Source organism: Paenibacillus sp. FSL R7-277, assembly GCF_000517965.1.
Classification (GTDB): domain Bacteria; phylum Bacillota; class Bacilli; order Paenibacillales; family Paenibacillaceae; genus Paenibacillus_AQ; species Paenibacillus_AQ silagei.
This window is the reverse complement of the sequence record NZ_ASPX01000080.1, coordinates 288358-345880: the sequence shown is the minus strand read 5'-3', so window position 1 is coordinate 345880 and position 57523 is coordinate 288358. Positions and strand designations below refer to the sequence as shown.

The 57523-nt window shown below is 53.7% G+C and carries 55 protein-coding genes and 1 riboswitch (2 of these 56 running past the window's edge); of the genes, 39 read left to right on the top strand and 16 right to left on the bottom strand.

The features are described from left to right. A protein-coding gene (locus tag C173_RS23620) for an ABC transporter substrate-binding protein (protein ID WP_235191995.1) crosses the window boundary here: on the top strand, positions 1 to 968 show its 3' portion. The gene continues 328 nt to the left of window position 1, outside the view; the window shows 968 of its 1296 coding nt (coding positions 329–1296); its start codon lies off the left edge, out of view; the stop codon is at positions 966 to 968. Positions 969 to 1373: 405 nt separating this feature from the next. On the opposite strand, the gene C173_RS23615 is transcribed toward C173_RS23620, so the two are convergent. Then, complete coding sequence (locus C173_RS23615) at positions 1374 to 2045, bottom strand: tetratricopeptide repeat protein (RefSeq protein WP_036729239.1); 672 nt, start codon at positions 2043 to 2045, stop codon at positions 1374 to 1376. 293 nt (positions 2046 to 2338) lie between these two features. Between C173_RS23615 and C173_RS23610 the strand changes: the two genes are divergently transcribed. From C173_RS23610 to C173_RS34730, 5 genes are all read left to right on the top strand, one after another. Beyond that, positions 2339 to 3340: an aldo/keto reductase gene (locus C173_RS23610; RefSeq protein ID WP_036729236.1), complete on the top strand. Its 1002-nt coding sequence runs from the start codon at positions 2339 to 2341 to the stop codon at positions 3338 to 3340. A 36-nt stretch (positions 3341 to 3376) separates the two neighbouring features. After that, the gene (locus C173_RS23605; protein WP_036729234.1) at positions 3377 to 3739 is read left to right on the top strand and encodes a hypothetical protein; all 363 of its coding nucleotides are present in this window, start codon (positions 3377 to 3379) and stop codon (positions 3737 to 3739) included. Positions 3740 to 3814: 75 nt separating this feature from the next. Continuing rightward, complete coding sequence (locus tag C173_RS23600; RefSeq protein ID WP_036729231.1) at positions 3815 to 4453, top strand: Hsp33 family molecular chaperone HslO; 639 nt, start codon at positions 3815 to 3817, stop codon at positions 4451 to 4453. Beyond that, positions 4387 to 5145 (top strand): MerR family transcriptional regulator, encoded by a 759-nt coding sequence (locus tag C173_RS23595; RefSeq protein ID WP_155991620.1) that lies wholly within the window; start codon positions 4387 to 4389, stop codon positions 5143 to 5145. Before C173_RS23600 ends, C173_RS23595 begins: the two co-directional genes overlap by 67 nt. A 191-nt stretch (positions 5146 to 5336) precedes the next feature. After that, positions 5337 to 5495, top strand: a complete 159-nt coding sequence (locus tag C173_RS34730) for a hypothetical protein (protein WP_200869583.1) — start codon at positions 5337 to 5339, stop codon at positions 5493 to 5495. A gap of 161 nt (positions 5496 to 5656) precedes the next feature. On the opposite strand, the gene C173_RS23590 is transcribed toward C173_RS34730, so the two are convergent. Continuing rightward, positions 5657 to 5962: an HNH endonuclease signature motif containing protein gene (locus C173_RS23590; protein ID WP_036729225.1), complete on the bottom strand. Its 306-nt coding sequence runs from the start codon at positions 5960 to 5962 to the stop codon at positions 5657 to 5659. 3 nt (positions 5963 to 5965) lie between these two features. Next, positions 5966 to 6178 (bottom strand): hypothetical protein, encoded by a 213-nt coding sequence (locus tag C173_RS23585; protein ID WP_036729223.1) that lies wholly within the window; start codon positions 6176 to 6178, stop codon positions 5966 to 5968. A gap of 214 nt (positions 6179 to 6392) precedes the next feature. Between C173_RS23585 and C173_RS23580 the strand changes: the two genes are divergently transcribed. The 19 genes from C173_RS23580 to C173_RS23490 all read left to right on the top strand — a co-directional run bounded on the left by C173_RS23580 (position 6393) and on the right by C173_RS23490 (position 31378). Further along, a complete protein-coding gene (locus C173_RS23580) occupies positions 6393 to 7754 on the top strand; it encodes an ABC transporter substrate-binding protein (RefSeq protein ID WP_036729219.1) in 1362 nt (453 codons plus the stop codon). 99 nt (positions 7755 to 7853) lie between these two features. Then, on the top strand, positions 7854 to 8807 hold the full coding sequence (locus C173_RS23575) for a carbohydrate ABC transporter permease (RefSeq protein ID WP_036729218.1): 954 nt from the start codon (positions 7854 to 7856) through the stop codon (positions 8805 to 8807). Beyond that, a complete protein-coding gene (locus C173_RS23570; protein ID WP_036729216.1) occupies positions 8804 to 9667 on the top strand; it encodes a carbohydrate ABC transporter permease in 864 nt (287 codons plus the stop codon). Before C173_RS23575 ends, C173_RS23570 begins: the two co-directional genes overlap by 4 nt. A 187-nt stretch (positions 9668 to 9854) precedes the next feature. Next, positions 9855 to 11582 (top strand): cache domain-containing sensor histidine kinase, encoded by a 1728-nt coding sequence (locus C173_RS23565; protein WP_036729213.1) that lies wholly within the window; start codon positions 9855 to 9857, stop codon positions 11580 to 11582. Between the two features lie 14 nt (positions 11583 to 11596). Next, positions 11597 to 12964, top strand: a complete 1368-nt coding sequence (locus C173_RS23560) for an ABC transporter substrate-binding protein (protein ID WP_036729212.1) — start codon at positions 11597 to 11599, stop codon at positions 12962 to 12964. A 17-nt stretch (positions 12965 to 12981) separates the two neighbouring features. Further along, positions 12982 to 14577 (top strand): response regulator, encoded by a 1596-nt coding sequence (locus tag C173_RS23555; protein ID WP_036729209.1) that lies wholly within the window; start codon positions 12982 to 12984, stop codon positions 14575 to 14577. 668 nt (positions 14578 to 15245) lie between these two features. Continuing rightward, positions 15246 to 16457, top strand: coding sequence for an MFS transporter (locus C173_RS23550; RefSeq protein WP_155991619.1), 1212 nt, complete (start codon positions 15246 to 15248; stop codon positions 16455 to 16457). A 116-nt stretch (positions 16458 to 16573) separates the two neighbouring features. Further along, a complete protein-coding gene (locus C173_RS23545; RefSeq protein WP_036730133.1) occupies positions 16574 to 17641 on the top strand; it encodes a fatty acid desaturase in 1068 nt (355 codons plus the stop codon). 166 nt (positions 17642 to 17807) lie between these two features. Further along, entirely contained in the window at positions 17808 to 18947 is a 1140-nt protein-coding gene (locus C173_RS23540; RefSeq protein ID WP_036729207.1) for a sensor histidine kinase, read from the top strand. Continuing rightward, the gene (locus C173_RS23535) at positions 18944 to 19546 is read left to right on the top strand and encodes a response regulator transcription factor (RefSeq protein WP_036729204.1); all 603 of its coding nucleotides are present in this window, start codon (positions 18944 to 18946) and stop codon (positions 19544 to 19546) included. Before C173_RS23540 ends, C173_RS23535 begins: the two co-directional genes overlap by 4 nt. 321 nt (positions 19547 to 19867) lie before the next feature. Continuing rightward, positions 19868 to 21313: an SWIM zinc finger family protein gene (locus tag C173_RS23530; RefSeq protein ID WP_036729202.1), complete on the top strand. Its 1446-nt coding sequence runs from the start codon at positions 19868 to 19870 to the stop codon at positions 21311 to 21313. 49 nt (positions 21314 to 21362) lie between these two features. Beyond that, positions 21363 to 23219 carry a hypothetical protein gene (locus tag C173_RS23525; protein ID WP_036729199.1) on the top strand — a complete coding sequence of 619 codons (1857 nt, stop codon included), beginning with the start codon at positions 21363 to 21365 and terminating at the stop codon, positions 23217 to 23219. An 83-nt stretch (positions 23220 to 23302) separates the two neighbouring features. Then, positions 23303 to 24406, top strand: a complete 1104-nt coding sequence (locus C173_RS23520) for an AAA family ATPase (protein WP_036729196.1) — start codon at positions 23303 to 23305, stop codon at positions 24404 to 24406. Further along, positions 24403 to 26748, top strand: a complete 2346-nt coding sequence (locus C173_RS23515) for a DUF5682 family protein (protein WP_036729194.1) — start codon at positions 24403 to 24405, stop codon at positions 26746 to 26748. Before C173_RS23520 ends, C173_RS23515 begins: the two co-directional genes overlap by 4 nt. Beyond that, the gene (locus tag C173_RS23510; RefSeq protein ID WP_051478324.1) at positions 26749 to 27990 is read left to right on the top strand and encodes a VWA domain-containing protein; all 1242 of its coding nucleotides are present in this window, start codon (positions 26749 to 26751) and stop codon (positions 27988 to 27990) included. A 123-nt stretch (positions 27991 to 28113) separates the two neighbouring features. Further along, positions 28114 to 29199 carry an aspartate-semialdehyde dehydrogenase gene (asd, locus tag C173_RS23505; protein ID WP_036729191.1) on the top strand — a complete coding sequence of 362 codons (1086 nt, stop codon included), beginning with the start codon at positions 28114 to 28116 and terminating at the stop codon, positions 29197 to 29199. A gap of 147 nt (positions 29200 to 29346) precedes the next feature. Then, on the top strand, positions 29347 to 29532 hold the full coding sequence (locus C173_RS23500; protein WP_036729188.1) for a DUF3934 family protein: 186 nt from the start codon (positions 29347 to 29349) through the stop codon (positions 29530 to 29532). 116 nt (positions 29533 to 29648) lie between these two features. Continuing rightward, positions 29649 to 30344, top strand: coding sequence for a pseudouridine synthase (locus C173_RS23495; protein WP_036729185.1), 696 nt, complete (start codon positions 29649 to 29651; stop codon positions 30342 to 30344). A 95-nt stretch (positions 30345 to 30439) separates the two neighbouring features. After that, on the top strand, positions 30440 to 31378 hold the full coding sequence (locus C173_RS23490) for a hypothetical protein (RefSeq protein WP_036729183.1): 939 nt from the start codon (positions 30440 to 30442) through the stop codon (positions 31376 to 31378). 92 nt (positions 31379 to 31470) lie between these two features. Here the strand turns inward: C173_RS23490 and C173_RS23485 are convergent, their stop codons facing one another. Continuing rightward, the gene (locus C173_RS23485; RefSeq protein WP_036729180.1) at positions 31471 to 33279 is read right to left on the bottom strand and encodes an ABC transporter ATP-binding protein; all 1809 of its coding nucleotides are present in this window, start codon (positions 33277 to 33279) and stop codon (positions 31471 to 31473) included. Positions 33280 to 33477: 198 nt separating this feature from the next. On the opposite strand from C173_RS23485, the gene C173_RS23480 reads away from it, so the two are divergent. Further along, entirely contained in the window at positions 33478 to 34050 is a 573-nt protein-coding gene (locus C173_RS23480; RefSeq protein WP_036729177.1) for a GNAT family N-acetyltransferase, read from the top strand. 409 nt (positions 34051 to 34459) lie between these two features. Here C173_RS23480 and thiE read toward each other — a convergent pair whose 3' ends face one another. From thiE to C173_RS23445, 7 genes are all read right to left on the bottom strand, one after another. Further along, positions 34460 to 35122 (bottom strand): thiamine phosphate synthase, encoded by a 663-nt coding sequence (gene thiE / locus C173_RS23475; RefSeq protein ID WP_036729175.1) that lies wholly within the window; start codon positions 35120 to 35122, stop codon positions 34460 to 34462. Then, on the bottom strand, positions 35119 to 35946 hold the full coding sequence (gene thiD / locus C173_RS23470; RefSeq protein ID WP_036729172.1) for a bifunctional hydroxymethylpyrimidine kinase/phosphomethylpyrimidine kinase: 828 nt from the start codon (positions 35944 to 35946) through the stop codon (positions 35119 to 35121). Before thiD ends, thiE begins: the two co-directional genes overlap by 4 nt. Positions 35947 to 35969: 23 nt before the next feature. Further along, positions 35970 to 36773 carry a hydroxyethylthiazole kinase gene (gene thiM, locus C173_RS23465; protein ID WP_268748477.1) on the bottom strand — a complete coding sequence of 268 codons (804 nt, stop codon included), beginning with the start codon at positions 36771 to 36773 and terminating at the stop codon, positions 35970 to 35972. Positions 36774 to 36791: 18 nt separating this feature from the next. After that, complete coding sequence (locus C173_RS23460; protein WP_051478323.1) at positions 36792 to 37877, bottom strand: ABC transporter substrate-binding protein; 1086 nt, start codon at positions 37875 to 37877, stop codon at positions 36792 to 36794. Beyond that, positions 37874 to 38650, bottom strand: a complete 777-nt coding sequence (locus C173_RS23455; RefSeq protein ID WP_036729166.1) for an ABC transporter permease — start codon at positions 38648 to 38650, stop codon at positions 37874 to 37876. The genes C173_RS23460 and C173_RS23455 overlap by 4 nt, the downstream gene beginning before the upstream one ends. Further along, entirely contained in the window at positions 38631 to 39398 is a 768-nt protein-coding gene (locus tag C173_RS23450; RefSeq protein ID WP_036729164.1) for an ABC transporter ATP-binding protein, read from the bottom strand. The genes C173_RS23455 and C173_RS23450 overlap by 20 nt, the downstream gene beginning before the upstream one ends. Positions 39399 to 39529: 131 nt before the next feature. After that, positions 39530 to 39632: riboswitch (TPP riboswitch) on the bottom strand. Between the two features lie 66 nt (positions 39633 to 39698). After that, positions 39699 to 40355 carry a TetR/AcrR family transcriptional regulator gene (locus C173_RS23445; RefSeq protein WP_036729161.1) on the bottom strand — a complete coding sequence of 219 codons (657 nt, stop codon included), beginning with the start codon at positions 40353 to 40355 and terminating at the stop codon, positions 39699 to 39701. A gap of 181 nt (positions 40356 to 40536) precedes the next feature. Here C173_RS23445 and C173_RS23440 point away from each other — a divergent pair, with 181 nt between their 5' ends. The 4 genes from C173_RS23440 to C173_RS23425 all read left to right on the top strand — a co-directional run bounded on the left by C173_RS23440 (position 40537) and on the right by C173_RS23425 (position 44621). After that, positions 40537 to 42057, top strand: coding sequence for a DHA2 family efflux MFS transporter permease subunit (locus tag C173_RS23440; protein WP_051478322.1), 1521 nt, complete (start codon positions 40537 to 40539; stop codon positions 42055 to 42057). A gap of 273 nt (positions 42058 to 42330) precedes the next feature. Further along, positions 42331 to 43185, top strand: a complete 855-nt coding sequence (locus C173_RS23435) for an amino acid ABC transporter substrate-binding protein (protein WP_036729159.1) — start codon at positions 42331 to 42333, stop codon at positions 43183 to 43185. Next, positions 43185 to 43853 (top strand): amino acid ABC transporter permease, encoded by a 669-nt coding sequence (locus tag C173_RS23430; RefSeq protein WP_036729156.1) that lies wholly within the window; start codon positions 43185 to 43187, stop codon positions 43851 to 43853. The genes C173_RS23435 and C173_RS23430 overlap by 1 nt, the downstream gene beginning before the upstream one ends. An 18-nt stretch (positions 43854 to 43871) precedes the next feature. After that, a complete protein-coding gene (locus C173_RS23425) occupies positions 43872 to 44621 on the top strand; it encodes an amino acid ABC transporter ATP-binding protein (RefSeq protein WP_036729154.1) in 750 nt (249 codons plus the stop codon). 592 nt (positions 44622 to 45213) lie between these two features. Here C173_RS23425 and C173_RS23420 read toward each other — a convergent pair. Both C173_RS23420 and C173_RS23415 read right to left on the bottom strand, forming a co-directional pair. Continuing rightward, positions 45214 to 45888, bottom strand: a complete 675-nt coding sequence (locus C173_RS23420) for an S-layer homology domain-containing protein (protein ID WP_036729152.1) — start codon at positions 45886 to 45888, stop codon at positions 45214 to 45216. Positions 45889 to 46002: 114 nt separating this feature from the next. Continuing rightward, complete coding sequence (locus C173_RS23415) at positions 46003 to 46578, bottom strand: hypothetical protein (protein WP_036729149.1); 576 nt, start codon at positions 46576 to 46578, stop codon at positions 46003 to 46005. A gap of 288 nt (positions 46579 to 46866) precedes the next feature. Here C173_RS23415 and fur point away from each other — a divergent pair, with 288 nt between their 5' ends. Beyond that, positions 46867 to 47340, top strand: coding sequence for a ferric iron uptake transcriptional regulator (gene fur / locus C173_RS23410; RefSeq protein ID WP_036729146.1), 474 nt, complete (start codon positions 46867 to 46869; stop codon positions 47338 to 47340). A gap of 94 nt (positions 47341 to 47434) precedes the next feature. Here fur and C173_RS23405 read toward each other — a convergent pair whose 3' ends face one another. Then, complete coding sequence (locus C173_RS23405; RefSeq protein WP_036729143.1) at positions 47435 to 48115, bottom strand: TIGR00266 family protein; 681 nt, start codon at positions 48113 to 48115, stop codon at positions 47435 to 47437. 240 nt (positions 48116 to 48355) lie between these two features. Here C173_RS23405 and C173_RS23400 point away from each other — a divergent pair, with 240 nt between their 5' ends. Continuing rightward, positions 48356 to 48571, top strand: a complete 216-nt coding sequence (locus C173_RS23400; protein ID WP_036729140.1) for a hypothetical protein — start codon at positions 48356 to 48358, stop codon at positions 48569 to 48571. A gap of 3 nt (positions 48572 to 48574) precedes the next feature. On the opposite strand, the gene C173_RS23395 is transcribed toward C173_RS23400, so the two are convergent. Beyond that, positions 48575 to 49393, bottom strand: coding sequence for a helix-turn-helix domain-containing protein (locus tag C173_RS23395; protein ID WP_036729137.1), 819 nt, complete (start codon positions 49391 to 49393; stop codon positions 48575 to 48577). A 311-nt stretch (positions 49394 to 49704) separates the two neighbouring features. Between C173_RS23395 and C173_RS23390 the strand changes: the two genes are divergently transcribed. From C173_RS23390 to C173_RS23370, 5 genes are read left to right on the top strand one after another with little or no spacing between them, the layout of a single operon-like run. Next, positions 49705 to 50472: a sugar phosphate isomerase/epimerase family protein gene (locus tag C173_RS23390; RefSeq protein ID WP_036729134.1), complete on the top strand. Its 768-nt coding sequence runs from the start codon at positions 49705 to 49707 to the stop codon at positions 50470 to 50472. Continuing rightward, complete coding sequence (locus C173_RS23385; RefSeq protein ID WP_036729132.1) at positions 50465 to 51562, top strand: Gfo/Idh/MocA family protein; 1098 nt, start codon at positions 50465 to 50467, stop codon at positions 51560 to 51562. Before C173_RS23390 ends, C173_RS23385 begins: the two co-directional genes overlap by 8 nt. Positions 51563 to 51610: 48 nt before the next feature. Then, complete coding sequence (locus tag C173_RS23380) at positions 51611 to 52681, top strand: Gfo/Idh/MocA family protein (RefSeq protein ID WP_036729129.1); 1071 nt, start codon at positions 51611 to 51613, stop codon at positions 52679 to 52681. A gap of 40 nt (positions 52682 to 52721) precedes the next feature. Further along, positions 52722 to 53690: a sugar phosphate isomerase/epimerase family protein gene (locus C173_RS23375; protein WP_036729128.1), complete on the top strand. Its 969-nt coding sequence runs from the start codon at positions 52722 to 52724 to the stop codon at positions 53688 to 53690. Between the two features lie 3 nt (positions 53691 to 53693). Continuing rightward, on the top strand, positions 53694 to 54665 hold the full coding sequence (locus C173_RS23370) for a phosphotransferase family protein (RefSeq protein WP_036729125.1): 972 nt from the start codon (positions 53694 to 53696) through the stop codon (positions 54663 to 54665). Between the two features lie 82 nt (positions 54666 to 54747). Here the strand turns inward: C173_RS23370 and fabV are convergent, their stop codons facing one another. Continuing rightward, positions 54748 to 55941 carry an enoyl-ACP reductase FabV gene (gene fabV, locus C173_RS23365; RefSeq protein WP_036729122.1) on the bottom strand — a complete coding sequence of 398 codons (1194 nt, stop codon included), beginning with the start codon at positions 55939 to 55941 and terminating at the stop codon, positions 54748 to 54750. A 158-nt stretch (positions 55942 to 56099) separates the two neighbouring features. Between fabV and C173_RS23360 the strand changes: the two genes are divergently transcribed. Next, a complete protein-coding gene (locus tag C173_RS23360; protein WP_209873302.1) occupies positions 56100 to 56621 on the top strand; it encodes an HXXEE domain-containing protein in 522 nt (173 codons plus the stop codon). Between the two features lie 126 nt (positions 56622 to 56747). Beyond that, positions 56748 to 57523 carry the 5' portion of an ABC transporter ATP-binding protein gene (locus C173_RS23355; RefSeq protein ID WP_036729120.1) on the top strand. The gene runs 295 nt beyond the window's last position, so the window shows 776 of its 1071 coding nt (coding positions 1–776); its start codon is at positions 56748 to 56750; the stop codon falls past the right edge of the window.

The window sequence follows — 57523 nt, the reverse complement described above, 5'->3', positions numbered from 1 at the left end:
AGGATCTGAGCAGTGAACCGTGGGCGGAGGAGATACAGGAGCTGGCCAGACCCGCCACAATGAAGGACGGGCGGATCTACGGGATGCCGCTTGCTATGGAAGGCTGGGGGTTTATTTACAACAAGACCCTGTTCCGCAAGGCGGGTATTGAAACCCCGCCGGTGACGCTCAGCGGGCTGAGAGCAGCGGCGGAGCAGCTTCAAGCGGCCGGCATCCGGCCGTTCGAGAACGGCTATGTGGAATGGTGGGTACTCGGCAATCACCTGCTGAATACCGCCTTTGCCCTGCAGCCTGATCCGGCGGAATTTATTGATGAGGTCAGCAGCGGCAGTGCCAAGCTGACCGGTAACAGCATATTTGACAGCTGGCTGGATCTGATTGACCTCACCCTGGAATATGGTCAGGCGGCGCCGCTACAGACGGATTACTATACCCAAGTGATGCATTTTGCCAAAGGTCAGGCAGCGATGATGCAGCAGGGGAGCTGGACACAGCTGCAGCTGGACAAGCTGGCTCCGGGTCTGGACATCGGCTTCCTGCCCATGCCGGTGAACGATGACAGCGCTAAGATGGATAAGCTTCAGATCGGGGTGGCGAATTACTGGGTCGTGCTTAAGAACTCGGTGATGAAGGAGGAGGCCAAGGCGTTCTTGCGCTGGCTGGCCAGCTCTGAAGCTGGCAAGAAGTTCGTCGTGGACGATGCTCGGCTGATTCCCGCTCTTAAGAGCATACCGGTCCCGGAAGGCCGATTAGGACCACTCGCTGACGACATTATGTCGTACATGAAGGCCGACAAGACACTTCCCTGGCTATGGCAGCGCTACCCGGGATACGAGGCAACCACCTCGCAGATGAGTGTGCAGATGCAGGCTTACATCGGCGGCCAGATCGGCCGCGAGAAGCTGCTGGCTGAATTTCAGCGGATCTGGGAATCGGCGCGGGGGGTTACACATGACAGCCCGGAGTGATTTGAAGCGGGACAGTAATACAATGGGGGCTGCTGCGCTGAGGGATGGCTCCCACGCTCCATAGTCAGTAGCAGTTTTAGAGAAATCCTGCAATAAGTGCAACAATGCTGCCCCATAGAAGCTGTCTATGCTGAAATTCTGCACAAAATGTAACAAATCCAGCTTTAACTTGCTCTAACCACCGGAAATCCTGCAAATGATGCAACATTGCTCCTCAGCCACTAACATTTTTAGAGAAATCCCGCAAAATGTGCAACAATGCTCTCCATACAAGCGACTGGTGAGAGAGTATGAACTTCAGAACGTATGTGAAAACCAAATACCTGGAAAATAGCATAATAGCCTCCAGTCTCCACAATTCAGTGGGACCGGAGGCTATTTGTGCTGGAAATATAGCGAAGATACCTAACGCAGCTTCGCAAAATAACTGCGCAGCGCCCAGCCGCGTTCCTGGCGTTTCTTGTATTTGGGCAAGGAACGGTAGACGGCAAGCGATTCCTCAAAAGCGCGCTTGGCATCGTCTGTCCGGCCCAGTGTCTTGTACATGGAGCCGGCCAGATAATAGGCTTCGCTGGAGGAGGTCTGGATCTCCTGGAATTGGCTCACATAATGGAGCGCCTTGTCCTGGTCGATATGCCGGAAAATCTCGGCCAGACGCAGGTAAGGCTGCCCGTATTGGGCTCTGCGGTTGATCTCAAGGCCTTGAAGCATCTGGGCTTCGCCTTCGGCAAGCTGGCCCAGCTTGAGGTTGGCGTATCCGAGCTCCACCCAGTATTCAGCGGAGGTCTCATAACGGTCGGCGATGGCCGTCAGCAGCTCCTTGGCCTCGCTGTAGCGCTTGCGCTCAATCAGCAGCCGGGCCAGATCGAATTTGGCGGTGACATCGTTCGGGTTCTGGGCAATGGCCGTCCGCAGCCTGGACATCTGGCGGCTGCGGCGGAAAGGCTTGGAGAAGCTGGGTAGAATGCCGACATAACGGCGGTCTACGAAATATAGGACGACGAGCAGAATGATCAGGGCCAGAAAGGGATTGCCGAGCAGACGGTACAGAAGCAGGAAACCTAGAATTTTAATCATGAATATGAATTCCCTCCATTACTTTTGTGGTTCATTTGTGCTTCCTGCAAATTGGATATGAATAGGCAGGGTAATTATACCATATCAACCTTTTTTGAGGCCACGATAAAAGAGACTGGGGGCCCGTTATCCAGTTCCAGGTGATCCATAAGCCCCCAGCTCCTGCCTGCACTGCTGTCATTGACAGGCTGCTGCCGAAGTCATAAGCTTTGTGTACAGTCAGATTGTCTCATCGCTAGATTAGCTCTTATATAACAGTGTATTCAACTAACACTTGGAAAGAAGGATGAACCGTGGAGACATTGGCAAGCAAGGTACAGCTGCGACCTCTGGGACGCTCTGAGCTATCGGTATCTCCGCTTGGCCTGGGCTGCTGGCAGTTCAGCCGGGGAAGCGGAATCGTAGGCCGCTACTGGAGCAATATCACAGACGCGGATATTCTGGATATCGTACGGGTCAGCCTGGAAGGCGGCATGAACTGGGTGGATACCGCAGAAATCTATGGTGGAGGCAAATCGGAGGAAGCATTGGCTCATGTGCTGGATCAGCTTCAGCAGGAAGGCAACCCGCATGCGGCTCCGCTGATTGCCACTAAATGGTGGCCGATGCTGCGGACAGCAGGCTCGATTACCTCCACGATTGATCAGCGGATTGCTTGCCTGGGCGGCAGAGGTATTGATCTGTACCAGATCCACCAGCCGTTCTCCTTATCCTCGATTGCCAGTGAGATGAAAGCAATGGCGGGACTGGTACAGGCCGGCAAAATCAGGTATGTCGGGGTAAGCAATTACTCAGCTAAGCAGATGGTGGAAGCGCACCGTATCTTGCAGACCTACGGACTTACCCTGGTCTCCAATCAGGTCAAATACAATCTGCTGCACCGCAGCATCGATCAGAACGGCATCATGGCTGCGGCCAAGGAGCTGGGTATCTCGATCATCGCCTATTCCCCGCTCCAGCAGGGTATCCTGACGGGACGGTTCCACGCAGATCCGTCGCAGATTAAGGCAGTCTCGCGGTCCCGGCGGATGATGTCCGGCCTGGACGACAAGAGCCTGGCCCGCAGCAAGCCGTTGATCACCTCCCTGACCGCACTGGCTGACAAATATGGGTGTACACCGGGACAGATTGCGCTTAATTGGCTGATTCATTATCATGGCGACACCGTAGTTGCGATTCCCGGCGCTTCCAAGGTCCGTCATGCCCGGGAGAATGTCGGCACCATGACCTTCCGGCTGGAGCCGGAGGAGCTGGAGCTGCTGAATGAGGCCTCCTGGGCTGCCTTGAAGAAGTAACCCGTAAGCAATCCATAAGTCTGGTGGTGAACGCATATGAATGAGAAGGTTTGGCTGGTGGTACAGTATCCCTTGAAGAGCGCAAAGGGAAGTAAGCGTGATGAATGGCTTAGAGAGAAGGTGACCGAATACCTGAATCTCTTCCTGGCGGATGCCGAGCTTGGTTATGTGGATGGCTTTGATATGGGGAAAAATATGGCTGACCCGGCCAAATATGTGTTTAATCTGTTCTGCGTAGTGACGGATGAAGCACGCGGAATTCCCCTGGTCAAAAGAGTCTTAAAAGATCACAGGCTGGACTATACTCGCATCACCATCGCCACAATGCCTTTTGATGGCGGAGAAACGTATACACTGAAGTATGCCGCTAAGAAAGGCGTGACTGATTTTTCGTTATAAGTTTTTCTTAATATCAATCAGGGGTTGTGTATTACGTAACGTGATACAGTACGATTGGTGTAAGAGGTGATTCAAATGAATAATATTATAAGAATGCTGTCCGTGAACCAAGATTTCAGAATGGCTGTTGCGGATACCCGCCAGATAGCTGCAAAAGCATTAAATACGTTTACCGGGACAGCCAACATGCGGAGCCTTTTGCAGGAGATCATAACGAATTGTGCATTATTTTCTTCCATTAATGATGCTCCTTCCAAAATAAGCTTTTCTTTTCGTCTTTCCCAAGGAGTCTCTATTTTTTGCCAGATCACTGATGCGAAGTTTACTATGGAGTATAGTGCTGAAATTATTAAATTTGACGGGACAGCCGCTGATCTATTTGACTTTAGATCTGTAGTGTCGATAACTACAGGGAATTGGGAGACGGGGATACACACTAGTACAGTTGAGGCGCATATGGATAGCGTTGTTATGCTGTTTTCTCACTTTACAGTACAGAGTGAGCAGCTTCCAAGTCATATTATACTCGGTGAGGACAACGCTTCCCGAGGGATTTTGATGCAGCCCTTACCCTTTGCAGATAACAAATTGATGGGAAAGGCTGCTTATGAAGTGGTACATCAAGTTAAGGAATTGGGACAACTGCCTTGGGTGCAGATTCCCGGGAAGTTGTCCTATTTAGCAAAGGTAATCTCAGAAAATACGATAGAGTAGAGTGTATGACTATGGAAAAATATATTAAAACTAAGGATTTTGCTGAGCTGACTGGTGTTAGTGTCCGTACCTTGCAATACTATGATGAAGTAAAAGTTCTTACTCCAGCCTATATCAATGAGCAGGGGCACCGGTTTTATGACTCTGATTCCTTCTCCAGTATGTTTGTCATTCTTTCACTTAAAGATATGGGGATGACGCTCAGCGATATTCAGCAATATCTCCACAAAGACAGCTTTGACATCAGGCTCTTCATCCGTGAGGAAAAAGGCAGGATCGAGACAGCGCTATCGGATCTGCAGCTTCGATTCATGCGTCTGTCCGTTCTCGAGGAGAAGGTTAGTGAGGAGCAGGACGTAACCCCTTATATTCTTCCGCTTTTTTCACAGCTGCCGGATACAGGCGATCTTCCCAAAGGCAAACCGGCCTCCTTTAACCTCAAGCTTTGGAATACCTTCATCAAGGAATTGAATTTCTGTGCTGAACACCGCTTGTCTGCAAAAGACGATAGAGCGGGAAAATGTGTTCAATATTGGAAAAAGAATATTCTTGAGGCAAATCAGGTACCGGAGGATACGGTAAAGAAATCAGAGGAATATTATCAGCAGAATCCGGCGAACACTTTTGGAATCACGCAGGCAAATTACCGTTATTTAGTCCAGTTGATTGATGAGTATGAGACTGACTTGTAAGCCATAACAAAGAGCAACGATTCTCCATGACGGGAGAACCGCTTGCTCTTTTTATTTGGATGAATTTATAGCATCATTACCTATAATTCGTATAAAACTGTTTAGGACTGGAAAGAGCGGTTTATATAAGGGATAAGATGCTTCGCACTCACGCAAATAAGGTGAAGATTATGGAAGGAGGTTGAACTTCAATGAGTATGAGCGTACATAACCTTATGGCTTTTAATCATCAGTTTTTTAGACCTCAGCCCGTTGTCCATCCCAAAGCGCAGAGACAGGAAGACAAAGTCCAGAGCTTTCAGGAGGTCCTTAACGAGAAGCTGAGCAGCTATGGCGACAAGAAGAAATAAGCAAGCAATAGAGCCGCAGAACTATTTTATGCAGAAGACATCGCAGCAAATCATAGAGCCTTCAGCAAAAGTTGCAAAAAGGTGCCTCCCGGAACTCGGAAGGCACCTTTTTGCTGTGCGCTGGACAGGGTAGCACCTGCTTCATTCTGCTGACCGGCAAATTAACGTTTGCTTCGAACGCGCTTTGATTTACGCAGCTTGGGTTCGGAGCCCGGCGCCTGCCGCATGATCCATTTCAGATAAGCGGCAATCTGCGGGTCGCTGCGCAGTCTCTCCAGTGTCGTAAGGCCAAGAACAACGAGATCGCTGTTGGTATACAAGGCATGAATCTGCCGGTGGCAAGCCTTGCACAGAAGGGCAGTCGGGAGCAGGCTGCCGCCTTTCTCGCGGGGGATCAAATGATGAACGGTAGTTACAAGAGGAGAACGGCCGCACAGCTCACACGTGTCCAAGGCCCGGGCAGTCATATCTTAAGGCCGGACTTCGAAGAATTCACAGCGGCTGCGCGAGTAATAGGTCAGATCACTGACCCTCGACTGGATCACAACATCCGAATCCGTGAACCGCACAATAGTAGCGCCGGAATTCACCAGATGGTCATCCTGGAAGACGCGGACGGGTAGCTTGCGGTCAATCGCTTCCTGCAGATCCTGGTCAGTGAATAGTGGTCGGTTGATGGGCATGGATATAAATCTCCTTTATATAGGGATAACTGTTGTACAGCAAATACAATTAGTATACCTGGGTCCAGGCTTCAAATCCACTTCGGCAGCTTCCGCTTTGAAGTTAAATCAGAATAATTTCCACCATAAATCGGCAATATGCCTCCTCAAAAAAAATCGTGGCCTACGGTACACTGAATCTTGTAAAAGAAACCTTTGAGAGGGGTACAGAGGAATGAAAAAAACAAAGAACCTGGCGCTGGCGCTGGTCTCCATCATGCTCATGAGCTCACTTGCGGCGTGCGGAGGAAGTAACAACGGCGGCAACAAGGCTGCAGAAGGAAATTCGGGTAACAAGGGAGCAAGCACAGCAGCACCCGCAGCTGAAGGAGACAAGACAGAGCCAGCAGAGAAGGTCGAACTGTCGTTCTGGACGCTGGGCAACGTGAACTATGAAGAGCTGGCTGCTGCCTACACCAAGGAACACCCTAATGTAACTATTAAAATTCAGAATACCGGTGACCAGACGGCTCACCACAACAATCTGACCACAGCACTCTCGGCGGGTTCAGGCGCACCTGATATTTTCCAGCTTGAGATCGGTTTCATGGAACGCTTCCTGGGAGCCCAGGACAAATTCTACAACCTGAATGACCTCGGAGCCAAAGACATCCAGGCCAACTATCTCGACTGGAAATGGAAGCAGGCTTCCTCCATCGACGGCAGCTTCCAGCTTGGACTTCCGACGGATATCGGCCCTACAGTAGTCTACTACCGTACTGACCTGGCTGAAGCCGCCGGCTTGCCGGCTGATCCTGAGGGCTTCGGCGCAGCCATCGATACATGGGACAAATTCGCTACGGTAGCGAAAGCGTTCAAAGACAAGACAGGCAAGTATTTCTCCGACTTGACCGACCTGACGTACAATGCGCTTCGTGACCAGTCGGCGGACGAGATCTATTTCAGCAAAGCAGACGGCAGCTTCATCGGCGATACCAATCCGCAGGTGAAGAAAGCGTATGACTTTACCGTTAAAGGCATTCAAGAGGGCTGGATCAGCAATGTCATGCTCTGGTCGCCTGAATGGGGCCAAGGCATGAACGATGGATCGTTCGCTGTCGTGATGGGTCCGGCCTGGATGGCCGGCAATATCAAGAGCAACGCGCCGGACTCCTCCGGCAAATGGAGAATTGCCCAGCTTCCTGAGGGCGCCGGTAACTGGGGCGGTTCGTTCATCACGCTGCCGAAGGAAGGCAAGCACTCCAAGGAAGCCTATGATTTCATCCAGTGGCTCGTGAACAAGGATAACCAGCTGGAATCCTTCAAGACCAAAGGCCTGATGCCTTCAATCCCTGCACTGTACGAAGATCCTGCGTTCGTTGATTTCAAGGATGACTTCTTCGGCGGACAGCAGACGGCGGTCGAATTCGGCAAAGCGGCTAACCGCGTGAAGCCGGTATACTACGGACCGCTGCATGACCAGACCGATACCTTCTTCAAGAATGCACTGAAGAACGTGCTGGAGAAGAAAGCCGATCCGGCCAAAGAGTGGGACGATGCTGTCAAGCAATCAAAAACGCTTGCAGAACGCGGCTAACCTGTAATATGCGGGGAACAGACTTCCCCAAATGTCCGGATTCACGGAGTAATCTCTCTGTGAATCCGGATTTAGATATGAATTCTCTGGAGGTGTGACATGGCTGAGCCCGTAATTACGAGTCCGCATGCCGAGAGCAAACGACCTTTCTTCACTGAACAAAGACGGAGCCGCATCACTGCGTATACTTTCATTTCACCGTTCTTTATTCTGTTCTCGATATTCGGACTATATCCAATTTTCTTCACATTCTATTTATCGTTCTTCAAGTGGGATGCCTTAGGTCCAATGAAATACGTCGGCTTCAAAAACTTCGAGCTGATCACCACGGACCCGACCTTCTGGATCTCCTTCAGCAACACGCTGATTATGGGGCTGATGGGTACTGTGCCGCAGGTTATGCTGGCGCTGCTTCTGGCGGTGCTGCTGCATTCGGGGATGACCCGGTTCAAGAAGACCTTCCGCATCCTCTATTTCATGCCGAATATCACTTCGATCGTGGCGGTTACACTGGTATTCAGTACGCTGTTCGGTAATAACGGGATGATCAACTGGCTGCTTAACGGAATCGGGTTAGAGAGCATGGCCTTCAACTCCGGCTGGTGGGGGGTCAAAATTGCCATCTCCACGATGGTCATGTGGCGCTGGACGGGCTACAATGCGATCCTGTTCCTCTCGGGCCTGCAGAGTATTCCGATGGATCTGTACGAATCGGCCAAAATCGACGGGGCCAACCGCAGACAGCAGTTGTTCTTCATCACACTGCCCCTGCTTAAGCCGTTCATTATCTTCGTATCCCTGCAATCCACCATTGGTGCGCTGCAGCTCTTCACAGAGCCTTATGTCTTCCTCGGCCAATCCGGCACCGGATCTACCCGGCAGGAAGGGATTACGATGGTTACTTATTTGTACAGTGAGGCCTTCCGCAACGGCTTCTTCGGTACAGCGGCGGCTACAGCGGTTCTGCTGTTCCTCGTTACGATTCTGTTCTCTGTCCTCAATATGCTGATCTCCAGAGGCGGCGGCAGACAGACTGGAGGGAAAAAAGCGTGAGCACACTGCGTATGTTTAGAAAAAAACCGGATGATCTCGGCTTCTTCGGCAAGCTGGGCTTCTATCTTCTGCTGATTCTCGGAGCACTGGTCTCCATCTTCCCGTTCTATTGGATGTTTGTGGTCGGGACCAATGACAAGGGAGCCGTGTTCCACGTACCGCCGCTGCTCACCATCGGAGACCAGTTCTTCGAGAACTTCAAGCGGGTGCTGGACAAATCGGACTTCTTCCAGGCGCTTGGCAACTCGCTGTTCGTCTCGTCCATGGTGACGGTCTCGGTCGTGTTCTTCTGTACGCTGGCCGGGTATGCTTTTGCCAAATATGAATTCCCCGGTAAAAACGTGCTGTTCGTATTCGTTATTGCCACCCTGATCGTTCCCCAGCAGCTTGGCGTACTGCCAACCTATGTCATTATGGCCAAGCTTCACTGGATCGACAGCTTCAAGGCGCTGATTGTTCCGGCTATGGTCAATGCCTTCGGCATCTTCTGGATGCGGCAGTACATCTCCTCGGCCGTGCCTACCGAGCTGATTGAAGCCGGACGTATTGACGGAGGAGGCCACTTCCGGATTTTCTGGAGGATTGCCGTTCCGGTCATTACACCCGCGATGGCTACCCTGGGTATTCTGAATTTCATGACGGTATGGAATGACTTCTTCTGGCCGCTGGTGGTCTTGAAGAACAAGGAGCATTTCACGATTCAGATTGCATTGCAGCAGCTGTTCACTACACGTGACGGTCTTGATTACGGGATGATTATGTCCGCTACCTTCACGGCCACGCTGCCGCTGCTGGTTGTCTTCCTGCTGTTCAGCCGCTGGGTCATTGCCGGACTGACTTCAGGTGCCATCAAGAGTTAACTGTCTGTCTATTCAATAAGTAAGAGGATTTACAGAATGCTGTGAAGAATAATAATCAAGTGGAAACGGTTTTGCCGTCCTTTACAAGGACGGCATTCGTTTCAGCGAGAAATAGAAGGATAAGTTATCGTGTGAAACCTATGAATTCTTCTATTTGGACAGAGACCGCAGGAGGAAGGGACCCGTCATGAAGCTCCGCCGCAAAATCTTGTTCGCTATTATTCTTCTTGTATTCATTCCCGTGATTGTCATGGGGATTGTGACGTATGTGAATTATTCGAATGCTATGGAGAAGAAATCAAGTAATTTCTACTGGATCTCCCTGCTGGAGACGGACCGCAAGCTGAAGTTCGCCCTCAGTGAGATTTCATCGATCACCAATTCAGCTATTACGCAGCCTGCGATCCAGCAGTCGCTGAAGCAGCAGAATTTCGTCCTCACCTATGACCGCAAGCAGGAAATCAACAACCTGCTGATTAACCATCCGATGATCACCTCGTTCAGCCTGTACGGGAAAGACCGGCTGTTGTACCAATACAATGCGCCGATGTCTTTTGCGGATATGCACAAGCAGGTCTGGTTCGGAGCCATGGAGGCTGCCGAAGGGCGTCCTGTCTGGTCCGGTCCCGGAGAGAACGGCTCGGCCAGCGGCGATAAGCCGGTGCTGGTCCATGCCAGAGTGATTAAGGACTATTATTCGCTGGAGGATATCGGCTATCTGGTTGTATATGTGAAGCCGGATCTGCTTGATCAGATTTTCTGGGAGGCTGCGACCCTGAAGAAAGGGGATATCCTGCTGGTCAACAAGCAGGGCAATATCGTCTTTAACAAGTCCGGGGAGCATATCGGGGAACGGACGGATTTTCCTTTTTTGCAGGAGAATTATAACCAGGAGCAGGACTATTACATTGATAATTATCAAGGGGAGCGGTCACTGATCACTTTCCTGCCTTCACATAACGCGGACTGGTATCTGGCGGCCATTACGCCGATGAACCTGATCTCCTCTGAATCGGTCTCCATACGCAATATTGCGATTATTCTCGGCATGGTGTCGCTGCTGTCGGCCTTCCTGTTCGACCGTTATTTCATCCGCAGGCTTGTCCGCAGCATTAACAGCGCCGTGAACGGCATGAAGCGGGTCAAGCAGGGGATCTTCACCCCGATTCCGGTACCGCTGCGGGCCAATGATGAGAGCGATTCCCTGATTGACGGCTTCAACCGGATGAGCTCGCAGATCAATGAGCTGATTGACCAGGTCCAGACCGAGCAGGGACGCAAAAAGGAAGCGGAGATGCAGGCGCTGATGGCCCAGATCAACCCGCATTTCATCTATAATTCACTGGAATCGATCAACTCTATGGCGGTGTTGGCAGGCAACCGGGATATCAGCAAAATGGTCATCTCGCTCGGCCGGCTGCTGAGGATCAGCATCAGCCAGAATCAGGAGCTGATCCCGCTGCAGATGGAGTTCGAGCATGTCCGCCATTACCTGGATATCCAGAAGTTCCGGTTCGAGGACAAATTCTCCTATGAGCTGGACTTGCCGGAGCCGCTGAAATACGTGATGACCCAAAAGCTGATTGTTCAGCCGATTGTGGAGAACGCTTTGTATCATGCCATTGAGCAGATGGAGGAGCACGGGACCATTACAGTCACCGCCCAGGAGAACGGCAAGGATATTATCATTATTGTGAAGGATAACGGGCCGGGCTTCGATCTTGAGGTGCTGATGAGCCAGTGGAACAAGGAGCGGAGCAATCCCAAGAAATACAGCGACAGCGGGGTTGGGCTGAAAAATGTGCATGAGCGCCTGAACATCCGGTTCGGCAATCCCTATGGCATTCTGGTCTGCTCCTCACCGGGCTTCGGATCAGCCATCTGCATCCGGATTCCGAGGATACAGCCGTCATGAGAGGGAGAAGCCAAATGAAAGATCAGCGACATGTGCTCCGATGGTTGACCAACTGGGGATGGATTCTCCTCTATATTGTGCTGATGTCCGGCGCCGTATGGTTCATTATGCAGGAGGACCGGGAGCAGATTGAGGATACTTCGCCCGAGAAGATCACACTGACCTTCCGGCATTTCTGGATCAAGGAGCATGACCGGCCGCTGCTGGCGATCTTCGAGGAGGTTGTGCGCAGCTACCAGGAGAGCCATCCGAATGTGAAGGTGAACTTCGAGGGGCTGGACCAGAATATCCACCGGGAGCAGAAGCTCAAGAGTGAGATGGTAACCGGCACACCGCCCGATATGTTCGTTCTGTTCGGCGGAGCGGAGATCGAGCCCTACGTGCGTTCAGCCCGGCTGATGGATCTGACCGATTTCACTGCCCAGAACGGTCTCAGCAACCAGTTCAAGGATCTGCATCTCTGGACGTTCAACAATCATATCTACGGACTGCCTATCGAGGGCAATGCGGAACCGCTCTATTACAATAAAAAAATCTTCACCAAGCTAGGCATTAACACTCCGGCTACGTTGGCCGAGCTGGATACGGTGATGGCGAAGCTGAAGGCAGCGGGGTATATCCCGTTTGCGCTGGGGAACGAAGACCGCTGGCCTGCGGGGATATTCGCCCATTATCTGATGGACCGCTACGCCGGACCGGAGTTGATTCAGAAGCTGGTTACTGGCGAGGATATGTCGAGCTTCCAGAACAGTGGCTACCTGGAAGCGTTCCGGCATCTGAACAGATGGGTGAAGGCAGGCTATTTCAGTGAGGATTCTAATGATACCTCCACCGAGGGTGCGGTCCGTCTGTTCACTGAAGGCAGGGCAGCCATGTATCTGAACGGCAACTGGGATATCAATTTATTCTCGGGGGACAATGCCCCGGACGATTTCCAGAGCCGGGTTGGAGTCATTCCCTTCCCCGCGCGGGAGGCCGGCACAGAGCCGTCTATCGCCGGAGGGTATACGATTGGCATCGGGCTGTCTTCGAGCCTCACCGGAGCGAAGCGGACAGCGGCACTTGAATTGATGAAGGGCTTCTATACGAAAGAGATTCAGACGCGGATTGTCTATGAGGGTCTCCGGATTCCGTCGATGCGGATTGCATTTGACCCGGAGAAGACCGGACCGGTCTTTGCCCAGGTGATGGATATGATGGAGGAGAATGAGCAGAGCTTCGTCCCGTATGACAATCTGTTATCGCCTGAAGTGAAGAAGACCTTCCTCAGTGTCATCGAGGAGATGATTGACGGAGGGCTGCAGGCGGAGCAGGCCTTGCAGCAGCTGCAGGATGCGTCCAAGCAGTATTGGAATCTGATCCGGAGTTCTTCGGGTCAATAAGCCTGGGGGTGTAAGTGATGAAGGAGCAGCAGGAGAAATATAAGGTACTGCTCGTAGATGATGAGCCGATTATACTGCGCAGCCTAAAGGTTGCGATTCCATGGGATGAGCTGGGCCTGAGCATTGTGGGGGAAGCGAAGAACGGGGAGGCCGCCTTGCAGCAGATTCAGCAGACCGCACCACACATCATTATCAGCGACATCCGCATGCCGGTGATTGACGGGATCACGCTGATGAAGGAGGTTCTGCCGCGCAGCGCCAAGTTGATCTTCATCTTCATCAGCGGCTACGGGGAATTCGAATATGCCAGGGAGGCCCTGCGGCTGGGGGCCTTTGATTACTTGCTGAAGCCGATTGACCATGACGAGCTGGTGGAGATGCTTAAGCGGGCCAGGGAGCGCCTGGACCGCCAGAAGGAGAACGAGCAGCTTATGCTCTCGGTGCAGACCCTGTCGCTGCTGGCCCGCGAGCGCATGCTGGCCGAATTCACGCTGGGCAATCCGCGGCCGCTGCAGCACCTTGCGTGGCTGGAGAACAGCGAGCTGGAGGGAGAATACTTCATGGCTGTGGTCCGTCTGGACGACTACGCCGCCTTGACGGCGAAATGGAGCGCCGAGGAGAAGCGTCTGTGGCTGTTTGCTGTGCGCAATATCCTGGAGGAGTGGTCGCTTACGAACGGGGCATTGTCCATCTTTCCCTTCTATAACGGGGAATGGATTCTGCTCTTCCCGGCCACTCTGAATGATGGCAAGCGGGAACTCGGGGAGCAGCTTATAGCGGGAATCAAGCGCTATTCCAAGCTGAATTGCTCTGTCGGCATCAGCAGAAGCACCAGCGGGATTGATCAGCTTAGCACGGTATACCCGTTAGCCTCCCAGGCGCTATACCAGCGCTTCTATTCCGGCCAGGCCGGTGTCTTCCTGGAAGAAGAGACAGCAGCGGCAGGCAACCGCGAGGTGCAGTATCCGAAGGAGCTGGAGCTGTCGCTGATTGAGAGCATCCGTACTCTGAATATGGAGCGGATGCTGACTCTTTTTGACGAGATGTCCGTATTCATTGAAGCCCAGAGCTTGCCCCAGCCGCTGGCGGAGCGCCTGATGATTGAGATGAGTGTGGTGCTATACCGGCAATTCGAACATCTGAATACGCATAATGACTGGTCCATTGAAGGGCTGTTCAGCAAGCTGAACGGACTGGGCACGTTGCCGGACATGATGAATGTCCTGAAGACCACCTTCCGCGACTGGCTGGAGCAGAGTCATAAGACCGCAGCCCGGGAGGACGGCCGGAGCATCATTGAGAAGGTCCAGCGGTACATTGAATCCAATTACCATAAGGATCTCAGCATCGAGGAGGTATCCGAGGTGGCCGATCTCAGCATCAGCCATTTCTGCACTCTGTTCAAGCAAATCTCCGGCTACACGTTCCTCGAATTCGTCACCCACTGCCGGATAGAGAACGCCAAATACATTCTGCGCAGCAGCAATGTGAAAGTGTATCAGGTCGCGCCGCTGGTCGGCTATCAGGACCCGAGATACTTCACCCAGGTATTCAAAAAAGCGACCGGCAAGACGCCCACAGAGTACCGTGAGGAGCATGTGAAGCAGGCTTAGCAGACCGGCGGGCAAGAAGCTGAGTAAACGCAGGATATACATAAAGGCCGGATAAGGAATCGGCCTAAGAGTCTGAGTAACTAAGAATCTAAGCACCTAAGCGACTAAGCACCTAAGCTAATGGGTGCTTTTTTTGTCGTTCAAGGCGTTAATGCTGATTAATTTGCTACATCCTTGAAGAGCGGGATTAATCAAGAAATCTGGTGACGGGCAGCGGCCGGAAGTCCAAATGCTCACCGCAGTGACGGCGAAGCTTCAAGTTCAAAACTTAAGTGCGTCTTATATAAGTGGAAAAACTCCAACTCTTTCAGCCGAAATCTTTGGAACCGGTGAAGCAGTTGGATAAACGACACTTACTGGAAGCGAAATTGGAGCTTTAGCGGAATGGGGTCGAATTAGATGACAAAAATCCACTTAATCTTCTTGCGGAAAGAAAAACGGATTTATTAAGTGTATAAAATCCAACTAAGGTGGCGAACAGGGGCTGCTTTTCGTTCATCATTACTGCTTCTGTATTGGAACGATTAATCATGCTACTATAAGTAATTAATAGACGAATGATAATATTATCCTTAAAAATATAGACAAATAAATAAAACATCTATATATTAATAAACAGATTAGATGTTTATCTATTTAGTCTATTTTGAATGATGGAGGATGTTAACGTGTTAAGTAACAAGTATGTACGGACGATTATGCTGTCAAATGTGCTATTGCAGCTCGGGGTGTGGGTGCGGAATTTTGCGATTCTGCTGTATGTTACGGAGATTACGCACAATGATCCTTATTATGTCTCGCTCATTTCGGTGGCTGAATACGGCCCGTTGTTTCTGTTCGCCATCATCGGGGGAACCTTCGCAGACCGCTGGCGACCCAAACGGACCATGATCGTAAGTGATTTGCTGTCCGCTTGCTCAGTCTTTGCTGTGTTGTTGGTGGTGCTGTCGGGCTCATGGAGGGCCTTACTGTTCGCAACGCTGGTATCTGCCATCCTGTCCCAGTTCTCACAGCCTTCGGCGATGAAGCTGCTTAAGCAGCATGTGCCTGAAGAGCAGCTGCAGAGTGTAATGGCCATGTTTCAGTCGCTTACAGCCTTCTTCATGGTCATTGGTCCGGTGATCGGCACCTTCATCTATAGTCATTACGGCATTGAGGCCTCACTTGCTGTGATGGGCGGGGTGTTCATCGGCTCGGCGCTCATTCTGGTCAAGCTGCCCGCTGACCGGATGGAGGAGACCGGACAGGCCCGCAGCGGGTTCCTGGCGGAGATGATATCCGGACTGAATTATGTGCGTGCAAGCCGGGTACTGAAGAACCTTGGAGTAACGTTTGCCTTCGCCGGGCTTGCCGCCGGACTGGTTCAGCCTCTGGGTGTCTTCATCATTATGGAGAATCTGGGCAGAGACAAAGGCTTCCTGCAGTGGGTGATGATGGCGAATGGAGCGGCGATGCTGCTGGGTGGAATGTTTATTATGAGTAAAGGCAAAACTATGAAGCCGCAGACAATGTTATCCCTAGGCCTGCTGATCAGTGCGGCAGGAACGGTAGGGGTAGGCTGGTCGCATCACACAGCGCTCACGCTGGTGCTCCAGACGGTTAGCGGATTCTTTTACCCTTGTATTCATATCGGTATCAATACCCTGCTGCTCCGTCACACAGAGACTGCTTATATGGGCAGGGTGGGCGGCATTATGGGGCCGATGTTCATGGGCTTCATGGTGATAGGAATGTCTGTAGCCGGCTACGCAAAAGGCACGCTCTCCCTATCCGCAGTCTTCACCGGGAGCGGCATACTGTTCCTGATTGCGGTGCTGATTCTGCTGCCGCTGCTCAGAACGAAGGAGGCGGGCAGACAAGCACTCCAGAGCCGACTATGACATTTGTCATACATCAGAGTTGATATTTATGACTTACGGGGATGACACTTCTTTCTTTATACTGGAAATATAAGAAGTATCCTTCAATGGATGCATCCGAGGAGGAACCGATCCCGATGACCAACAACCAGATACCCCAGCTCTCTACATTGAAGAAAAGCGTAGCCCCTTACGAGAAAACAGACCTCAACACGAGCATAAAACAGCTCATTAATACGCTTGGGCCGCTAGTGCTATTATGGACCGCCGCTTACTTAAGCTTATCCGTGTCCTACTGGCTGACGCTGCTGTTCGCTATTCCGGCTGCCGGCTTTGTCATCCGCACCTTTATTATTTTTCATGACTGCTGTCATGGGTCGTTCTTCAAGAACCGCAAGGCCAATGATATTGTCGGCACCATCACCGGTGTGCTTACCCTGGTCCCTTACCGCCAGTGGAAGCACAGTCATTCGATTCATCACGCCGGAAGCAGCAATCTCGACAAAAGAGGTATCGGGGATATCTGGATCATGACGGTGGATGAATATGTGGCTGCCAAGCCGCTCCAGCGGCTCTATTACCGGATCTACCGTAATCCGCTGGTAATGTTCGTCATCGGACCGATTGCCGTATTCCTCATCCAGTACCGGTTCAATGCCAAAGGGGCAAGACGCAAGGAACGGATGAATACGTACCTGACCAATGTGTCCATTGTGGGTCTATATACTGGAATCATTCTGCTCATAGGCTGGCAGGCGTTCCTGCTGGTACAGCTGCCGATTGTGTTCGTATCCGGCTTCCTCGGCATCTGGCTGTTCTATGTACAGCACCAGTTCGAACATACTTACTTCGAGCATGATGAAGAGTGGAGCTACGTGAACGCCGCTGTAGAAGGAAGCTCTTACTACAAGCTGCCGAAGCTGCTACAATGGATTACCGGCAATATCGGATTTCACCATGTGCATCACTTGAGTCCGAAGGTGCCGAATTATAATCTGGAATTGGCTCACAATGCCAGCCCGCCTTTGCAAAAGGCAACCACCATTACACTCAGCACCAGTCTCGAAGCACTGAAATACCGTCTTTGGGATGAAGAGCATAAGGTCTTCCTCAGCTTCAAGCAGTTGAAGCAGCGGTTGCGGAAGAGTGAGCCTGCCGTGAAAGAGGGGCTGAAGGTAATCAAACCGGGGTTCCAGAGCGAATAGAAGCGGTAACATGATAACATGCAGAAAGACAGATCCGGGGAGCAGGATGCCGGGTCTGGTCTTTCTTTTTAGAATACACACAGGTTGTTTCGAAGGAAGTTTTCGGTCGGAGGTTGGTTTATGTTAAAATGGGGGTATAAACTTGCTGGCAAAAAGGATGGCTAACATGCAGAAGTGGCATCATATTTTTCATAAAAGTACGGGACTAAGCCCTTATGTATGGGTTGTTTTTTACATTCTTCCGTTCTATTTCATCTTCCGATCCTCCTCGGCGGACCGCTGGGTGTATGGCATCCTGATGATTATGGTCTTCTTCGCCTGCTACGTGCTGTCGTTTAAGTCCAGGGGCTGGGTGGTCTATTTCTGGACCAGTGTGCAGATGATAGTTTCTGTTACGATGACGCTGCTGTTCGGGTACATGTACTTTGCGCTGTTTCTGGCTTTTTTTATCGGGAATATTCAGAAAAGAGCGGCCTTCTTCACCCTCTATCCGATCCATCTGCTGACGACGATTGTAGCCATTAACTATGAGCTGATTATGCGCAATCCCGTATTCCTCTCGCAGCTGCCGTTCGTGCTGGTCAGTATCATTGCTGTGGTGCTGCTTCCGGTCACAACCTATAACCGCAATAGGCAGGATAAGCTGGAGGAACAGCTGGAGGATGCCAACAAACGGATCTCCGAGCTGGGCATCATGGAAGAGCGTCAGCGGATCTCCCGGGATCTGCATGATACGCTGGGACAACGCCTGTCACTGATCGGACTCAAGAGTGACCTGGCCGGCAAGCTGATCACCAAGAATCCGGAACAGGCCATGATCGAAATTAACGATGTCCGTGTAACCGCCCGCAGCGCGCTTAAGGAAGTCCGGGAGATGATCACACAGATGCGGGGCATCCGGGTTGAAGATGAGCTGGTGCGCATCCGGCAATTCCTCCAGGCGGCGGAGATCGGTTATATACTGGAGGGTGATCCCGTTCTGACCAATACCTCGCTGATTACCGAGAATGTGCTGAGCATGTGCATGAAGGAGGCGGTAACCAACGTGGTGAAGCATAGCGGCGCCTCGCTGTGCCGGATACAGATTGAATCTTCACGGACCGATCTGGTCATCAAGGTGAAGGACAACGGCGGAGGGATTGAGGGGACCAAGCTGTATCATAAGGGGCATGGTCTGCAGGGAATGCGGGAGCGGCTTGAGTTCGTGAATGGTTCGATGGAAGTGATCCAGGATGAAGGAACTACACTAGTGATTAAGGTGCCGAATGCGTCGCAGCAGCCGGACATGGAGGTGAACGCGCAATGATATCAATCGTGATAGCCGAAGACCAGCGGATGCTGCTGGGAGCACTGTCGGCGCTGCTGGACCTGGAGGAAGACATGCAGGTAGTCGGCAAGGCGGGCAACGGGGAAGAGGCTGTGAAGCTGGTGAAGCAGCTGCAGCCGGATATCTGTATTATGGATATTGAAATGCCGGCTATGACGGGCCTGGAAGCGGCAGAAGCCCTGAAGGGGGCAGGCTGCAAAATCATGATTCTGACCACGTTTGCCCGGGCAGGGTACTTCGAGCGTGCGGTCAAGGCCGGAGTGGATGCCTATCTGCTTAAGGACAGTCCCAGCGAGGAGCTGGCGCTGTCGATCCGCAGTGTCATGGACGGCAAACGGATGTACGCGCCGGAGCTGATGGATGAAGCCTACAGCAAGGAAGCGAATCCGCTGACCGAGCGGGAGAAGGAAGTGCTGGGGCTGATTGCCGACGGCAAGAATACGAAGGAGATCGCCAGCCAGCTCTATATCACCACCGGTACGGTCCGCAACTATATCTCGGTCATTCTGGACAAGCTGGATGTGGGTAACCGGATTGAGGCGATTACGCGGTTTAAGGAGAAAGGCTGGTTCAAATAAAATATCCCTGCGGGGAAGCAGGAACGGCAGCTGTCTTTTAGGAGGGCTGGCCGTTTTTTTGTTCGACTTTTGTTCGATTATAGAGTTTACATAAACCGCTTAGAACGGAGCTTGACCAGAAGCGAATCTAGGACCTATCACCCATTTTTCATCTGAAAGCGGTTACTCTATTGGATCGGACGCTAAGATTTGTTAAAATAAATGCAAACATATGATCTTATTTGTAGTCGTTTCATGTGAAGCTGGGTAATAAATACTTGTGCCCCGTATGCACGTTCATTCATTCTGCTTACATCCTAATTCAGCCGGGAGGAATCTAATTTGCCAGAGCTAACATCCACGTACGTCGATTCACTTGCACCCAATGCTGCTGCGATCAAGAACGGCCAGGGGCTGGTCCGCAAAAAGAGCTTTGTGGAGCTCCATCAGTCGGAGAACGGAGAGCTATTATTCGGAAAATGTGCCGGAAGCGGCAAAACGCCCTATGAGTGCTCAGTGGACTTCATCGCACCAGACAGCCCGGTCTTCCGCTGCAGCTGCCCCAGCCGCCAATTCCCCTGCAAGCACGCACTAGGTCTGCTGTATGCCTATACCGAAGGCCAGACGTTCACACCTGCCCCGGTTCCCGAGGACATCGCATCGAAGCGCGAGAAGGCGGAGAAGCGGGAAGAGAACAAGGTGAAGCAGGCGGCTGAAGGAGCAGAGTCCAAGCCGAAGAAGGTTAACAAATCCGCCCTGAAGAAAAAAATCAACGCGCAGCTCGAAGGGCTTGACCTGCTGGAGAAGCTGGTACTCTCCTTCGTGCGCAGTGGCCTGTCCACAATTGACAAGTCTGCGGCCAAGACGCTTCAGGGGCATGTGAAGCAGCTCGGGAACTATTATTTGTCCGGGGCGCAGATTGAGCTGCGCCGCTTCGCGAATATGATGTTCAGCGGCAACGATCAGGAGCAAAACTATACATATGCGGTGGAGCAGCTGACACGGCTACACGCATTTATCAAGAAGGGCCGGACGTATCTGCTGGCCCGGAGCGAGGACCCGGAGCTGGCGCTGGATCATGAATCCACCATTGATGAATGGCTGGGCCATGCCTGGCAGCTTAGCGAGTTGAAGGAATACGGGCTGGTGAAGGAGGGGGCAGAGCTGCTGCAGTTATCCTTCTACAGCTACAACGATGCGGCCCGCCAGGAGTTCGTAGACCTTGGCTTTTGGCTGGATCTCTCTGCGGAAGCCGGGGAGATCCGCCGGACCTTTAACTACCGCCCTTACAAGGCGGCGAAGCTGATGCGTGAGGAAGACAGCTTCTTCGACATTGCCGTGGTTCCACAGCTGTACACCTATCCCGGGGATATGAATGCCCGGATTAGGTACGAGTCCATGTCTTCAAGACCGGTGCAAGGCACGGATCTTGAGCGGGCGGCCGCCAAGGCTCACCGTTCATATTCGGAGGTCTTCAAGAAGGTGAAGAACCAGATCAAGAACCCGCTGAGCGACAAGCAGCCGGTCATGCTGCTGCATGCCGCAGCTCTGGGCGTCACAGAGAACGGCCAGTATGTTATGACTGACGGGGAAGGCACAAGGCTCCTTCTGGAGGATATTCCGTCGATGCCGCAGGGCACAGTGGAGCTGCTGCCGTTCCTTCCGGCAGGCGCCCGCGAAGATTGTACAGTTCTGGTCATGTTCGAGCATGACCTGGACCAGGGACGTCTGCGTGCCCAGCCGCTAAGTGTCATTAAGGACGAAGAGATCGTTCGTCTGCTGTACTAGAGTAATTCAACATAATCCACAAACCTTTATTCATATGGGAGGACAATCCATGAGCACAGCGTTATTGCAGGAGCTGCATCAGGAATACAGAAGACTGTATATTGCCGGAAGTGAGCTGGCGGCCGAAGATTTCCGCCTGAAGCGGCTGCTTCCGCAATTTCAGCAGCTAGGCGAGCGGTCACCAGTCTTTAAGAAGTTAGGCGAGGGAATCACGGCACTGATTGAACCGGGGAGCCCGGACGGTCCTGCCCCGGGCATTCAATTGCAGGAGAATACCCTGCTGCTGGAGTCCGTTCTGTACACTCAGGGAACGACAACCGTGGACGGAACTCCCGGACCCTTGCCGGTCCGGAAGTTCACCCTGCAGACGAATCAGACTTACCGGAAGCTTGCGCCTGTGCTGGAAGCACTCACCACTACCGGAAGCGGCAGATATGAGATTGTAGTGGATGCGTATAAGGATGGGGTCTTCCAGGATCTGCGATTGCTGCCGCTGGCGGTCTCTGCGCTGAACGACCCGTATGCGGAGCTGGCGGAATATGCGATGAATCATATTCTCCCGTCCTACGGGCCGGTCATTGCCAGCCACCTGCTGGAGAGTCTTAATCTCTCAGGGGGAAGAAGTGAGGTCCGCAAACTGGAGGTAATCTGGAAGGTCGGTGCAGACGAATACCTGGATAAGATCTTCCACGCTGCCGAGAGTGGAAGTGAGGAGGTCCGCGCTGCAGCCATCAAATGCCTGGGCGGTTATGAACAATTCACGCCCAACCTGCTGGAGTGGTCCACTGACAAGAAGAAAGCCATCCGCGAAGCGGCCTATGCGGCGCTGGCGGCAGGCGGTACGTTACAGGGAGGGGAACGGCTGGTTGAGGCATTCATCCAAAAGAAGGACCGCGAGATTCTGGGCAGAGTGCTGGCGGACGGGCATTCCGCAGAGGTGAGTGCCCGTCTGGCGGCATTATTCATGGAGGAGCTGCAGGCAGCCCCGCAGAAAAATGACGGCGTGAAGCTGACAGACAAGATATGGAATGAGCTTCTTCCCTTCCTTACCGCTCTTCGCCGGGTACGGAGTCCGCAGCTGGATGAAATCTACAGCTATATCCTTCAAGAGTATCCCCGGTTCTCGTCACTGGGCTGGATTCCGCTTTTGGACCACGCAGCCTTGTATAAAGAGAAAACTCCAGACGGTGCTGCTCTGGCAGAGCTTGCAGAGCTGGAGAAGCGGAGCGTGCGTTTCCTGCCGCATTATTTCCATGCCGCCCAGCAGTCTATAAGTCCGAAGGAGCTATTCGACCGGTTCGCCGGCGGAACCTTCTTGGATAAACTCAAAGCGCTTGTGGGTAAGGAAGCCAAGGATGCGGCTCAGCGCTCCCAGCTGCTGATTAATACCATTGAGGATCAGGTTGTGGATATCCGCCGGAGGAATTATGAAGTAGAGTGGGATGCAGCGGGAATCAGACAGCCTTACAGCAGGGAGATGCTTCCGGTTGAGGAGATTGCCGCAGCTTGGGACCCCCGCTGGCTGGACTGGTTCATCCAGCACAATGCTGTGAATCTGGCCAGTGCCTTTGCCCGGCCGGGTCACAAGGGCGTGCGGAACTTTCTGGTTGATAAGCTGCAGGACCTGTCCAAACGCCGTGCCAGTGATTTCATTCCCAACATCTTCAAGGGACTGGAAAGGGCCGGGATGCCTGAGCCGGAGCGTCTGGAACTGTTGATGAGTGCCCTGGAGACTAAGAGTCCTCATAACCCGTATACCTTCGAATTGTATATATTTAAAATGATGGAGCGCTTCCCTGCCAGCTATGCCAGCCGTGTGGAAGCGGTTATTCCCAACTATAGATATGAATGCAAGCAGCAGCTGGAATATGTGCTGGACAGCCTGCGGAGTGCCAAGAATACCTGACCCTTATAACAGCTACCCTGTTCCTCGAAGCCATACATTCTTAACTTTAGCTTTTCACAAAACAGTTGCAAGGAGAGGTGTACATGTCAACAGAACAAGATCAGCTTCAGGATTACATGCGTCTGCCTGCCGAAATCCTGTACCAGGATGAGCTGGAGGCTCTGCGCAAGGAGGACACGGGACGTATTCCTGCCGGCTGGCAGATGTCTCCGCGCTCTGTTCTCACTTTCATTACTGGCGGTAAGGCGGGCAAGACCATAATTACCCCGAAATATATCGGTAACACCAGGCTGATCGAGATGGCGGTTGCCACACTGGTCACCGACCGTGCACTGCTGCTGATCGGAGAGCCGGGCACGGCGAAATCCTGGCTGTCCGAGAATCTGGCGGCGGCAATCTATGGCAACTCAGGCATGGTTGTTCAGGGGACAGCGGGAACAAGCGAAGAGCATGTACGCTATTCCTGGAACTATGCCATGCTCCTGGCGAACGGTCCAACGCCGGAAGCGCTGGTCAAGAGCCCGATTATGCGGGCGATGGAGGACGGCGGCATTGCCCGGTTCGAGGAAATTTCCCGCTGTGCTTCCGAGGTACAGGACGCGCTGATCTCAATTCTGTCGGAGAAGACGATCTCTGTGCCGGAGCTGGGCAAGGAGACCAGTGCCCGCAAGGGCTTCTCGATTATTGCCACTGCAAATACCCGGGACCGCGGAGTCAATGAAATGTCCGCTGCCCTGAAGCGGCGCTTCAATATCATTGTGCTGCCTGCGCCATCGGACCTTGAGACGGAGCTGTCCATTGTGAAGAAGCGTGTCGGCGAGATTGCCTCCTCCTATGAGCTGCAGGCTGCTGTTCCGGCGGATGAAGCGCTGCTTAAGGTGGTCACGATCTTCCGCGAGCTGCGCAGCGGCATGACGCTCGACAAGAAGGAGAAGGTGAAGACTCCAGCCGGTGTAATCTCCACAGCAGAAGCCATCTCGCTGCTGACGAACAGCATGGCTCTGGCGGCAAGCTTCGGGAGCGGAGAACTGACCGACGAGGATCTGGCAGCGGGACTGCAAGGGGCGATCGTCAAGGATGATGATAAGGATAAGCTGGTGTGGAAGGAATATCTGGATAATGTAATGAAGAAAAAAGGAGCGGACTGGCGCGGACTCTATCAAGCCTGTAAGGAGATGAACGAGTGAGCAGGGCAGCGGTTGCCGGCGTTCATGTCTTCGGAGTCCGGCATCTGTCTCCGGGCGGTGCCAGGCATGTCCTGGAATACTTGAACGAGCTGCAGCCGACCGCCGTGCTGATTGAGGGGCCGAGTGATGCAAGCGGAGAGATCCGCCATTTAACCCATGCGGTAACGAAGCCGCCGGTGGCTATTCTGGCCTTCACCGAGGATCTGCCCGTACGGACGGTACTCTGGCCGTTCGCTGTGTATTCCCCGGAATATCAGGGGATGAAATGGGCACAGGAGCATGGAGCACAGGCAGAGTTCATCGACCTGCCTTCCTCTGTAACGCTGGGGCTGCATGATGCGTTACGGCAGGATGCCGGCGGACGCACGGAGCTGAAGCCTGTGGCTGAAGAACAGGGGGAGCCGGCGGAAGAGGAAGTCAGTGAGCCGGAGTCCGTATACAGCCGGATTGCCCGGCTTGCCGGTGAGCATGACTATGATATGTACTGGGAGCGTAATTACGAGCATAACGCCAGCAGCGGCGCATACCGCGCCGCGATTCTGGCCTTCTCTGCCCAGATGCGGGAGCTGTCGGAGTCCACGGAGCGTGCAGAGCAGCCGCGGGAATATGCTTATAACGCGTTGCGCGAATCTTATATGAGGCGGAGAATTAAGCTCAAGATTGAAGAAGGGCATCTGCCGGAGAAGATTGTTGTGATCTGCGGTGCATACCACGCCGCCGCACTGGCTGATCTCTCGGAGGGAATGAGCGATACGGAGCTTGCATCATTGCCTACACGCTCTACCAAGCTAACGCTGATGCCGTATTCCTACTATAAGCTCTCCACTATGTCGGGTTACGGTGCGGGCAACGCGGCTCCGCACTACTTCCAGATGATGTGGGAGCTGATGGCCTCAGGCCGCGCTGAGGAGCTGCCCCATCTCTATCTCTCCTCTGTGGCCCGGATGGTGCGCAGAGCAGGGACACACCGCTCCACGGCCGAAGTGATTGAAGCGGTGCGGCTGGCAGAGTCGCTGGCGGCGCTGCACGGCGGAAGCGCACCTACGCTGCGCGATCTGCGCGATGCCGCACAGACCTTGCTCGGCCACGGTGATCTGGCCGTTATCGCCGATTCGCTGGCCCGGGTGGATGTCGGTACGAATATCGGAAGGCTGGCCGATGGCGTCAGCCAGACGCCGATTCAGGATGACCTGAACCGGCTGCTGAAGCGCTACAAGCTGGAGAAGTACAGATCGACTGTAGCCAGCGACCTGACGCTGGATCTGCGCGAGAACCGCCGGGTGTCAAGCAGTGAAGCGGCTTATCTCGATCTGCACCGCTCGGTGCTGTTCCACCGGCTGGAGCTGCTCGGCATCCACTTCGCCCGGAATGTGCCGAGCGGCCAGTCCGGGGCGACCTGGGCAGAGCACTGGGTCCTCCAGTGGGCGCCGGAGGTAGAGATTGAGATCGTGGAGTCTACACTGCTTGGCGAGACCATTGAGGTGGCGGCAGCCTACGTGCTGCGCGAGAAGCTGCTGGAATGCAGCTCTATCGCTGAGGCCTCTGCGCTGATTGTCACCGCCTGCGAATGTGCCATGACCACGCAGATGGAGGAGAGCAGCCGCGTGCTGCAGCGCCTTGCGGTGGATAGCCGCGATGTCGTCTCGATTGCCACAGCGGCCAGAGAGCTGGCCAAGATCATCGGTTATGGCGACATTCGCAAGGTGGATACGGCCCCGTTCGTACCGCTGCTGGAGGAGCTGTTCCGCCGGGGCTGCCTGTTCCTGCTGGATGCCAGCGGCTGCAATGATGAAGCGGCGGCGCTGATGATAAGTGCAATGAATGACCTGAATAACATCTCGCAGGAGCATAGCGAGATTGCGGATACAGCTCTGTGGCTGCAGGAGCTGCTGCAGCTGGCGCAGCGGGATGACCGCAACCCGCGGCTGTCGGGCTTCGCCTGCGCGATCCTGATGGAGCGTGGAGCCATCCCTGCCGGGGAAGTTGCGGCGGAGGTGTCGCGCCGCTTGTCTCCGGGGATACCGGCAGACCTCGGGGCAGGCTGGTTCGAAGGGTTGTCCATGCGTAACCGCTATGGTCTGTTGTCGCGAATGAGCCTGTGGGAGCAGCTAAATGACTATATCAACGCCTTGGAGGATGAGGAATTCAAGCGTGCGCTGGTCTTCCTGCGCCGGGCGTTCAGTACCTTCTCCCCGCGTGAGAAGACGATGATCGCTGAGCTGCTGGGTGAGCTGTGGGGCGTGAACACAGAGCAGGCCGCCGAGATTCTGACAGGAGAACTGAAGGAGGAGGAAGCCAAAATGCTGGATGATCTGAATGATTTTGACTTCGGGGATCTATAGATGGGTGAAGAAGAGCTGAAGGAAGAGCTGAAGGAGGATAATCAGAACGGCGCCCTTACACGCTGGCGGCTGATTCTGGGGCAGGAAGCGGAAGAGGCCTTGCCCGGCTATGGCCAAGGCAGCGGCCGGACGCTAAGTGAGGAAGAGCTGATTATGGATGCGGCACTGGCGGCTATCTATAATGAGACAGGCGCAGGCAAGGCAGAAGGGAGTGCCGCTGCCGCATCGAAGGGCAGAGGTGCAGGCTCGGGACATGCTGCGATTAACCTGTCCAAGTGGCTCGGAGATGTGCGTAATTTCTTCCCGGAGGATGTGGTCTCGGTCATTCAGACCGATGCGATGGAGCGCAAGGGCTGGAAGCAGCTGCTCTTCGAGCCGGAGCTGCTGGCGGCAGTGAAGCCGGATATCCAGCTGGTGGGTACGCTGCTGGCACTCAAGGGCAAAATCCCGGAGAAAACCAAAGAAACCGCAAGGATGCTGGTCCAGGCGCTTGTGGATGAGCTGGTCAAGCTGCTGGAGACCGATATCCGCCGTGCGGTTACCGGAGCGCTTAACAAGCGGCAGCATTCCCCTTTGCCTTCACTAAGCGGGCTGGACTGGAAACGGACGATTGAGCGCAATCTGAAGCACTACGATGCGGAGCGGCGGATGATTATCCCCGAGCGCTTCTTCTATTTCGACCGGGCCCGCCGCAGCAAGGAATGGACGGTCATTGTGGATATTGACCAGAGCGGCTCGATGGCCAGCTCTGTGATCTGGGCGTCGGTGATCGGCTCGATCTTCGCCAGTATTCCGGCGCTGAACACGCGTGTCGTTGCTTTTGACACCGAGGTGGTAGACTTGACGGAGCAATGTGCGAATGATCCTGTTGACATGCTCTTCGGCATCCAGCTCGGGGGCGGCACGGATATTCATAAGTCGGTGAAGTATTGCGAGCAGTTCATCGAGGAGCCGAAGAAGACGCTGTTCATTATCGTATCGGATCTGTACGAGAACGGTAATCAGGCCGGTCTGGTCCGGCGGATGCGCGAGCTTCGGGAATCCGGGGTGCGGACGATGACGCTGCTGGCCCTCTCCGATGAGGGTAAGCCTTCCTATGATGAACGGCTTGCCGCTCAGCTCGCCCGTGACGGAACCCCTTGCTTCGCCTGTACTCCGGCACTGCTGCCTGTCCTGGTGGAAGGGGCACTGAAGGGCCAGGAGCTGGGTGAATTGGCGAAGCGGCTGGGGATGACGCGGTAATTTTATTAGAAGAGGGAACACTTACTTTGTAATCACATATTGTGTAACATGCCGCTATCATTTATAATCGGTTATTAAAAAGCACCTTTCGCTAGGCGCTGCTTGAAAGGAAATGAATTTCTTATGTCGAGGAAGCTCAGAGCGGGTATTGTTGGCGGTACCGGTATGGTCGGCCAGCGTTTCATTGCACTTTTGGAGAATCATCCATGGTTTCAGGTAACGGCGATTGCGGCGAGCGCAAATTCAGCCGGCAAGTCCTATGAGGAGTCTGTTCAAGGCAGATGGAAGCTCACCACCCCTATGCCAGAAGCAGTCAAAGGCATTATGGTTCAAGACGCCTCCAAGGTAGAGGAAGTGGCTGCGGATGTGGATCTGATCTTCTGCGCCGTAGATATGAAGAAGGAAGAGATCAAGGCGCTGGAAGAAGCTTATGCGCGTACCGGAACTCCGGTGATCTCCAACAATTCGGCACACCGCTGGACACCTGATGTTCCGATGGTGATTCCCGAGATTAACCCGGAGCATCTGGAGGTTATCGCCCAGCAGCGCAAACGTCTGGGGACGGAGACCGGCTTCATCGCCGTGAAACCGAACTGTTCCATTCAGAGCTATATGCCTACTCTGAATGCACTTCATGAGTTCAAGCCTTCCAAGGTGGTTGTAACCACTTATCAGGCGATTTCAGGTGCAGGCAAGACCTTTACGGACTGGCCGGATATGGTAGATAACGTGATTCCTTTCATCGGCGGGGAAGAAGAGAAGAGCGAGCAGGAGCCGCTGCGGATCTGGGGTAAGGTAACCAGTGAAGGGATCGTACCAAGCGAGCAGCCGGTAATCACCACACAGTGTATTCGTGTACCTGTGGCTGACGGCCATATGGCGGCTGTCTTTGCCTCCTTTGAGCAGAAGCCTTCCCGCGAGGAGATTCTGGAACGCTGGAACAGCTTCCAGGGGCGTCCGCAGGAGCTCGGTCTGCCGAGTGCTCCTAAGCAGTTCATCACGTATTTTGAGGAAGAGAACCGTCCGCAGACCCGTCTGGACCGCGATATTGAGAACGGCATGGGCATCTCCGCAGGACGCCTGCGCGAGGATTCACTGTACGATTACAAATTCGTCAGCCTGTCCCACAATACGGTGAGAGGCGCTGCCGGCGGTGCGGTACTGATCGCCGAATTGCTTAAGGCCGAAGGATATATTCAGCCTAAATAAGCTACTCTATGCTCTTGGATAGATACCTGTTATGCAGCCTGCCGGAGGCTCTCCGCGCAGGCTGTTTGCAGTTGGACCTGACAATCCGCCCGAAATAATGGTAAGATAGAGTAATGTACGACGAAAACTGAATATTGACGGAGTGATATTGTGGCAAAAAGTAAAGGCGGCGGCACAGGCAGAGGAACAGGCAGCAAGGGCTGGACCCGCTGGAATAAGACGGCAAAACCCGTGAAGCCGGCCCGAAGCGGCCCTCCCGGAAGCCCAGGTGCCAAAGGAGCCAAACCGGCTAAGAGCAGCAGCGGCAGCAACAAAACCGGAGGCGCTAAATAAGCGGACATCTGCCCATTGATAATTACCAAATATAAGGGTTATAGGTTGGAGGCAACATCTGATGGCTATGTGAATCAGGTGTTCTTTCATATGTAGGACCTGAAAGCGGGTACTTCATGAGAATTAACAAATACATCAGTGAGACCGGTGTCTATCCGCGCAGAGAGACGAACCGGCTGATTGCCGCCGGAAGGATCACGATTAACGGGATGGTCTGTACGCCTGGAGCAAGCGTGGAGCCTGGAGATACGGTAGCTGTAGACGGAATTACTGTGACTCCAGACCGGGAGGAGCGGGTCTACCTGGCGCTGAACAAGCCGGTAGGCATTACCTGTACAGCCGCCCGGCATGTGGAAGGGAATATCGTAGATTATATCAACTATCCCTCCCGGATTTTTGCCGTCGGCAGATTGGACAAGCACTCGGAAGGGCTGATTCTGCTGACCAATGACGGGTCGATTGTCAACCGGATGATGCGTTCCGAGCATAGTCATGAGAAGGAATACCGGGTGAGCGTGGATAAGCCGGTCACGGAAGACTTTTTGGCGGAGATGTCAGCGGGTGTAGATATTCTGGAGACCCGGACCAAGCCATGCCTCACCCGGCGGATCTCGGATCAGGAGTTCATGATTATTCTGACCCAAGGGCTGAATCTGCAAATCCGCCGGATGTGCAAGGCGCTGGGCTACCGTGTGCTCCGCCTGGAGCGCATACGGATTATGCATATCACGCTCAGCGGTCTTCCGCAAGGGCAGTGGAGACGGCTGACGGAGGAAGAGCTCGCAGAGCTTCATGCCAGACTGGAAGGTTAGCCGCAGCTCACATACCAATGCAGGCTTCCGAAGCGGGCTCCCGGATGGGTATACAGGAAGTCATGCTACCACGACACGACATTTAGGAGGATTACATGCGGATTATAAGCTTATTGATAGCCTTAGCGATCATAGCGGGTTGCTCAAGAACAGGGGATGGCAGATCAGCAGATCCGTCTGCAGCGCCAACCGCTTCCCCGGCAGCGGATCTCTCAGCAGCACCTGGAGGGCATCAGGAGGAAGACGCGGCTGCCGCAGCGCTCGCGGAAGTGTCCCCTGAGATTGCAGATGAGTATTCGGGATTCGTACATATGGATGCGGTTCAGTTGAACGGGCAGATTTTTCAGGTGTATTACTGGAATAAGGGAGAGTTCAGCTATACACAGTTCGCCATCGTTAAGGAGGGCAAAATGGTCTTTGACAGCAAGAAGGCCGGGCTTACCCTGGAAGGCGGCGGCATTTGGAATGAGGAGGAGCAGCTCTGGGCTGAAGCCGTGGTGCAGAACAACCGGAATACCTTCTTGTTCAGTCTGATGGACAACCGTCCCGCGTACGCGTCTATTGTAGTCGAAGAGATCGACGGAACGATGCAGGTAACGGTTAACGATCTGTTCAGCGTGAATTATGAGGATGTGGATCAGGACGGGAGCGAGGATCTGCTGGCCAGCCCTTATCCGGGTCAATCCCCCCTGGGTCCGGCGCTGATGGGCATCTACCAGCTGGAAGGGACGAATTATGTGCCGGATAAGCTGCTAACCAAGCAATATGCGGTAGATCAGCTTCAGCTCAGTGAGCAGGAGTATAAAAACAATCCGTCCGAGCAGACCTTAGAGCAGCTGCTGAACGCCTACCTGATTCTTGGGCAGCGCAGTATCGCATTGGAACGGTTCGAAGAGTTCCATGAGTGGGCCGGACAGCTTGCCGGTGACGGCGGTTATGTGGACGAATATCAACGGCTGCTGCGCAGCACGGAGACGGCAGAACAAATCAGCGGCTGGATGGACAAGCTGAAGCCGCTGCGTACTACGCGATAAGCCGGACTGATCGCGGACAGGAAGAGAAGGGATTCCCGGAGCAGGTGATGCTGCTCCGGGAATCCCTTTTTATGTGCGGCCGCGCTATTGGCTTATGAATCTTCCCGCTGAAACTGCTTGTTGTACAAATCACGGTATACCCCATTCTCTGCCAGCAGGGAAGCGTGCTGCCCCGACTCCACAATTCTGCCGTCCTGAACAACCAGAATATTGTCGGCAGCCATGATGGTAGAGAGACGGTGAGCGATGACCATGCTGGTCTTGCCGCGCAGCAATTCATGCATGGCTTGCTGGATGTAATATTCCGATACCGTGTCCAGCGACGAGGTGGCCTCGTCCATAATGATGATGGGCGGATTCTTGAGCAGCACGCGCGCGATGGACATCCGCTGCTTTTCACCGCCGGACAGCTTGATTCCCCGGTTGCCGACAACCGTGTTGTAGCCTTCAGGCAGCTTCAGAATGAAATCATGAATAAAAGCAGCTTCGCAGGCGGCCGTCAGCTCGGCTTCCGTGGCTTCAGCGTTGGCATATAGCAGATTCTCGCGGATCGTCCCGTTGAATAGGTACGTGTCCTGGGTGACTAGGCCAATCTGTGAGCGAAGCGAATGCAGCGTGAACTCACGGATGTCCTTGCCGCCGATACGGATCACGCCTGAATCCAGCTCATAGAGCCGGGGAATCAGGTTGGAAATGGTGGTTTTGCCTGCTCCGCTGGGTCCGACCAGGGCAGTCAGTGATCCGGCGGCTGCCGTGAAGGAGATCCCGCTCAAAGCGGGCTTGTCCGGGGCGTAGGCGAAATTCACCTGCTCGAAGACGATGTCTTGTCCCTCAACCCGGCTTGGAAGAGCCAGCTTAGCATCCACAATCAGCGGGTCCATATCGAAATAGTCAAAAATCCGTTCAAACAGCGCCACCGAACGGTTCACATCCACATAAAGATTGGTCATCTGCATAACCGGAATATACAATCTGCTCAGCAGTGCCACGAAGGTGATAATTGCTCCAATGCTTAGCTCTCCCTGGATGAATAAATAACCCCCGTACAGATAAATCAGCATCGGCCCGATACTGGTGAAGGTGGTAAGGACCAGCATAAACCAGCGGCCGGCCATCGATTCGCGGATCTGCAGCCGTGTCGCCTGGGCGTTTACGGTCTGGAAGCTTGCCAGCGCGGTGTCCTCTCTGGTGAACAGCTTCATAAGCATGTACCCGCTGAGGCTGAGCGTCTCTTCAATGATCTGATTCTGCTCCGAGATCTTCTCCTGCGTCTCTTTGGCCAGCTTCCAGCGGACATTGCCCATTTTGCGGGTCGGCACGATGAATAAGGGAATGACCAGGATGCCTAGCAGCGCAAGCTTCCAGTTCATGATGAACAGGGTTAACGCTGTGGAGATCAGAATGAACAGATTGCTGGCACAATTGACGATGGTGCTGTTGAATACGCCCTGAATTCCGGCAATGTCACTGGTCATCCGGGTAATGACCTCGCCTTGCTTGACGCCTGAGTAGAACTGCAGCGGCATGCTCTGCAGATGGCGGTACATCTGGTTTTTCATATCATGGACAATATTCTGGGAGATAAAAGAGTTCAAATAATTCTGCAGCACACCGAGCAGTCCTGACACAACCGTTGTAGCCAGCGAGGCGGCAACGAGCAGAAAGAGCAGCTGCAGATTCTTGTCCGGGAGCGCCCGGTCAATGATCTGCTGAATCAGGATAGGAGGGAGCAGCCCCAGCACTGCGGAGATGCACAGCACGGTCATCACCAGCAGCGTCTGCTTCCAGTACGGAGCGAAATATTTGACGATGCGTAATAGCAGCGCTTTGGATATATCCGGCTTCGCCTCCTCCTCATCGAACTTTAATTTGCCATGCCCGAAGCCTCCTCCGGGTCCCATGGCTCTGAAGCCTCTCGACAATAGGGTCACCAGCTTTGCTTGAATTTTAGGGATACTATATATGTAAAAATAATCCTGCAACATGTCTATCATGGGCATTATACGCCTGGATTTTCCGGAAGTAAATGCTAAACTGGATTAGCCGGAATGAAGTGGAGAACGAGATTGCAGCCTTAAGCTTGGGAGGAGAGAAACAGAATGATTATTGTTGCACAGGGATATGAAAATAAAGGGCTCCGCTACACGGTGAGATCCGCCTCACCGCAAGATGCCCTCCAGTTGTCCGCGCTGAGGCTGAAGATCGACGGGGAGACGGAGAATTTAGACCGGGTTCAAGGGGAAGCATTCATCGGCCCGGAGGGCTTCGGGTCGCTTATAGCGGCGGATACGGCCAGCGGCACGAACCTGTTCCTGGTTGCCGAGGTTCAGGACAGGCTGGCGGGCTTCGCCAGATGTGAAGGAAGTCCGCTTCGCAGGCTGGCCCATCAGGCCGAGTTCGGAGTCGGGGTGCTGCAGGAATTCTGGGGATATGGAATCGGCAGGAGCCTGCTGGAGCAGTCTATCGGCTGGGCGGATACCATCAGTCTGGATAAGCTGAGCCTGAAGGTTCTGGAGAGGAATGACAAGGCGATCCGGCTCTATGAGAGCCTTGGCTTCGAGGTCGAGGGTGTCCTGCGCAGAGATAAGCGGCTGGCAGACGGACAATTCTATTCTACTATTGTTATGGGCAGATTACGCGGGGACAGAGGGGGTAGCGTAAGCCAAATGTAATCGAAAAACCGAACACAATGGAACTGGGCGGGTAGCGTAGGCCAAATGTATGCGGAAAACCGAATACAATTGGACTTGGTGCGCCACGTAAGCCGAATGTATGCGGAAAACCGAACACAATTGGACTGGGCGCGTCGCGTAAGCCAAATGTATGCGGAAAACCGAACACAATTAGACTGGATGCCCCACGTAGGCCAAATGTGATCGAAAAACCGATCATAATTGGACAGGGCGCGCCGCGTAAGCCGAATGTAATCGAAAAACCGAACACAATGTGCGTGCGCCCTGGTTAACGTTATATGTCGCCACAAAGAGACGGGTGGAAAAGTGAGGTACATCCTATGCGTGGCATGAGGCACCAGCATCGTTCCACCAACATTGTTCCACCCGCAGCGTGCCTGGTTTGAAATTATGAAGAAGAAGAAGTGATGAGCTGCGCGAATCTCCGCGTAGTCTCGCGTATATCCTCAGCTCCGGCAATGGCCGAGATGATGGAGAGACCATCCGCACCCGCCCGGATTACCGGTGGGGCATTCTCCAGAGTGATGCCGCCGATTCCCACCACAGGAATGCTCAGGCCGCTTCGTCTTAGCTCTTCTATGACAGTAGTTCCCCGGACGGCCTGGGCATCATCCTTGGACGAAGTAGGATAGACAGGACCGACTCCGAGATAATCGGCGCCGTCCGCGATAGCCTGCCGGGCTTCCGTCAGATTATGTGCGGAGACTCCGATGATCTTATGCTCACCGAGCTGCTCCCGGATTAACCGGGCAGGCAGGTCATCCTGGCCGACATGGATGCCATCGGCATCCAGCGCAGCGGCAAGCTCCAGATCATCGTTCACGATGAACGGGATGTTATAGGCCCGGCAGATCTGCCGGAGCTGTTGCCCTAGACGGAGCAGTGCGGCACCCTTGAGCGCAGCAGGACCCTTTTCCCGGAATTGGAACAGAGTGATGCCCCCAGCAGCAGCGGTTAAAGTGTCCTCGGGTGATTGGCGGCAGTTCACACTGCCCATAATGAAGTACAGCTTCAGCAGTCTGCGCATATCCTCGATGTCTATCCGTGTCATAGCGGTATCCCCCTTGATCTCATCCGGTTCCCATAAGCAAAATGATTTGTCGGCCCCTGCCCGGCCCCGATATTCAGACTATCCTCAATCGCCGCTTGAACGAAGGCCTTGGCGGTATGGACGGCTTCAGGCATGGAGCGGCCCAGCGCAAGACCCGCCGTCACCGCAGCCGAGAAGGTACAGCCGGTTCCGTGAGTATGCTTCGTCGCAATCCGCGGGCTGGACATATACTGGAATTCCCGTCCGTCATAGAGCAGATCCACTGCCTCATCTCCTGAGGAGTCATGTCCGCCTTTCAAGATAATGTACTCGGGTCCCATCTGATGAAGCAGTCTTGCCGCCTGTTCCCGGTCTTCCCGGCTCTCAATCTTCATACCTGTCAACATCTCTGCTTCTGGAAGATTGGGGGTGATGGCAAGCGAGAGAGGAAGCAGGCTTGTAATCAGCGCCTGTACTGCCTCCTGGAGCAGCAGCTGTGAGCCGCCCTTGGCGACCATGACCGGATCGATCACCAGCTTTTGCTGCCAGCCGTACTGCTGCACTTTACTGGCAACCACACGGATAATGTCACTGCTGAACAGCATCCCTGTCTTAATGGCATCCGGCGGCAGATCACTGCCGATCGAATCTAACTGGGCTGCAACGGTCTCCGGCTCCATCGGATAGACGCCCTGGACTCCTAAAGTATTTTGGGCGGTGAGTGCAGTAAGTGCAGACATGCCGTACACCCCCAGCTCCTGAAACGTCTTCAAATCCGCCTGAATCCCGGCCCCGCCGCCGCTGTCAGAGCCGGCAATGGTCAACGCTTTGCGTATGCTAGTCATCTTTTCCCCTCCTTTGCGGCGTTTTAGGCTTCGAGCAGCTTCAGCCGTGAGCGGCTGCTGTATTGCTCCGGGGTCACTAGTGACAATTGATTCAGGAACCCAATCTGGAAGCTGCCCGGACCTTGGGCTTCAGCCGCCTCAGCGGCAAGCTCTGCTGCCACGCCGTAGAAGGAGAGGGCCTCGGCAGCCGCCTCAAGCACCTCCCCGCCGCTTACGGCAAGAAATGCACCCACCACAGCACTGAGCAGGCAGCCGGTTCCGGTCACCCGGGTCAGGATGGAGTGCCCGTTGCTGGCGATATAAGTGCGTTTGCCGTCTGTAATGATGTCTTCCTTGCCGGTGATAATTACGACACAGTTCAGCTTCTGCGCTGCTTTAATGGCTAGAGCTACTACATCGCCCTCGCCTGCTCCGGCATCCACGCCTTTGCTAGCCCAGCTCTCCCCGGCCACATTGGCAACCTCGGCCACATTGCCGCGCAGCGCAGTAAGCTGTAGCTCACTGAGCAGCTTAGCTGTAACATCCGTGCGGTAGGCGGTAGCACCGGCTCCAACGGGATCAAGCACGAGCGGTACATGGTGGCGGTTCGCAGCCTTCCCGGCCTCGATCATGGAAGCGATGGCAGCCTCATTCAGTGTGCCGATGTTCAGCACAACCGCGCCGGACATGGCGGCGACATCCGCTACTTCTTCAATGGCATCGGCCATGAACGGCGAAGCTCCCAGGGCCAGAAGCCCATTAGCTGTGAAGTTAGCGACTACGATATTCGTGATATTATGCACCAGCGGATTCGCCTGGCGTACTTTGGACAGATAAGACATATGAATTCCTCCTGAAAGATGTAATTAAAAATTAATAAAAGCATTCTTAACATCCACTTCGGCAGCCAGCAGACCGTTCTCGCTCAGCCACTGGTTCACCTTCTCCCATGATGCGCTGTCCTGATAGCCGAAGGGCTGGGAACCGGCATCCATCAGCGGCAGCAGGATCTCCAGACTGCGCTTCTCAATCGCTTCATCCAGTGGAGCGGTATCCTCCTGATGGGCAAGCAGAAGCTTCAGTGCTTCATCCGGGTGATCGGCTACATACTGCTGGCCTTTTCTGATCGCATCCACGAACTTCTGATAATAGCCTTGCGAATCCTGCAGTCCTTGCTCACTGGCGACCAGCACCAGCTCATAATAGTCCGGGACCCCGTAATCCACAGGATTGAAAGAGCGGACCGGATGGCCTTGCTGCTCCAGAATCAGCTGCTCATGATTGATGAATCCGCCCATAATGCCATCCACCCGTCCGGTGGAGAGAGCAGGAATCAGCTCATAGCCGACATCCACCAGCTTGAGGGAGGAAGGGTCCCCGCCATCGCTTTTGACCATCGTGTTCAGCATGGCTTCATACAACGGGACGGAGGAATATCCGGCTTGCTTGCCGGACAGCTCTCCGGGGCGGGTAATGCCGCTGTCTGCGGCTACCATAAGATGATTCAGCGGGTGGCGCACCAGCGCGGCAATCGACTTGACCGGAATCTGCTCCCCCCGTGCCATCAATACCTGCGGCTGGTAACTGAGTGCCAGGTCCACCTTTCCCGCAGCAACAAGCTTCAGCGCATCATTGGTATCGGCCGGCATCTGAATATCAACCTCCAGACCTTCCTCGGCGAAATAGCCTTCAGCCTCTGCCGCATACAAAAAAGAGTGGACAGCATTGGGATACCAGTCGAGCATAATCGTCAGCTTATGGACTGCGCCTTCGGCTCCAGTCCCAGCTTCAGAAGTGGCTGTAGTCCCCGCCGAAGAGCCGGAGGCTGCCGGACTGTTCGTATTGGTGCAGCCTGCCAGGACGGGCAGCATACAGAGCAGCAGAGCAGACAGTAGAACGGTTGGCCTTGAAATCGCATGGTGCAGATAACGGAAATAGCGGATAGTAGTCATGAATAACGTCCTCTTTTCTTCAGAATAATCTTCTCCAGTGCGGCGACAGCCAGAAACAGCAGGATACCGAGCACGGATAACAAGACAACAGCGGCGAACATCTTGGCACTCTGGAGATTCCCTGCCATTCTGCGGCTGAAATAGCCCAATCCCTGGCTGCCTCCAAGCCATTCCCCGATGGTTGCACCGATCACACAGTACACAGCCGACAGCTTCAGTCCGGAGAAAAAAGAGGGCAGGGCCAGCGGAACGCCCACCTTCCCGAGAATCTGCCAACGGTTCGCGCCATATGTCAGCAGCAGCTCCCGGTAGGCGTCCGTGTTCTTGGACAAGCCGTCATAGGTGCCGATGACCACCGGGAAGAAAGCGGTCAGGAAGACAACGGCGACCTTACTCCATAGGGTGTAGCCGAACCACATGATGAACAGGGGAGAGAGCGCGATCAGCGGAACCGTCTGGCTGATGATCAGCAGCGGGTACAGCGCCTTGGCCAGCGGACTGAACAGGTGCATGGCGACTCCCAGCAGGCAGCCGCAGACCACAGACAGTGCGAAGCCCGTGAGTACCTCAAGCAGTGTAGCCGGCAGATGCACCCCGAATAACAGGCGGCGTTCCTCCAGCAAGGCCTTGCAGACCGCAGACGGAGCCGGAAGAATGAAGGAAGGAACCAGGCCCAGCCGCGCTACAGTCTCCCAGACTGCAAGCGTCAGCAGGGCGAGCAGGGAAGCCGGACCGTAATGCTGGAGCAATCTTCTAGGAGCGGCGGTTCTCATATAGCTTCAGCTCCAATTCCTGGCGCAGGGCGGCGAACTGCGGTTGATAGTTCAGACTGTGATGACGCGGACGGGGGAGACCGGCTGGGAATTCCTGCATCCCGCCGCCACTGCCCGTCATTAGATAGATTCTGTCACTGAGCAGCAGAGCCTCCTCCAGATCATGGGTGATGAACAGCACCGTCTTGTCCAGCTCCGCCCATAACTCGAGCAGCCAGCGCTGCAGTGAGCGCTTGGTAATGGCATCGAGCGCCCCGAACGGCTCATCGAGAAGCAGCAGGTCATTCCCCGCCGCCACGGTGCGGAGGACCGCCACGCGCTGGCGCATCCCGCCGGACAGCTCCTGGGGATAAGCCCCTTCGGTTCCCTCTAGGCCGAAGCGTTGCAGCAGGGTACGAATCTCGGCCACGGCGGCCGCTTTGGGACGGCTGCGCTTGAGTTCCCAGGGCAGCAGACAATTGTCCATTACGGTCCGCCAAGGCAGGAGGAGATCCTGCTGCGGCATGTAGGCCACACTGCCCAGCCTCTTCGCTGCTGTAGCGGACTCGGCTCCGTTCAGCGTAATCCTGCCGTTGTCCGGCTCCAGCAGGCCGGCGATGATTTTGAACAAGGTGCTTTTGCCGCATCCGCTTCCGCCTACAACAGAAATGAATTCGCCGCGCTGCACATTCATGGATAGCTCTGAGAAGACGGGTGTCCGGGACGAACCGGTCCCGAAAGCATAGGATAGATTGCTAATGTTGATCATAAGACTATGTACGAAACCTCCCCGGATTGAAATAGAACCTGCGCGGAGCACAAAAAAGCCCCATTCATTCCCGGAGGCAATGAATGGGGCGGAAGGTACAGTCGGCTGCGGCCCTGTGACGGGAACCACTGATACATTCTGCTCCACTTCCCTCCGCTGGTATGATCCAGATCAGGTTCAAAGGGTCCGGAGCTTAAGCTCCGTCTCAGTCGGCCGACTCCCCTAGTGAATAATATTGCTATTGAATTCGTAATTGCTACTTAATATACCACAAATTCCCCTCTTGTAAAGAGCAGGCGGTCAGCGCTTCGCCAGACCGGTCACGAACAAGGTGACGATGCCCCGGGAGATGTCCAGTTTGGAGGAGTGGTGCCGCTTTTGCTCATACAGGTACAGATCTGGGCTGAGGACAGAGATTAAGGCCGTGGCCGCAAAGGCAGGATCAATGTCAATAATCTCACCGCCCTCCGCAGCACGCTGCAGCAGCTCTGTCATCATCACCCCCAGCCGCTGAAAAAAAGGATGCTCAAACTGGGTCAGCTGCTTCTTACCGGTGAACTCGGCTTTGATCATATTCAGCAGCTCAGCATACTGCTCAATGAAATCGGCAATCTGCTCAATGCTGCTCTGCAGCTGAGCGAGAGCCGGAGCTTCACCGGCACTGGCAGCCACCTGCTGCTCCAGCCCGGACAGGAATTGATCTGCGCTGCCCTTCAGCAGTGCAGAACAGATCTCACCCTTGTCCGTGAAGCGGCGGTACAGGGAGCCTTGTCCTATGCCTGCCCGCTTGGCAATGCTGTACATGCTGACTGCCTCAAGTCCGCTCTCGGTGAACAACTGGCGTGCAGCTTCAAGAATCCGCTGTACATAAGGATCGGCGGACTCGGGCGGAGCGGATTCTTTGGCTTGCGGAGCTGAGCGCGGGAGCTGTGCAGCATCGGTGTCTGGCTTTTTCATGAGAACCCCTTTCAGAAATAAATCAGCGATTTACAGAAAAATAAATAAAAGAATTGACACAACGGACAATTGTCCGTAGACTATGAATTGCACTTACGGACAGTTGTCCGTTCACTCATTATATAGAACAATCTGCCCGCAGGTCAATGTAGAACGCGGACAGCTCAGGAGGAGAAGAGACATGGATCAGACCTTGAAGCAGGAAGCCGATTTCCGGCTGTCCAGCATTCTGGTTCCGCTGCTGGCCATTATTGCCGGAGTATTTATGGTTGTGCTGGACAGTACGGCGATGAATGTAGCCTTGTCCAGGCTGGTGGTGGATTTCAAGACGGACCTGCATACGCTGCAGTGGGTAGTTACCGGATATATGCTGGCTCAGGCTTCAGTTATTCCGCTGTCAGGCTGGCTGTCTGACCGGTTCGGGGCCAAGACGGTCTTCCTGACGGCGGTAATTGTGTTTACGATAGGTTCGATTCTGTGTGCTACACCAAGCAGCGCCGAATGGCTGATTGTTTTCCGGGTCATTCAGGGACTTGGCGGCGGCTGTGTGCTCCCTGTCGGGATGGCCTATGTGTACAGACTGGCTCCCAAAAGTAAGGTTGGCGTTGTCATGGGGATTATGGGCATTCCCGTCCTGTTCGCACCCGCTATTGGTCCGGTATTGTCGGGCTGGCTGGTTGAATACCATTCCTGGCGCTGGATCTTCCTCATTAATATTCCGATTGGCATCATTGCTGTGCTGATCGGACTGCGCAAGCTGCCGAATGCGGCGAAGAACAGCGTGCCCGGCATGGATAAGCTCGGTATGGTTCTTGGCCCGCTGGCGTTTGCTTCGCTCACTTACGGGGTCAGCCAGGGCGCGCAGAGCTGGACCTCTGAGAAGACGCTGATCGGGCTGCTGCTGGGCGCTGTGGCGCTGATCGCTTTTGTCATCGCTGAACTGCGCTCCAAGACACCGCTGCTGGAGCTGCGGATTCTGAAATCCGTTGATTTCACGACAGGGATCATCGTGCAGTGGATTGCCCAGTTCGGCTTATATGGCGCGTTATTCCTGCTCCCGCAATTTCTGCAGCAGGCCCGCGGCTTCGGCGCATTTGATACCGGCCTGACGCTGCTGCCGCAAGCGATCGCTTCCGGGCTGATGATGCCAATTGCCGGAATACTGTTCGACCGGATCGGTGTGCGCTGGCTCGTGGTCTGCGGTCTCAGTCTGGTCTCCGGTGCGTTATTCCAGTATTCCCATGTGGATCTTACCACGCAGAGCCGCGACCTGATCCTTCCGCTGATCATGTGCGGGGCCGGAATGGGTATGATGATGATGCCGATGAATACGCATCTGCTCAACAAGGCGCCAAGCCATCTGGTGAACCGGGTAACCTCGCTGACGAACTCGATGCAGCAGGTAATTACCTCGCTGGCCGTCTCGACGCTGGTTACGATTCTGACGGCAAGAACAACGGCGCGCGGTACCGAGATGCAGGAGGCCGCTGCCGCTGCCGGAAAGAGTACCGCAGGCGCTTCGCAGGATGCGCTTCTGCTGGCTAAGCAGACGGTATTGTCGCAAGGCTTCGCGGACACGTTCCACATTATGATGTTTGTCGCGCTTGGCGGTGCGGTCCTTGGACTGCTGCTGCGGCGGGGCCGCCATTCCGGAGCTGAGCGTTCCAAGGAAAAGGCGGCACCGGAAATCATGCACGTATAGCTATGCCCACACAGAAGCAGAGCTTGTAACATCCATAGAGCAGCGATTCTCCTTTTGCCGGAGGGTCGCTTTTTTTTGTTGATTTCTGTTCTGAATATCCTGATGCAGGAGCAGAATTTGGGGCAAGCTAAGCTATGGAAAATCAATACAATATAAATCCGATGCATATAATCGGAAAAAGTTATTGACGGAGGTAACACCCCGGTGTTACGATTCATTTTGTCACTAATTACGGTGCCTGAAGAGAAGAAGATACGAGAGGGGATTCATCGAATGAAAAAACTAAGTCTAACTATTATGCTGCTCCTGACCATGGTCACGGCTGCGGCTTGCGGAAGCAACAATACGGACAAGACAGCAACGGGCGGCAACACTCCGGCTGAACCTACGGCTGCGGCTACAGAGGGTGCAGCTTCCGGGGAGCAGAACAGCCTGGAAGCCGTCAAAGCCAGCGGTAAGCTGCGCATCGGAACTGAAGGGACCTACGCACCGTTCACCTTCCATGATGCAGACGGCAAGCTGACGGGCTTCGATGTCGAGATCGCCGAAGAAGTCACCAAGCGCCTGGGTGTGAAGCCGGAGTTCATTGAGACGCAATGGGATGGGATTTTTGCCGGGATGGATGCGAAGCGCTTCGATGTGATCTTCAATGAAGTCTCTATCACCGATGAGCGCAAAGTGAAATATGATTTCTCCGATCCGTATATTGTCTCCAAGGCTGTGCTGATCGTGCCGGAGGATAATCAGGATATTAAGACATTCGCTGATCTCAAGGGTAAAAAAGCCGGCCAGTCGCTCACCAGCAACCTCGGCAAAATCGCCACAGACAACGGTGCCGAGATCGTATCTACCGAAGGCTTCAACCAGGCGATTGATCTGCTGCTCTCCGGACGGATTGACGCCACTGTCAATGACGGCTTGTCTTTCCTAGATCTGAAGAAGCAGAAGCCGGATGTTAAGATCAAGCAGGTGGATGAGATTGCCGAAGGCTCGCATAGTGCCGCAGTCTTCCTGAAAGGGAATGACGAGCTGGTGCAGGCTGTGAACGAAGCACTGACCGCTATGAAGAGCGACGGAACCTACCTTAAGATCTCCGAGAAGTACTTCGGCACTGACGTATCGAAATGATGGATGACCGCCAAATACAAATATTTCTCGATTCATTGCTGCCTCTGTTCAAAGCAGGGGTGGCTTTTACCCTTCCGTTAGCACTGGTATCATTCATCCTGGGCCTGCTGCTGGCTGTAATTACGGCACTTGCCCGGCTGTCCTCCTGGAGGCTTCCGCGGCTGATCGCCCGCTTCTACGTCTGGGTGATTCGGGGAACGCCGCTGCTGGTGCAGCTGTTTATTATTTTCTATGGACTGCCCGCTGCCGGGATTGTGCTTGATCCGTTCATCGCCGCTGTCATCGGGTTCACGCTCAGTGTTGGGGCCTACTCCTCCGAGATTGTCCGGGCTGCCATCCTGTCTATCCACAAAGGCCAGTGGGAGGCCGCGTTCTCGGTGGGAATGAGCCGGAAGCAGGCTCTGCGCCGGGTGATATTGCCTCAAGCGGCCCGTGTGTCGGTTCCGCCGTTATCGAATTCTTTTATTAGCCTGGTTAAGGATACTTCGCTTGCGGCCAGTATTACTTATGTTGAGATTTTCCGAAAAGCCCAGCAGATTGTGGCGACCTCCTATGAACCCCTGCTGCTATATTGCGAAGCGGCGTTGTTCTATCTGCTGTTCTGTTCCGTGTTATCGGCGCTGCAGAATTACTTGGAGAAGCGGCTGGACCGGTATTCGGCCAGTTAAGGTTAAGGAGGCATACGCATGATTGAAATACGCGATTTACATAAGTCCTTCGGGCCGCTTGCGGTGCTAAAAGGTGTGGATCTCGCCGTTGAACACGGCCAGGTCATGGTCATCATCGGACCTTCCGGCTCCGGCAAAACCACGCTGCTGCGCTGCTTCAACCTGCTGGAGACCCCTGACAAGGGCAGTCTTACGCTGAACACGATTAAGCTGGATTTCACCCCGGGCGCCAAAATTCCACAGCGTACCGTACTGTCCCTGCGCCAGCAGACAGGAATGGTGTTCCAGTCCTATAATCTGTTCCCGCATATGACGGCGATCGGCAATGTCATGGAGGGACAGATCACGGTACAAAAGCGTTCCAAGGAGGAAGCGCGCAGCAAGGCGCTGGCACTCTTGGACAAGGTGGGTCTGGCAGACAAGGCAGATGCGTATCCGCATCAGCTGTCCGGCGGCCAGCAGCAGCGTGTAGCGATAGCCCGCGCCATGGCGGTCTCGCCGGAGGTGCTGCTGTTTGATGAGCCGACCTCGGCGCTTGATCCTGAGCTGGTCGGCGAGGTGCTGAAGGTCATCAAGCAGCTGGCCCGGGAAGGCATGACCATGGTCATCGTCACCCATGAGATGAAATTCGCGGCCGATGTGGCCGACCGGATCATCCTGATGGATAACGGAGTCATTCTGGAGCAGGGAACCCCCCGGGAGGTACTGGAGCAGACGAAGAACCCGCGCGCACTTCAATTCCTGAACCGGCTAAGCGGGGAAGAGTGATTGCGGGACGGAGTATATTAAGGCAGACCGGGAGGGGAGTCCTGGTCTGCCTTTTTATTGTTTTGTAGGAAATTATAGTTACTGTCCATTGCGGATATAGTGTACATGCGTAAAACCGAGTGCAAATGGCTGGTACAACAGTTCATGAGCTAATGTATGTGAAAAACAGTATACATTGTGCTCGCAAGCAGACATACGGTCTGAATATATGTGAAAAACAGCATACATTGTGCTCGCAAGCAGGCACACGGTCTGAATGTATGTGAAAAACAATATACATTGTGCCCGCAAGCAGGCATATGGACCAAATGTATGTGAAAAACAGCATACATTGTGTTTACGCGAAGATGAGGTGGTAGGCGAACGTAAACGAAGAAGTGCACTTGAATCCGTGTTTGTAACTCCCCTCTTAAACAGCGGAGCGGGCGGAATGATTGTAGAGAAGCGGAGCGTGCTCCTAAGCGTCGCCGTAATTTATACTCCATTACAAATACAATAAAAAAACAAGACTGCCCCTAGCCGTAACGGCTTCCGGGACAGCCTATTATCTATCATACGCGGATAAAGCGGTATGAACGAATCCAACTTTCCTTTACTTCTGTGTGCCGCCATCGCTAACGGACTTCAAGTAGTCCAGCGTGTTATATAGCATTACTGCTGCTTCAGCGCGGGTAATATTGCTCTTCGGATTGAACTTGCCGCTGGCATCGAGGGCAGTGATCTTGTATTTCAGCGCCCGCTGAATGCTGCCTTGATAGGAAGGGTCCAGCGCGTCTGCATCTGTAAGTTCAACTGGGACAAGATTGATCATCGGCAGGTTACCGGCCTTTTCCACGGCTTGAACCAGCATACTGGTATACAGCTCTTTGGTAATCGGCTTGGCCGGATCGATATTGGCCGGGATATTCACACCATTATAATGGGCATTGATGAAGGCTTCGGCGTACCAGGCATTGTCTTTTACTTTGGAGAAAAGCGCACTTGCCTGTGGTGCCTTATTGAAATCAATCGCTGCCAGGCTAAGCTGGAGACCGCCGGAGATAAACTGTATCCCTTGCGCTGTAGTTACTGTGGATGCCGGCAGAAATTGGGTGTCGGAGATTCCTTTGATCAGGCCCTGCTCCTTCAGAGAGTTGATCTTATCCTTACCGGTCACCTGGCCGATATCTTTGAAGCTGCTGCCGGCTGCGAAAATTTGTCCGCCAAGAGAGAAGGAAAGGAGGGTTACTGCTGTAATAGCTGCGATCGTGTTTTTTTTCATACTCATCTGAATTCCACCTCTATTATAGGGTTGGGCCGTTTGGCCTGTATCAACTCCTCTAACGTAATGAGATCAGAAAAGGTTGCAAGCGAATGAATCCCGGTCTACAGGTCCGGCCAGCTACATCATTTCCTGAAACAGCAGATTGCGGTAGGGGTACCGGCTGAATCTGGTCTTGAACAGCAGGGCTATTCCGCTTTCTTCAATCGTTACGGATTTCAGTGACGTTGTCTTCACATGGCTGCGGACCATCGCCCTTACCGCCCGGTTGTCCTTACGCCGGATGGCGGCAGCCATCGCTTCCGCGAAGCTCCGGTTAACCGCAAGCTCGCGGTACAACGGGATGATGGAACGCGCTATGCAGCGGTGGGCGTCTGTATTGAAGGTGAACTGAGCGGTTCCCGGCGGAATCGTCGTGCCATTGGTATAGAAGGCAACAGGCAGCGGGAAAGGGAAAGAGATGAAATAACCGATCCCGTTCGTTCCGTAATTCTCCGCATCCGCAAGTGCGGGGATACTGTGGAGCAAGCTGCCCATCAGGTCCAGGTCGGCAGTGACAATCGCGGTTGTCCATTGCCTGGCATAACTGCGGTTTCCGGCAATTTTCCGGTAGAACGGCAGCATGGCCGCAGCTACGCTGCGCAGTACACGGGCTGTTACAAGCCGCTGCGTCTGCTTAGGTTGTACTTTCGCCATCCGGATCATCCTCACTTTTTTACATATTCGTTTTAATATAAGCACTTATAGGTTTCATGTGATCTTGATATAGAGTATGGGGATAGCGGGCACTTCGGAATGGGCGGACCCGGTTTCGGCAGAAATATTATCTGTGCGTGGAGCGGCAGAGGGGGGGCTATTACGGGCAAGTGGTGTTATACTGGTGTCAGGACTTTTCTTTGACGGGCAAGTTTGTTATGCTTATATCGTAACGATTACTAATTATTCTGCGGGAATTGTTCTGCTTCCGGAAAGGTGGGAACCCGGGTGAACCGAGTGGCAAATATCAGCCAGCAGTTTGCGGCTCATAATTATAAGCTTACACCACAGCGTGAGGCGATAGTGAGGGTGCTGCTGGATAATGAGAAGGATCATCTAAGCGTGGAAGAGGTATATATGCTGGTCAAGCGCAGTTACCCGCATTTGGGGCTGGCGACCGTCTACCGTACCTTGGAGCTGCTGTGTGAACTTCATATTGTGCAAAAAATGAATTTCGGCGACGGCGTCGCCCGTTATGATCTGCGCGACGACGATCATGTGCATATGCATCATCACCTGATCTGCAATGTATGCGGTAAGCTGGAAGAGATCAAGGATGATTGGCTGGTGGAGCTGGAGGCGCGGGTAGCCCGTGAATATGGCTTCAGTGTGACTGATCACCGGCTCGATTTCAAAGGCACCTATAATAGCTGTCAAAAGAACGGCTGTAAGGGCGACAAGGACTGCCGCGCCGTCTCATAAGCACAACTGCAACGCACAGAAGGCGCAGGGCTGAAGTTCAGCCTGCGCCTTCTTGCTAATATTAAGAAGTTACGAAATCTGCGAAATGCCGCTGCTAGGAACGGTTCGGAACGAAGGACTTGATCCAGGTTCCGAAGCTGCCGGGATTGCGGGTCTGAACCAGGATCACCCCTTCGCCGCGGAACCGGCAGACCAGGGCCTCGCCGCTGGTTAAGCTGTTCAGCCAGCCGGAGGCTGCTTTTTCCACCTTGTAATCCATATAGTCCGGCCAAGCTACAAGATGTCCGTTATCGATGATCATCTCTTCGCCCGGTCCGAGGTTAATGGCGTGAATCGCTCCGAAGGAGGAGAGGAAGACTGTGCCCCTGCCGCTGATTTCCAGAATGAAGAAGCCTTCGCCGGAGAACAGGCCGCGGGTCAGATTCTGCATCTTGGTATTGACCTGAATGCCTTGGGTTCCCGCCAGGAAGCCGTCCTTCTGTACGATCAGCTTGTACGACCCGTCCAGCTCAATGGCCTGTACATCCCCGATAGAACCGGGTGAGAGCAGCACCTCACTCTGTCCGCGCGTGGCGGTCAGCTCCTGGAAGAAGAATTTCTCCCCGCTCAGCATGCGGCCCAGGCCGCGCATAATTCCGCCGTCCACGGTGCCCCGCAGCTCCACATTCGGTGACATGGCGACCATCGCACCCATCTCCGCCTTAACGCTCTCGCCCGGCTCCAGCAGGACCTTAAGCATGGCGAAGGCGCCGTCATACAGCACATCATATTTCATAATAGTGTTCCTCCTCATTCTTCCGGTTGTATTCCTATGATCACAGGTATGTAGCTTGCTCCTCAAGGATACTGTAACAGGCTGTTCTACTGCAAGCCGCGCTTTAGGCAACAAGGAGCTAACATGCGGTAAGAGATGATTATAGTGAAGAGTACCGGGCAGCGATTAAGATATTGTGTTAAAATTGAACAGACAGTGCAGCCGCACTGAATATACGATTGACAAGGAGTGTCGCCGCTTATGGCACGGACAAGAACGCAGAAGGCGCTGCTTAAGGCAGAGCGCTCAGGCACATGGTGTGCAGAAAGAAACCGCAGACTCAATCAGGATTACGGGGCCATCTCCCAGCATGTCAGAGTTACACCCGGCAAACGCCAGCAACTGAATAAGGTCAAACACAAGGAGCGGATCTTCCATGATGGCGCTCCTTTTGCATGCCTGGGAGCAGCGGGGTAATACTTATACCTGTGCCCTGCTGTGAATACGGTACTCCTTGGGCGACATGCCGAACCGGCTGCGGAAAATCCGGTGGAAATAGGTATAGTTCGCAAAACCGCAGGTCTCGGAGACATGCTCCAGCGGCATGGGGCTGAACGTAATCTTTTCCCGGGCCATATCCAGCCGTACATCATTTACATATTTGACAATCGTGGTGCCGAAGGCTTCCTTGAACAGATGAACCGCCCGGGAGACCGAGATATCCACATGTGCGGCCACATCCTCCAGCCGGAAGGCGTAAGAGGCGTGTTCCTCAACGTACTGCTTCATCCGGTAAGCCAGATAAGCCTTCGGTGAGATCGCGGGCTGATCAATCATCAGCCGGTCAATCTCCATACATAGAATCTGCAGATAACAAGCAGAGATATCCGGAGAGGAGTCCGACAAGCGGCGCTGCTCCAGCACAAGCTGGCGGAAGAGGCCTAGAATATGATCACTCATCGGCAGGCGGAGTACCGCCGGACGCTGCTTGCGTCCCCACCATTCTTCAATCCACGGGCCGCTGCAAAAGATATGATAGTCACCGCTCTCGATCCTCGGCTTGCCGACGGGATAGACTTCCTTGTCGATACTCAAGTAGTAGGGATCATTCGGTGCGAACAGCATGAGATCACCGCTCTCAACGGTCGTAATGGCTCCGTTCTCCCTGGTGCGGCTGCGCCCTTCAGTCTGGAGCCGCAGCAGATAATACTGTACACCCTCGCTGCGTGACATATGAAATGGTTTGCGGTGGAAGGAGAATCCGGCGGATAGAATGTGGCAAGCGGCAGATGTTGTCATGTGTCCCTCCTAGTCTAATAAATGATAAGCAGATTGTTCATGTTTTAATCATATTATTCATTTTATTATATACGCTTTCATATTACCATGTAGCTAAGCAAAAAACATATAAATGATGTGGAGAAGGCCGTATTGCGGCGCTAATCGCTACATTTACAAACTCTGGAAGCAGTGGATGAAACCATGAGAACGCTGCGTTCTCCAATGTTTACAGCCCGTTTGTTCAGGTGATGCGCTTCAGGGAAGGTACCGGGAGTGCGGCGGCGGCAAGAACAGGATAACTCCGGATCATATAAGGAGTGGGAATAACAATGCTTAAGGTTGGACTGCAGCTGTACACGCTGAGAGAAGAACTGGAACAGGATTTCGAGGGAACTATACGTAAGGTAGCCGAGCTGGGCTACAGCGGTGTGGAGTTCTTCCACTATTTCGGCCGTACGGCCGGGCAGGTGAAGGCGCTGCTTGAAGAGACAGGGCTTGTTGCTGTCGGAGCACACCGTCCGTACGATGCGATGCTGAATGATACGGAGCAGGAGATCACCTTCAATCTGGAGATCGGCAACCGCAATCTGATCGTGCCTTATCTGACAGAAGAACAACGGAACTGGCCGGAGGTAGCCGCGGGTCTGCGGACCATCGGCGAGAAATGCAAAGCTGCCGGTGCTGTTCTGTCTTATCATAATCATGATTTTGAATTCACGGAGAAGGTTGACGGCCAGCCGGCCTTTGATTATCTGTTCGAAGCGGTGCCTGCTGAGCAGCTTCAAGTGGAGATGGATACATGCTGGGTGTATTACGGCGGATATGATCCGGCAGAATATATCCGTAAGTATGCAGGCCGCCTGCCGATCATCCACCTCAAGGATCTGAAGAAGAAAGAAGACGGCTCACCGGAGACTGTAGTACTCGGCGAAGGTGAAGTGGATCTGGCTGCGATCATTGAAGCAGCAGCTAGCGCTGGTGTGGAATGGGCAGTGGTGGAGCAGGACTTCTGCAGCCGCTCGCCGCTTGGTAGTGTCGCTGACAGCTTGAACTGGATCAAAACATATGAGAATCAAGGAGGAAGTATTCATGTCTAACAAACTCAAAATTGCTATTATCGGTTGCGGTGGTATCGCAAACGGCAAACATATGCCAAGCCTTGCCCGTCAGGAGGATGCCGAAATGGTGGCATTCTGTGATATCGTGGAAGAACGTGCCCAGGAGGCTGCCAAGACCTACGGCTCGGAAGGCGCTGCTGTATTTACCGATTTCCGTGAGCTGCTGGCAACGGGCGGATTCGATATCGTGCATGTCTGCACGCCGAATGACAGCCATTCCGAGATTACGGTTGCTGCACTGGAAGCCGGCAATCATGTATTGTGTGAGAAGCCGATGGCCAAGACCACTGCACAGGCTAAGGAAATGCTGGATGCCGCTAAGCGTACTGGCAAGAAATTGTCCATCGCTTATCAGAACCGTTTCCGCGCAGACAGTGAATATCTGAAGGGGCTGTGTGAAGAAGGGGAGCTTGGCGATATCTATTACGGTAAGGCTATTGCGCTTCGCCGCCGCGCGGTTCCAACCTGGGGCGTGTTCCTGGATGAAGAGAAACAGGGCGGAGGACCGCTGATCGATATCGGTACCCATGCGCTGGATCTGACACTCTGGCTGATGAATAACTACAAGCCGCGTATGGTGGTAGGCTCTACCTTCCATAAGCTGGGCCAGAAGAAAAATGCCGCAAATGCCTTCGGTCCATGGGACCCTGAACAATTCAAGGTAGAAGATTCCGCCTTCGGCTTCATTACAATGGAGAACGGTGCTACAATTGTACTTGAATCGAGCTGGGCGCTGAATGTGTCCGAATTCGGCGAAGCCAAGACGATGCTTGCCGGAACGGAAGGCGGTGCGGATATGAAGGACGGGCTGCGTCTGAACGGTGAACGTGCCGGCCGCCTCTATGAGACCAAGGTGGACCTGTCCTCCGGCGGTGTAGCCTTCTACAGCGGAGCTGCGGAGAATGAAGCAGACCGTGAAGCCCGTCTGTGGCTGGAAGCCGTAAGAGAAGACAAGGATCCGGTGGTTCTGCCGGAGCAGGCCTTCGTAGTTACCCAGATTCTTGAAGCTGTGTATGAATCAGCACGTACCGGACGCGCCGTATATTTCGACGGAAGTTCTGACAACTAAGAGCATCTTCCGGTTCACGCGACTATTAGACAAACAGGAGTGGAATCCATGAGTTCAATCAAACATACTTTAGCCATCGTTGGTTACGGCGGAATGGGAAGCTACCATACCCAACTAATCAAAGAGAGTGACCGGGTGGTAGTGACCGGTGCCTTCGATCTGCTGGAAAATCGGCGCGCCCTGGCTGAGGAAGCAGGCTACACCGCATATTCCAGTTATGAAGAGTTGCTGGCAGATCCGGCTGTGGACATCGTTCTGATCGCTACACCGAATGATGTACACAAGGACATTGCCCTTCAGGCTTTTCAGGCGGGCAAGCATGTAGTCTGTGAGAAGCCGGTGGCCATGTCCTCGGCTGAATTCATCGAGATGCAGGCTGCTGCGGAGGCGGCCGGACGGGTGCTGATGGTGCACCAGAACAGACGCTGGGATGAGGATTTCCGCGTAATCAGGGAGATGTATGAGCGGGGGACGATTGGATCACTCTTTCAGATTGAATCCCGGGTGCATGGTGCCAACGGAATTCCCGGCGACTGGCGTCATGTGAAGGAGCAAGGCGGCGGGATGCTGCTGGACTGGGGCGTGCATCTGCTGGATCAGCTGTTGTTCATGATTGACAGCAAGGTGAGCAGTGTCAGCAGCAGTCTGAGCTTTATCCTCGGCAATAACGTGGATGACGGATTCGATGCGGTGCTGCAGTTCGAGAACGGCATCAGAGCCATCGTCGAGGTAGGGACAACCAATTTCATTACGATGCCAAGATGGTATGTGAAGGGCACCGGGGGAACCGCTATTATTGAAGACTGGTCGCTGAGAGGCAGAATTGTAGCCCCTAACCACGAATCGGAAAAGATTGAACCCACACCGATCCGCGCAGGTGTAGGCTTGACTAAGACGATGGCCCCGCCTTCAGAAGGCTCGACCGTCCTTGAAGATCTGCCTGCGGCATTAGAGATGACCTCCAGCTTCTATGATAATCTGGCCGCTGTCATCGAAGGCACGGCGGAGCCGATTGTCAAGAATGCTGAGGTGCTTCGAGTGCTAAGACTGATTGAGGCGATCTTTGAAGCAGCAGAGCGTAACGAGACGGTTAAGAATTTCGATATCTACGGAGCTTAAGCAGGCTTCAATACAACCTTAGGAGAGGTGGAATCTGCAAATGAAACTTGGAGTATTTATGGTGTTGTTCGGCGGCCGCAAGCTGGAGGATGCACTGGATTATGTGGTCTCCAAAGGACTGAAAGCCGTTGAGATCGGTACCGGAGGGTACCCTGGAAACAGCCACTGCAATCCCAAAGAGCTGCTGGAGAATGAAGCGGCCCTTCAGGAATTCAAGCACGCGATTGAATCCCGTGGCTTGATCATCAGCGCGCTAAGCTGCCACGGCAACCCGCTGCACCCGCAGAAGGAGCTGGCAGACAAGGATCACGAAGTATTTGTAGACACCGTGAAGCTTGCACAGAAGCTGGGCGTCAAGGTTGTGAATACCTTCTCCGGCTGTCCGGGCGATCATGAAGGCGCGAAATATCCGAACTGGCCGGTTGCCCCATGGCCGAATGATTACCAGGAGATTCTGGCCTGGCAGTGGGAGAACAAGGTCATTCCTTATTGGACAGAGCAGGCGGCCTTCGCCACTGCACATGATGTGAAGATTGGTCTTGAGCTGCACGGAGGCTTCTCGGTACACACTCCGGCTACCCTGCTGAGATTAAGAGAAGCTGCCGGGGATGCCATAGGGGCGAACCTTGACCCGAGCCATATGTGGTGGCAGGGAATTGATCCGGTACAGGCCATTCATATTCTCGGCCGTGAAGGTGCAATCCATCACTTCCACGCGAAGGATACCGTTATTGATCCGGTGAACGTCAACAAGCATGGCCTGACGGACATGCAGTCCTATACGAATATGCTGGACCGCGCCTGGCAGTTCCGTTCCGTAGGCTACGGACACGATGTCAAGGTCTGGGCAGATATGATGAGCGCACTGCGTCTGGTAGGCTACGACTTTGTAGTCAGCATTGAGCATGAAGACGGCTTGATGTCCATTGAAGAGGGCTTCTCCAAAGCGGTTGACAATCTCAAGCAGGTGCTGATCGAAGAGCCGCTGTCTGAGATGTGGTGGGTCTAACCGGTGGAGAGCTTCACTAAAGTCCAATTGAACGACTGGCAGCTTAGTCTCTTGACTGCCGCAGCCTTTGGGACAGATGTGCAGATCGCCAGCAGCAGGGAGTTGACTGCCGGATTCTTCAATACGGCTTATGACCTGGAGCTTAGCGACGGCCGCTCCGTCATTCTTAAGGTGGCTCCGGACCCGGAGACAGAGACTCTTAGCTACGAGAAGGATATCATGCGTGCTGAGGTGGAGGCTCTCCGGCTGGTACGTGCTGCTGGCGGTGTGCCTGTGCCGGAAGTGTACAGCTATGACGACAGTCTGCAGCTGGTTCCGTGTCCGTATTTTTTCATGGAGAAGATTGAAGGGCAGCCGTATAACGAGGTGAAGGAGAGTCTCACCGAGGAACAGCGGTATTCCATTGAATACGAGCTGGGTCAGTATCAGCGGAGAATCAATGCGATTGAAGGGCCGGCTTTCGGGCTGTTCGGCAAAGAGTCTGACGGGAGTGGGCTCACCTGGAGGGAGACCTTCCGGTCTATGCTGCTGAACCTGCTTCAGGATGCGGTCAGGCTGGGTGCACGATTGCCCGCAGAACAGCAGGAAATAGAACAGGTGCTGGAGCTGTATCTGCCTGCTCTGGATGAAGTGACGCAGCCGCGCCTGGTGCACTGGGATCTGTGGAACGGCAACATCTTTGTAAGGGATGGGGTAATCGTATCCATCATTGACTGGGAGCGGGCGATGTGGGGCGATGTGCTGCTGGAGTATTATTTCCGGCATTTCGAGAGCTCGGCAGCGTTCTATGAAGGGTATGGGTCGGCTTTTGCCAGCCGGAATGAAGGGCTGCGTAAGCAGCTATATGACCTGTATCTGGACCTTATCATGCTTATAGAATGTTATTCGCGCCAGTACAAGGATGAGAATCATGTGAACTGGGCGCATGAGAATCTCGCTGAGTCCTGGAAGCGGTTCTCGGCTCTGGTACTATAGGATACACAAGAGGCCGGATCTCTTCTGAGATTCCGGCCTCTTGAGATTGTGTACAACAGACCAGATGAATGTCAGTCAGCAATCAGTAGCTGCTGTTCCGGATGGCAACAACCGGGCTGATGTCAGCTTCATAGTCAACGCCGCCGGATTCGAAGCCGAACAGCTGGAAGAACTCGCGTCTGTAACCGGCCAGATCGGAATATTCGTAGACGTTCTCCGTGCTTAGCATGGGCCAGATCCGGTCCACTTCCGTCTGCACAGCATGGCTCATCTCATGGTCATCTATCCGTATTCGCCCTTGCGCATCTACCGGAGTCCCTTCAGGGTTGTACAGGAAACCGGTATACAGCCGGTAGGCTTGCTCAATACAGCCTTCGTGCACTCCCTGTTCCTTCATGACCTTATAGAGTACTGAAATGTATAGCGGGACTACAGGAATCGCCGAGCTGGATTGGGTCACCAGCCCCTTACTGACTGCCACATAGGCGCGGCCGCCAGTTCGTGATAATTCTGCATTCAGCTGTAAGGCTGTAGCTTCCAGATGGTCTTTAGCCCGGCCGATGGTGCCGTCGCGGTAGACAGCCTGTGTAAGCTCTGGACCTACATACGAGAAGGCGAGAGTGACCGCATCTGCTGCCAGAACGCCGGAATCCCGGAGCGCTTCAATCCATAGCTGCCAGTCTTCTCCGCCCATCACATGAACAGTAGCATCGATTTCAGCTTCGGTGGCCGGTTCAATCTGTACGGTGCTTAGTTCTCCGGTATGGAAATTAACGGTTGTATTGGTATAAGGGCTGCCGATGGGCTTCAACACAGATTGATAAACTTCTCCGGTCTGCGGGTCTGTTCTGCGCGCCGAGGCTACACTGTAGATGACCAGATCAACCTGTCCAAGCTCACTGCGGATCAACTTGATGGTCCGTTCTTTTGTCTCAGCGGTAAAAGCGTCCCCGCACACGCTATAAGAGCACAGGCTCGCCGTGTGGGCCATCTCCTCAAACGCTGCGGAATTATACCAGCCTGCGGAGGCGGTCCGGGTCTCGCTGGCTGTACTCGGCCTATAGACACCTACAGTGGCTGCTCCAGCACCGAAGGCTGCTGCAATTCGGGCAGCAAGCCCGTAACCGGTTGAAGCGCCGATAACGAGCACATTGCGGGGACCTGTAAACCTTTTTTGATTCAGTACATAGGTCACTTGCTCCTGTACCTGCTGCGCACAGCCTGCCGGATGGGCAGTCGTGCAGATGAACCCGCGGGTTCTTGGTTTTATGATCATTTTAGTGTTACCTCGCTTTCCTGGGTGGTCCTAGGATATAATTTACTTTATCGAGTGTTATCCCCGCAAGCAGGACAGTGACAGCAGAGAACATACCGGATGACAACTTTCACGGCAAAGGGACGGATGTTATGATGTTGAACTGGCTTCAAATACATATGGACGTAATAAGCTTGCTGTGGCTGCTGCCTGTAGTCTTTATGTTTCATGATTTTGAAGAGATTCTTACAGTGGAGTCTTGGGGGAACAAACATGGACCGGCTGTTACCGCATCGCTTTCCCCCTCCTTGCGGAAGCGTATGGCACCTATGATGGGCATGACTACGAGGAATTTTGCCATGGATGTGCTCTTCGTGTATATTCTGATAGTAGGGGTAACCTTTGTTGCGGTATTTTTAGAGTTCTACTGGCTCTACTTAGCTGTCCTCGCTGCGCTGCTGCTGCATGTCTTCACACATTTGGCACAAAGTATGGTTCTGAAGCTGTATACCCCAGGTGTTGTGACAGCATTGCTTGTGATATTTCCGTATTCCTTGTATGCTTTTTACCGTCTGCTTCATGAGGGTGTTGTCAGTGAAGCTGACATAGGCTGGTCGCTGCTGCTCATGTTGATTCTAACACCGCCGCTTGTATGGGGATTGATGAAGAAGCGGACAAGGCATAAGCATAGCGAAGAATGATGATTTTTGACGGTGACGTTTTCAGAAAAATCTTGACGTAAGCCCCTAAAGGTAGATAAAATAATAGTATTGCGTGTTTTTTGGAATCACTATCATAACTTGAAAAGAAACAGAGAGGGTGACAGGATGGAGCGCCTTTTAGAGGTAAAAGACCTGGCTATATCATTCAGAACACGCGGAGGAGAAGTTCAAGCAATCCGTGGTGTCAGCTTTCATGTAAATAAAGGGGAGACACTGGCGATTGTTGGCGAATCCGGTTCCGGTAAGAGCGTAACCTCGCAAGCCGTCATGAAGCTGGTTCCTCAGCCTGCGGGCGAATATAAGCGTGGACAGATTCTGTTCGATGGACAAGATCTGATCGGCAAGAGTGAGAAGCAGATGCAAAAAATCCGCGGCAAAGAAATCGGAATGATTTTCCAAGATCCGATGACTTCACTCAACCCGATGATGAAGGTTGGCCGGCAGATTACGGAAGTGTTGTTCAAGCATGAGAATATCACGAAGGAAGCTGCCTACAAACGTGGTGTTGAATTGCTTAATCTGGTAGGTATTCCGTCACCGGAACGCCGTTTCCAGCAGTATCCGCATGAATTCAGCGGCGGGATGCGCCAACGTGTTGTAATCGCTATGGCATTGGCTGCTAACCCTAAGCTCCTGATTGCCGATGAGCCGACAACCGCGCTTGACGTAACGATTCAGGCACAGATCCTTGATCTGATGAAGGACCTGCAAAAGAAGATTGATACAGCGATCATTTTCATCACCCATGACCTTGGGGTTGTGGCAAGAATGGCTGACCGTGTAGCTGTAATGTATGCCGGACAGATCGTTGAAATGGGTACCGCAGAAGAGATCTTCTACGATCCAAGACATCCGTACACTTGGGGCCTGCTGGCTTCCAT

What these genes read in the sequence shown, in the direction of transcription:
- C173_RS23615 (WP_036729239.1), bottom strand. Translation starts at nt 2,045, where the DNA reads ATGATTAAAATTCTAGGTTTCCTGCTTCTGTACCGTCTGCTCGGCAAT.
- C173_RS23605 (WP_036729234.1), top strand. Translation starts at nt 3,377, where the DNA reads ATGAATGAGAAGGTTTGGCTGGTGGTACAGTATCCCTTGAAGAGCGCA.
- C173_RS23600 (WP_036729231.1), top strand. Translation starts at nt 3,815, where the DNA reads ATGAATAATATTATAAGAATGCTGTCCGTGAACCAAGATTTCAGAATG.
- C173_RS34730 (WP_200869583.1), top strand. Translation starts at nt 5,337, where the DNA reads ATGAGTATGAGCGTACATAACCTTATGGCTTTTAATCATCAGTTTTTT.
- C173_RS23590 (WP_036729225.1), bottom strand. Translation starts at nt 5,962, where the DNA reads ATGACTGCCCGGGCCTTGGACACGTGTGAGCTGTGCGGCCGTTCTCCT.
- C173_RS23585 (WP_036729223.1), bottom strand. Translation starts at nt 6,178, where the DNA reads ATGCCCATCAACCGACCACTATTCACTGACCAGGATCTGCAGGAAGCG.
- C173_RS23580 (WP_036729219.1), top strand. Translation starts at nt 6,393, where the DNA reads ATGAAAAAAACAAAGAACCTGGCGCTGGCGCTGGTCTCCATCATGCTC.
- C173_RS23575 (WP_036729218.1), top strand. Translation starts at nt 7,854, where the DNA reads ATGGCTGAGCCCGTAATTACGAGTCCGCATGCCGAGAGCAAACGACCT.
- C173_RS23565 (WP_036729213.1), top strand. Translation starts at nt 9,855, where the DNA reads ATGAAGCTCCGCCGCAAAATCTTGTTCGCTATTATTCTTCTTGTATTC.
- C173_RS23560 (WP_036729212.1), top strand. Translation starts at nt 11,597, where the DNA reads ATGAAAGATCAGCGACATGTGCTCCGATGGTTGACCAACTGGGGATGG.
- C173_RS23555 (WP_036729209.1), top strand. Translation starts at nt 12,982, where the DNA reads ATGAAGGAGCAGCAGGAGAAATATAAGGTACTGCTCGTAGATGATGAG.
- C173_RS23545 (WP_036730133.1), top strand. Translation starts at nt 16,574, where the DNA reads ATGACCAACAACCAGATACCCCAGCTCTCTACATTGAAGAAAAGCGTA.
- C173_RS23540 (WP_036729207.1), top strand. Translation starts at nt 17,808, where the DNA reads ATGCAGAAGTGGCATCATATTTTTCATAAAAGTACGGGACTAAGCCCT.
- C173_RS23535 (WP_036729204.1), top strand. Translation starts at nt 18,944, where the DNA reads ATGATATCAATCGTGATAGCCGAAGACCAGCGGATGCTGCTGGGAGCA.
- C173_RS23525 (WP_036729199.1), top strand. Translation starts at nt 21,363, where the DNA reads ATGAGCACAGCGTTATTGCAGGAGCTGCATCAGGAATACAGAAGACTG.
- C173_RS23520 (WP_036729196.1), top strand. Translation starts at nt 23,303, where the DNA reads ATGTCAACAGAACAAGATCAGCTTCAGGATTACATGCGTCTGCCTGCC.
- C173_RS23510 (WP_051478324.1), top strand. Translation starts at nt 26,749, where the DNA reads ATGGGTGAAGAAGAGCTGAAGGAAGAGCTGAAGGAGGATAATCAGAAC.
- asd (WP_036729191.1), top strand. Translation starts at nt 28,114, where the DNA reads ATGTCGAGGAAGCTCAGAGCGGGTATTGTTGGCGGTACCGGTATGGTC.
- C173_RS23495 (WP_036729185.1), top strand. Translation starts at nt 29,649, where the DNA reads ATGAGAATTAACAAATACATCAGTGAGACCGGTGTCTATCCGCGCAGA.
- C173_RS23490 (WP_036729183.1), top strand. Translation starts at nt 30,440, where the DNA reads ATGCGGATTATAAGCTTATTGATAGCCTTAGCGATCATAGCGGGTTGC.
- C173_RS23485 (WP_036729180.1), bottom strand. Translation starts at nt 33,279, where the DNA reads ATGGGACCCGGAGGAGGCTTCGGGCATGGCAAATTAAAGTTCGATGAG.
- C173_RS23480 (WP_036729177.1), top strand. Translation starts at nt 33,478, where the DNA reads ATGATTATTGTTGCACAGGGATATGAAAATAAAGGGCTCCGCTACACG.
- thiE (WP_036729175.1), bottom strand. Translation starts at nt 35,122, where the DNA reads ATGACACGGATAGACATCGAGGATATGCGCAGACTGCTGAAGCTGTAC.
- thiD (WP_036729172.1), bottom strand. Translation starts at nt 35,946, where the DNA reads ATGACTAGCATACGCAAAGCGTTGACCATTGCCGGCTCTGACAGCGGC.
- C173_RS23460 (WP_051478323.1), bottom strand. Translation starts at nt 37,877, where the DNA reads ATGACTACTATCCGCTATTTCCGTTATCTGCACCATGCGATTTCAAGG.
- C173_RS23455 (WP_036729166.1), bottom strand. Translation starts at nt 38,650, where the DNA reads ATGAGAACCGCCGCTCCTAGAAGATTGCTCCAGCATTACGGTCCGGCT.
- C173_RS23450 (WP_036729164.1), bottom strand. Translation starts at nt 39,398, where the DNA reads ATGATCAACATTAGCAATCTATCCTATGCTTTCGGGACCGGTTCGTCC.
- C173_RS23445 (WP_036729161.1), bottom strand. Translation starts at nt 40,355, where the DNA reads ATGAAAAAGCCAGACACCGATGCTGCACAGCTCCCGCGCTCAGCTCCG.
- C173_RS23440 (WP_051478322.1), top strand. Translation starts at nt 40,537, where the DNA reads ATGGATCAGACCTTGAAGCAGGAAGCCGATTTCCGGCTGTCCAGCATT.
- C173_RS23435 (WP_036729159.1), top strand. Translation starts at nt 42,331, where the DNA reads ATGAAAAAACTAAGTCTAACTATTATGCTGCTCCTGACCATGGTCACG.
- C173_RS23430 (WP_036729156.1), top strand. Translation starts at nt 43,185, where the DNA reads ATGGATGACCGCCAAATACAAATATTTCTCGATTCATTGCTGCCTCTG.
- C173_RS23425 (WP_036729154.1), top strand. Translation starts at nt 43,872, where the DNA reads ATGATTGAAATACGCGATTTACATAAGTCCTTCGGGCCGCTTGCGGTG.
- C173_RS23420 (WP_036729152.1), bottom strand. Translation starts at nt 45,888, where the DNA reads ATGAGTATGAAAAAAAACACGATCGCAGCTATTACAGCAGTAACCCTC.
- C173_RS23415 (WP_036729149.1), bottom strand. Translation starts at nt 46,578, where the DNA reads ATGGCGAAAGTACAACCTAAGCAGACGCAGCGGCTTGTAACAGCCCGT.
- C173_RS23405 (WP_036729143.1), bottom strand. Translation starts at nt 48,115, where the DNA reads ATGAAATATGATGTGCTGTATGACGGCGCCTTCGCCATGCTTAAGGTC.
- C173_RS23400 (WP_036729140.1), top strand. Translation starts at nt 48,356, where the DNA reads ATGGCACGGACAAGAACGCAGAAGGCGCTGCTTAAGGCAGAGCGCTCA.
- C173_RS23395 (WP_036729137.1), bottom strand. Translation starts at nt 49,393, where the DNA reads ATGACAACATCTGCCGCTTGCCACATTCTATCCGCCGGATTCTCCTTC.
- C173_RS23390 (WP_036729134.1), top strand. Translation starts at nt 49,705, where the DNA reads ATGCTTAAGGTTGGACTGCAGCTGTACACGCTGAGAGAAGAACTGGAA.
- C173_RS23385 (WP_036729132.1), top strand. Translation starts at nt 50,465, where the DNA reads ATGTCTAACAAACTCAAAATTGCTATTATCGGTTGCGGTGGTATCGCA.
- C173_RS23380 (WP_036729129.1), top strand. Translation starts at nt 51,611, where the DNA reads ATGAGTTCAATCAAACATACTTTAGCCATCGTTGGTTACGGCGGAATG.
- C173_RS23375 (WP_036729128.1), top strand. Translation starts at nt 52,722, where the DNA reads ATGAAACTTGGAGTATTTATGGTGTTGTTCGGCGGCCGCAAGCTGGAG.
- fabV (WP_036729122.1), bottom strand. Translation starts at nt 55,941, where the DNA reads ATGATCATAAAACCAAGAACCCGCGGGTTCATCTGCACGACTGCCCAT.
- C173_RS23360 (WP_209873302.1), top strand. Translation starts at nt 56,100, where the DNA reads ATGGACGTAATAAGCTTGCTGTGGCTGCTGCCTGTAGTCTTTATGTTT.